Origin of the sequence: Desulforamulus aeronauticus DSM 10349, from assembly GCF_900142375.1 — a bacterium.
Taxonomy (GTDB): Bacteria; Bacillota; Desulfotomaculia; order Desulfotomaculales; family Desulfotomaculaceae; genus Desulfotomaculum; species Desulfotomaculum aeronauticum.
Genome location: NZ_FRAR01000019.1, coordinates 57,672 through 115,342, shown reverse-complemented (window position 1 = coordinate 115,342; position 57,671 = coordinate 57,672). Strand labels below are relative to the sequence as shown.

The 57,671-nt window shown below is 42.5% G+C and carries 54 protein-coding genes (2 of these 54 cut by a window edge); 48 read left to right on the top strand and 6 right to left on the bottom strand.

Annotated features, from left to right (window positions below):
• Together BUA78_RS12970 and BUA78_RS12965 are read left to right on the top strand one after the other, a co-directional pair.
• A protein-coding gene (locus BUA78_RS12970; protein ID WP_072915259.1) for a glutathionylspermidine synthase family protein crosses the window boundary here: on the top strand, positions 1-1,221 show its 3' portion. The gene continues 102 nt to the left of window position 1, outside the view; only the last 1,221 of its 1,323 coding nucleotides appear in the window; the start codon falls outside the window, past its left edge; its stop codon occupies positions 1,219-1,221.
• Positions 1,222-1,245: 24 nt separating this feature from the next.
• Positions 1,246-1,818 carry a hypothetical protein gene (locus tag BUA78_RS12965; protein ID WP_072915257.1) on the top strand — a complete coding sequence of 191 codons (573 nt, stop codon included), beginning with the start codon at positions 1,246-1,248 and terminating at the stop codon, positions 1,816-1,818.
• A 285-nt stretch (positions 1,819-2,103) separates the two neighbouring features.
• Here BUA78_RS12965 and BUA78_RS12960 read toward each other — a convergent pair whose 3' ends face one another.
• On the bottom strand, positions 2,104-2,286 hold the full coding sequence (locus BUA78_RS12960) for a hypothetical protein (protein ID WP_072915255.1): 183 nt from the start codon (positions 2,284-2,286) through the stop codon (positions 2,104-2,106).
• Between the two features lie 21 nt (positions 2,287-2,307).
• Positions 2,308-2,607 carry a hypothetical protein gene (locus tag BUA78_RS12955; protein WP_072915252.1) on the bottom strand — a complete coding sequence of 100 codons (300 nt, stop codon included), beginning with the start codon at positions 2,605-2,607 and terminating at the stop codon, positions 2,308-2,310.
• A gap of 173 nt (positions 2,608-2,780) precedes the next feature.
• Here BUA78_RS12955 and BUA78_RS12950 point away from each other — a divergent pair, with 173 nt between their 5' ends.
• Positions 2,781-3,614: an ATP-binding protein gene (locus BUA78_RS12950; protein ID WP_072915250.1), complete on the top strand. Its 834-nt coding sequence runs from the start codon at positions 2,781-2,783 to the stop codon at positions 3,612-3,614.
• A 318-nt stretch (positions 3,615-3,932) separates the two neighbouring features.
• On the top strand, positions 3,933-4,331 hold the full coding sequence (gene ytpR / locus BUA78_RS12945; protein WP_072915247.1) for a YtpR family tRNA-binding protein: 399 nt from the start codon (positions 3,933-3,935) through the stop codon (positions 4,329-4,331).
• 184 nt (positions 4,332-4,515) lie between these two features.
• Here the strand turns inward: ytpR and BUA78_RS12940 are convergent, their stop codons facing one another.
• On the bottom strand, positions 4,516-4,995 hold the full coding sequence (locus tag BUA78_RS12940) for a DUF456 domain-containing protein (RefSeq protein WP_072915245.1): 480 nt from the start codon (positions 4,993-4,995) through the stop codon (positions 4,516-4,518).
• A gap of 215 nt (positions 4,996-5,210) precedes the next feature.
• On the opposite strand from BUA78_RS12940, the gene BUA78_RS12935 reads away from it, so the two are divergent.
• The 4 genes from BUA78_RS12935 to BUA78_RS12925 all read left to right on the top strand — a co-directional run bounded on the left by BUA78_RS12935 (position 5,211) and on the right by BUA78_RS12925 (position 8,067).
• Positions 5,211-6,611: a MurT ligase domain-containing protein gene (locus BUA78_RS12935; RefSeq protein ID WP_072915243.1), complete on the top strand. Its 1,401-nt coding sequence runs from the start codon at positions 5,211-5,213 to the stop codon at positions 6,609-6,611.
• Positions 6,583-7,305 (top strand): type 1 glutamine amidotransferase, encoded by a 723-nt coding sequence (locus BUA78_RS12930; protein WP_072915240.1) that lies wholly within the window; start codon positions 6,583-6,585, stop codon positions 7,303-7,305. Before BUA78_RS12935 ends, BUA78_RS12930 begins: the two co-directional genes overlap by 29 nt.
• Positions 7,306-7,445: 140 nt before the next feature.
• On the top strand, positions 7,446-7,595 hold the full coding sequence (locus BUA78_RS20270; RefSeq protein ID WP_175549018.1) for a hypothetical protein: 150 nt from the start codon (positions 7,446-7,448) through the stop codon (positions 7,593-7,595).
• Between the two features lie 127 nt (positions 7,596-7,722).
• On the top strand, positions 7,723-8,067 hold the full coding sequence (locus tag BUA78_RS12925) for a TIGR04076 family protein (protein WP_072915238.1): 345 nt from the start codon (positions 7,723-7,725) through the stop codon (positions 8,065-8,067).
• 155 nt (positions 8,068-8,222) lie between these two features.
• Here BUA78_RS12925 and BUA78_RS12920 read toward each other — a convergent pair whose 3' ends face one another.
• Positions 8,223-9,059, bottom strand: coding sequence for a hypothetical protein (locus BUA78_RS12920; RefSeq protein ID WP_072915235.1), 837 nt, complete (start codon positions 9,057-9,059; stop codon positions 8,223-8,225).
• Positions 9,060-9,544: 485 nt separating this feature from the next.
• On the opposite strand from BUA78_RS12920, the gene BUA78_RS12915 reads away from it, so the two are divergent.
• From BUA78_RS12915 to ku, 4 genes are all read left to right on the top strand, one after another.
• The gene (locus tag BUA78_RS12915) at positions 9,545-11,440 is read left to right on the top strand and encodes a PrkA family serine protein kinase (RefSeq protein WP_072915233.1); all 1,896 of its coding nucleotides are present in this window, start codon (positions 9,545-9,547) and stop codon (positions 11,438-11,440) included.
• A gap of 5 nt (positions 11,441-11,445) precedes the next feature.
• Positions 11,446-12,609, top strand: coding sequence for a sporulation protein YhbH (gene yhbH, locus BUA78_RS12910; RefSeq protein WP_072915231.1), 1,164 nt, complete (start codon positions 11,446-11,448; stop codon positions 12,607-12,609).
• Complete coding sequence (locus tag BUA78_RS12905) at positions 12,606-14,021, top strand: SpoVR family protein (RefSeq protein ID WP_072915229.1); 1,416 nt, start codon at positions 12,606-12,608, stop codon at positions 14,019-14,021. Before yhbH ends, BUA78_RS12905 begins: the two co-directional genes overlap by 4 nt.
• A 111-nt stretch (positions 14,022-14,132) precedes the next feature.
• Positions 14,133-14,972, top strand: coding sequence for a non-homologous end joining protein Ku (gene ku, locus BUA78_RS12900; protein WP_072915226.1), 840 nt, complete (start codon positions 14,133-14,135; stop codon positions 14,970-14,972).
• 190 nt (positions 14,973-15,162) lie between these two features.
• Here the strand turns inward: ku and BUA78_RS12895 are convergent, their stop codons facing one another.
• Positions 15,163-16,521 carry a sigma-54-dependent transcriptional regulator gene (locus BUA78_RS12895; protein ID WP_139257374.1) on the bottom strand — a complete coding sequence of 453 codons (1,359 nt, stop codon included), beginning with the start codon at positions 16,519-16,521 and terminating at the stop codon, positions 15,163-15,165.
• Entirely contained in the window at positions 16,496-18,028 is a 1,533-nt protein-coding gene (locus BUA78_RS12890) for an ATP-binding protein (protein ID WP_072915222.1), read from the bottom strand. The genes BUA78_RS12895 and BUA78_RS12890 overlap by 26 nt, the downstream gene beginning before the upstream one ends.
• Before the next feature lie 446 nt (positions 18,029-18,474).
• On the opposite strand from BUA78_RS12890, the gene BUA78_RS20265 reads away from it, so the two are divergent.
• From BUA78_RS20265 to BUA78_RS12715, 36 genes are all read left to right on the top strand, one after another.
• Complete coding sequence (locus BUA78_RS20265; protein WP_175549017.1) at positions 18,475-18,618, top strand: hypothetical protein; 144 nt, start codon at positions 18,475-18,477, stop codon at positions 18,616-18,618.
• 32 nt (positions 18,619-18,650) lie between these two features.
• Positions 18,651-19,148 carry a CBS domain-containing protein gene (locus BUA78_RS12885; protein ID WP_072915219.1) on the top strand — a complete coding sequence of 166 codons (498 nt, stop codon included), beginning with the start codon at positions 18,651-18,653 and terminating at the stop codon, positions 19,146-19,148.
• Between the two features lie 16 nt (positions 19,149-19,164).
• Positions 19,165-19,485, top strand: a complete 321-nt coding sequence (locus BUA78_RS12880) for a hypothetical protein (RefSeq protein ID WP_072915217.1) — start codon at positions 19,165-19,167, stop codon at positions 19,483-19,485.
• A 33-nt stretch (positions 19,486-19,518) separates the two neighbouring features.
• Entirely contained in the window at positions 19,519-20,292 is a 774-nt protein-coding gene (locus tag BUA78_RS12875; protein WP_072915214.1) for a WCX domain-containing protein, read from the top strand.
• A gap of 164 nt (positions 20,293-20,456) precedes the next feature.
• Entirely contained in the window at positions 20,457-22,187 is a 1,731-nt protein-coding gene (locus tag BUA78_RS12870) for a SulP family inorganic anion transporter (protein ID WP_072915211.1), read from the top strand.
• Positions 22,188-22,616: 429 nt separating this feature from the next.
• Positions 22,617-22,892, top strand: coding sequence for a hypothetical protein (locus BUA78_RS12865; RefSeq protein WP_072915209.1), 276 nt, complete (start codon positions 22,617-22,619; stop codon positions 22,890-22,892).
• A 293-nt stretch (positions 22,893-23,185) separates the two neighbouring features.
• Positions 23,186-23,551 (top strand): Na-translocating system protein MpsC family protein, encoded by a 366-nt coding sequence (locus tag BUA78_RS12860; RefSeq protein WP_072915206.1) that lies wholly within the window; start codon positions 23,186-23,188, stop codon positions 23,549-23,551.
• Positions 23,552-23,780: 229 nt separating this feature from the next.
• A complete protein-coding gene (locus BUA78_RS12855; protein ID WP_072915204.1) occupies positions 23,781-25,232 on the top strand; it encodes an SLC13 family permease in 1,452 nt (483 codons plus the stop codon).
• Positions 25,233-25,347: 115 nt separating this feature from the next.
• Positions 25,348-26,631 carry an ArsB/NhaD family transporter gene (locus tag BUA78_RS12850; protein WP_072915201.1) on the top strand — a complete coding sequence of 428 codons (1,284 nt, stop codon included), beginning with the start codon at positions 25,348-25,350 and terminating at the stop codon, positions 26,629-26,631.
• Positions 26,632-26,681: 50 nt separating this feature from the next.
• Positions 26,682-27,104, top strand: coding sequence for an HTH domain-containing protein (locus tag BUA78_RS12845; protein WP_072915199.1), 423 nt, complete (start codon positions 26,682-26,684; stop codon positions 27,102-27,104).
• A 431-nt stretch (positions 27,105-27,535) separates the two neighbouring features.
• Positions 27,536-27,904: a Na-translocating system protein MpsC family protein gene (locus BUA78_RS12840; protein WP_084082414.1), complete on the top strand. Its 369-nt coding sequence runs from the start codon at positions 27,536-27,538 to the stop codon at positions 27,902-27,904.
• A gap of 289 nt (positions 27,905-28,193) precedes the next feature.
• Positions 28,194-29,642, top strand: a complete 1,449-nt coding sequence (locus tag BUA78_RS12835) for an SLC13 family permease (RefSeq protein WP_072915193.1) — start codon at positions 28,194-28,196, stop codon at positions 29,640-29,642.
• 206 nt (positions 29,643-29,848) lie between these two features.
• Complete coding sequence (locus BUA78_RS12830) at positions 29,849-31,132, top strand: ArsB/NhaD family transporter (protein WP_072915191.1); 1,284 nt, start codon at positions 29,849-29,851, stop codon at positions 31,130-31,132.
• A 94-nt stretch (positions 31,133-31,226) separates the two neighbouring features.
• Positions 31,227-32,135, top strand: coding sequence for a non-homologous end-joining DNA ligase (gene ligD, locus BUA78_RS12825; RefSeq protein WP_072915188.1), 909 nt, complete (start codon positions 31,227-31,229; stop codon positions 32,133-32,135).
• 155 nt (positions 32,136-32,290) lie between these two features.
• Positions 32,291-33,385, top strand: a complete 1,095-nt coding sequence (gene dprA / locus BUA78_RS12820; RefSeq protein WP_072915184.1) for a DNA-processing protein DprA — start codon at positions 32,291-32,293, stop codon at positions 33,383-33,385.
• A gap of 171 nt (positions 33,386-33,556) precedes the next feature.
• On the top strand, positions 33,557-35,752 hold the full coding sequence (gene topA / locus BUA78_RS12815; protein ID WP_084082413.1) for a type I DNA topoisomerase: 2,196 nt from the start codon (positions 33,557-33,559) through the stop codon (positions 35,750-35,752).
• Between the two features lie 45 nt (positions 35,753-35,797).
• On the top strand, positions 35,798-37,102 hold the full coding sequence (trmFO, locus tag BUA78_RS12810) for an FADH(2)-oxidizing methylenetetrahydrofolate--tRNA-(uracil(54)-C(5))-methyltransferase TrmFO (RefSeq protein ID WP_072915180.1): 1,305 nt from the start codon (positions 35,798-35,800) through the stop codon (positions 37,100-37,102).
• Between the two features lie 107 nt (positions 37,103-37,209).
• On the top strand, positions 37,210-38,106 hold the full coding sequence (gene xerC, locus BUA78_RS12805; RefSeq protein WP_072915177.1) for a tyrosine recombinase XerC: 897 nt from the start codon (positions 37,210-37,212) through the stop codon (positions 38,104-38,106).
• Between the two features lie 28 nt (positions 38,107-38,134).
• The gene (gene hslV, locus BUA78_RS12800) at positions 38,135-38,665 is read left to right on the top strand and encodes an ATP-dependent protease subunit HslV (protein WP_072915175.1); all 531 of its coding nucleotides are present in this window, start codon (positions 38,135-38,137) and stop codon (positions 38,663-38,665) included.
• A 30-nt stretch (positions 38,666-38,695) separates the two neighbouring features.
• Entirely contained in the window at positions 38,696-40,096 is a 1,401-nt protein-coding gene (gene hslU, locus BUA78_RS12795; protein WP_072915172.1) for an ATP-dependent protease ATPase subunit HslU, read from the top strand.
• Positions 40,097-40,118: 22 nt separating this feature from the next.
• Positions 40,119-40,904 (top strand): GTP-sensing pleiotropic transcriptional regulator CodY, encoded by a 786-nt coding sequence (gene codY / locus BUA78_RS12790; RefSeq protein WP_072915170.1) that lies wholly within the window; start codon positions 40,119-40,121, stop codon positions 40,902-40,904.
• Positions 40,905-41,109: 205 nt separating this feature from the next.
• A complete protein-coding gene (gene rpsB / locus BUA78_RS12785; RefSeq protein ID WP_072915167.1) occupies positions 41,110-41,808 on the top strand; it encodes a 30S ribosomal protein S2 in 699 nt (232 codons plus the stop codon).
• Between the two features lie 214 nt (positions 41,809-42,022).
• Entirely contained in the window at positions 42,023-42,676 is a 654-nt protein-coding gene (gene tsf / locus BUA78_RS12780) for a translation elongation factor Ts (protein WP_072915165.1), read from the top strand.
• Between the two features lie 78 nt (positions 42,677-42,754).
• On the top strand, positions 42,755-43,483 hold the full coding sequence (gene pyrH / locus BUA78_RS12775) for a UMP kinase (RefSeq protein ID WP_072915162.1): 729 nt from the start codon (positions 42,755-42,757) through the stop codon (positions 43,481-43,483).
• Complete coding sequence (gene frr, locus BUA78_RS12770) at positions 43,476-44,030, top strand: ribosome recycling factor (RefSeq protein WP_072915161.1); 555 nt, start codon at positions 43,476-43,478, stop codon at positions 44,028-44,030. The genes pyrH and frr overlap by 8 nt, the downstream gene beginning before the upstream one ends.
• Positions 44,031-44,246: a PASTA domain-containing protein gene (locus BUA78_RS20980; protein WP_072915158.1), complete on the top strand. Its 216-nt coding sequence runs from the start codon at positions 44,031-44,033 to the stop codon at positions 44,244-44,246. It begins immediately after the preceding gene.
• Positions 44,236-44,400, top strand: a complete 165-nt coding sequence (locus BUA78_RS12760; protein WP_072915156.1) for a DUF362 domain-containing protein — start codon at positions 44,236-44,238, stop codon at positions 44,398-44,400. Before BUA78_RS20980 ends, BUA78_RS12760 begins: the two co-directional genes overlap by 11 nt.
• Positions 44,401-44,454: 54 nt before the next feature.
• Entirely contained in the window at positions 44,455-45,243 is a 789-nt protein-coding gene (locus tag BUA78_RS12755) for an isoprenyl transferase (protein WP_072915153.1), read from the top strand.
• 4 nt (positions 45,244-45,247) lie between these two features.
• Positions 45,248-46,042: a phosphatidate cytidylyltransferase gene (locus BUA78_RS12750; protein WP_338011619.1), complete on the top strand. Its 795-nt coding sequence runs from the start codon at positions 45,248-45,250 to the stop codon at positions 46,040-46,042.
• A gap of 26 nt (positions 46,043-46,068) precedes the next feature.
• Positions 46,069-47,157 (top strand): sporulation integral membrane protein YtvI, encoded by a 1,089-nt coding sequence (gene ytvI, locus BUA78_RS12745; protein WP_072915151.1) that lies wholly within the window; start codon positions 46,069-46,071, stop codon positions 47,155-47,157.
• An 18-nt stretch (positions 47,158-47,175) separates the two neighbouring features.
• The gene (locus BUA78_RS12740; protein ID WP_072915148.1) at positions 47,176-48,336 is read left to right on the top strand and encodes a 1-deoxy-D-xylulose-5-phosphate reductoisomerase; all 1,161 of its coding nucleotides are present in this window, start codon (positions 47,176-47,178) and stop codon (positions 48,334-48,336) included.
• Between the two features lie 10 nt (positions 48,337-48,346).
• Positions 48,347-49,381 carry an RIP metalloprotease RseP gene (rseP, locus tag BUA78_RS12735; RefSeq protein ID WP_072915146.1) on the top strand — a complete coding sequence of 345 codons (1,035 nt, stop codon included), beginning with the start codon at positions 48,347-48,349 and terminating at the stop codon, positions 49,379-49,381.
• A gap of 10 nt (positions 49,382-49,391) precedes the next feature.
• A complete protein-coding gene (gene ispG, locus BUA78_RS12730; protein ID WP_072915143.1) occupies positions 49,392-50,441 on the top strand; it encodes a flavodoxin-dependent (E)-4-hydroxy-3-methylbut-2-enyl-diphosphate synthase in 1,050 nt (349 codons plus the stop codon).
• A gap of 144 nt (positions 50,442-50,585) precedes the next feature.
• A complete protein-coding gene (locus BUA78_RS12725; protein ID WP_072915141.1) occupies positions 50,586-52,295 on the top strand; it encodes a proline--tRNA ligase in 1,710 nt (569 codons plus the stop codon).
• A 9-nt stretch (positions 52,296-52,304) separates the two neighbouring features.
• A complete protein-coding gene (locus BUA78_RS12720) occupies positions 52,305-53,462 on the top strand; it encodes an MGDG synthase family glycosyltransferase (RefSeq protein WP_072915138.1) in 1,158 nt (385 codons plus the stop codon).
• Positions 53,463-53,496: 34 nt separating this feature from the next.
• Positions 53,497-57,671 carry the 5' portion of a PolC-type DNA polymerase III gene (locus BUA78_RS12715; RefSeq protein WP_072915136.1) on the top strand. Its footprint extends 112 nt past the window's final position, so 4,175 of the gene's 4,287 nt are visible here — the first part of the coding sequence; its start codon is at positions 53,497-53,499; the stop codon falls past the right edge of the window.

The window sequence follows — 57,671 nt, the reverse complement described above, 5'->3', positions numbered from 1 at the left end:
TCTACTGCTAAGTACAACGGGGAACCGATTCCTTTTCTTTACCAACCTATGTTTTTTACCCCGGAGGATATTCGTGCCTTTAAAGATTTAACTAACACAGTAATGAGCATCTTGAATAAGGTGATTAAGCAGTATCTTGTCTCAACCGAGTTCAGAAAAAAATTTGGTTTTTCTAAACTTTTGGAAGAGCTTATACTGGTTGACCCTGGTTATCAAATTGCCGTGCCTATGGCTAGGCTGGATCTCTTTTATTATGAACCACGGGTATTTAAATTTTGTGAGATTAATGCTGATGGTTCATCGGGAATGAATAAGTCCAATGTATTGGAAAGACTATTTTTACATGCTCTACCTGTTAGCCAAATGAAGCTGAAGTATGATATTCAATATTTTGAGTTGGTAGAAACCTGGACTGATGAAAGTCTGCAGCTTTTTCATCAGTTCAATCCGGACATAAAAAACCCCAACGTTGCCATCGTGGATTGGCAGGGAGCAGGTAACCTCAAAGAGTTTGAGGTTTTTCAAGCAGCATATGTAAAGAAAGGCTGCAAAACCCAAATAGTAGATCCAAGGCAGTTAAAATATGATGGTAAGGCATTGTATTTCCGAGATATGAAAGTCGATTTAATTTATAGAAGGCTGGTAACCAGTGAGTTGATCGATCGTCACTCAGAAATGATGGATTTAATTTTAGCTTACCAAGATAGAGCTGTTTGTATGGTTGGTCCCATTCGATCCGAAATAAGCCATAACAAAATGATCTTTAAAGTATTGCATCAGGACACAACAAATATTTTATCCGAGGCTGAGAGGGAGTTTATCAAACGGCATATTCCCTATACTGCAGAGTTTAAAGGCGATCAAAACATTTTTTCCTTGATCCTAAAAAACAAGGATCAATATGTGTTAAAGCCCACCAATATGTATGCTGCCGCAGGGGTCTATTTGGGTAGAGATTTTACGGAAAGCCAGTGGCAGCAAAAAGTAAAACAATGTTGGGAAAATAATTATTTGTATCAAGAGTATTGTCAACCCTTTTATGGACAGATGGTAGAGATCCAAGGGGATCATGGGGTGACCACTAACCATTTTAATCAAATGATTGGTCTTTTTGCTTATAATGAAAAACTTTCCGGCTTATACACTCGGGTGGGCAAAAGTAATGTAATATCTCAACAACATGGTTACTACATATTGCCCAATTATTACATCGTAAAGTAAGTTAGGCGCCCAGGAGGTGGGTTTTTGTATCAAAAAGGTCAGGCTCTGCTTAAGGGTTTAGAACGGGCAAAAAGAATAACCAATAGTACGGATATAACAAATATTAATTGGGAAAATTTTGATGCCTATCAATTTATCTCCGAATATACTGACCTTCAAGACTTACTGCTTACATATAAAGATCAGCCTATTGATATAGATAATATCTGGATTTGTGAGCTCTTCAACGAAGGCAGAATCATTGAACAACAAATAGAAGATATTCTTGATACCGTGAAAAGCTATCCGATCAGCATATTTGGCTGGAGAAGGAAATGGGAGGGGCAGTTTGCAAAATTAATGCAGATTTCCAAGGACCTAAGAGATTTTGAACAAGAGGTTTTAGACTACCAGAACATCACGATCTTTTCGGATATCACCAATTCTATGGTCTCCTCCAGCCAAATGCTACGGATCATTAAAAGTAAAGAAAGCCGTGCCTACGATATTATTCACTTAAAACTATCGGGTATTGAAAATAAACGGGTAAGTTATTTAAGCTTGTTAGTAGCTATCAGTGTGACGATCATTTCGGCTCTAAATTATTTTTGTAAATAGAAGGGAGTGCGCAAAACTACTTTTTGCGCACTCCGCTTTTTGCCTGCCAGCCTTCAGTTTGGTTAGTTTAAATAAGATACCCTTACTCTATAACTAGCAATTTTCAGTTATTGCAAGTTGATTGCTACGATAGCCTGTTGAAAAACGACACCTGATTCATGTCTAGTTCCCCTAGTCCCACGACACCATCTAATTTTAGAACTCTGCTAATCTATCAATTACCCTTGGTCAATCCTGGGGAATACCGGCTGAGTGAACACCATTGGCATTATAAAAGCTAATTATTTAATGCGTCTTTTTATCGTTAAGGTAGTCAATGGCGATTTTTAAATAACGTAGTTCATCTTCGGGCAAAGCACAACCACATTGGGGACAAACCACAGTATCTTGCTCTAAAAGTTCTGCAGGAATAATAGAAAATGCATGGTCACAATCAGGACAGGTAAATTGAACATCAATTTCGCTCAAGAGAGCACCTCCACATATGAATTAACAAGCACGGGCCTTAGATTGCTTTTTGTTTTTCTTCTGAAGTAATACAAGTTGTCGGTATCTGCTGTACAGCGGTAAACAAAAAAGGAATGCCGCGGTGGCTAACAGCATAGGTTCCCAACTTAGACCGCCTGAATCAAAGGTTAAACGATCACTATAGAGAACCAGTGATACCAGGAAAAGCACGGAAGACCAAGCCATTAGAAGAACCGGCAGAGTGCTTTTGGCAGGGCGATATTTTTTTATGCCGATTAAAAAGAACAGGGTTACCAAACCCCAAACCCACGATGCCAGCATGTTGAACTCTCCTTAAAGTCGTACTATGTCTAATTATAGACGTAACCACTGGGTTTGAAAACCTATAATAACAGATTTTGCCTTTAAGAGTGTTCTTATTCATTTGAGGGCTTAAAAAATTTTTCATGATATGATAAATTAGTGATAGAAGTTCAAAGCTTGGAGGACATACAATGGATTTTTTCGATCCTGAGAAGATTTTAAAACAAATGAGTAATCGGTGGTCTCGGCAAGACGACAATGTAGAGATAAAAAGTATCCAGTGTGAAAAATGTGAAGACAGGGGGCTTTATATGGAGGGCGAATTTGCTGTGCCCTGTATTTGTGTTCAGCGTAAGGCGTTGGAGAACAAATTTAGAAACTGCCAAATTCCCAAGTCCATGTTAAAGCACTCCTTTAATAACTTTAAGTTATCTTATTATTCTCCTACCGTAAAAGAGCCTTTGTCGAAAAGAACTTACTTGGAGATCGCCCAGCGAACCCTACACTACGCCGAGGATTTTGCCAAAGCCTTTGTTGAAGGAGATGTAAGGGAAGGACTATTACTTCAGGGACAGGTGGGCTCGGGTAAAACTTTTTTAGCCTGTTGTATTGCTAATTATGTATTGCAAAATAGTGATAAAGCAGTTTTATTTGTCATTGTACCGGACCTGTTGGAAAAGATTAAAGCTAGTTACAGCAATGTAGGCAATTATACTGAATATAGTCTAGTGGAAGCAGCCTGTGAAGTTCCGTTATTAATTATGGATGATCTTGGTGCCCATAACTACACCGAGTGGACTAAAAACAAGATTTATAACATCATTAACCACCGAGTAAATCAAGAGTTGCCGACGATTATAACTACAAACTTGGATGTATCTGATGATCTAGTGAAGTTGGTGGGGGAAAGAACCGTTTCCCGCATTGAACAAATGTGTTATCCGCTCTGGTTGGAAAGGGAATATGATATTCGGGAGGTTATTCGGCAGGAAAAAATTAATCAACACATCAGTGGGCTTCGTTAAATGGAATGAATTTTGATCATTGTGAGAAAATGTCTAACATTTAGAAAATAGAAGAACAAGAGTAAGTACCTGTGAAAAAAAGAACTATAAGAAACTAATTTAAATCTATTGATCTTTATAACAATTAAGGTATAATGAATACAACAACGGTGGGGGTTATTAACTGCAGACGCTGCGGTTTAACTCTTGCCTACACGCAACCTTAAAAAGTCCACAAAGGGTGGGCTTTTTTTGCTGTTTGATTCCTTGCGAGACTTGAGTATTGTCATTTTTCTATATATAATGGAACACTAGGAAAACATTGCTGCATAGGGGGACATGAAAAAAGTGACTGAGGAAACAACAAAGGAACTAATAACCAGTGATAAGATTGTAGTTGGGGAGATAATCGCTACGGAACAACATCCAGATGCGGAGAAGTTAACTGTATGCATGGTTAATATAGGTCAGGAAGAACCATTACAGATTGTTTGTGGCGCCAGGAATGTAGCTCCCAGCTTGAAAGTACCCGTTGCCTTACATGGAGCGAAACTCCCCGGTGGTAAAAAAATTAAAAGGGGTAAGTTAAGGGGAGTCGTAAGCAACGGGATGATTTGTGCCCAGGATGAATTAGGCTTTGAGCGAGATATAGATGGGATTTGGATTTTAAATGAGGCAGTTGAAATTGGTAGTCCGGTACCCTTTAAGGAAATACCTCAAGAAGAGGCCTCAGAGTAAAAAAGGGGAGTCGCAAAACTACTTTTTTGCGACTCCCCTTTTTTGTAGTAAGGGCGAACTTTGTTCATCCGAATGAACTACCTGCGGGGCTACAATGCTGTATCAAAATAGCGGACAACCACAGGTCGCCCCTACGACACAACATCAATTTATTGCGCAAAACAGACTCTTTTATCCTTTGACCTTACCTAATAGCAGTAAAGAACCATACGATCATGATGATTTGGATCATTAATTTTACTAAGGCTCCTCCCAAGAAGCCCAACAGGGTACCGATTCCGGCTCGTACGGCCTGATTGATATCTTGTTTGGCTAGTAATTCACCGGATACCGCTCCAATAAAGGGTCCAAGAATAATTCCTAAGGGGCCTAGAAGGACCAAACCCACCAATGCACCGAGCACAGAGCCCCAAACGGCGGTACGGGAGCCCCCGTACTTTTTTACTCCCCATACGTTGGCTAAATAATCTATGCCAAAGACAAAGGACATTAAGATGAATTGACCCAGGAAAAACTGCCAGGTCAGATGTGTAAAACCTTCTAACAATCCATAAGCCACCATGCCTGCCACTAGTAAAGGGGCCCCTGGCAGGACCGGTAGAAATATGCCAGCCATACCCGCAATAAAAAAGAGAATGGCAATAATTAAACCGAAGCTGAGCATTTTATCACCTCACCTCTATTATATGCAGTTTTTACCAAGGGGAACAACTAGAAAAGTAAAGATGAATGAAAAAGGAGTGTATTATTGACGTTTTCTCTGCTGTAGCGTTATAATCACCAGGGAAGAATAGGAAATTATTCTTTGTAAAATTACCTAAGTTTGCTTGTGTAAGGAAACGGGAAGAATAAAAAGGAAATAAAAAGCGGTGGTTAACGATGAATATTAAACTAATGATAGCTGTCATAGCAGCCAAGCTGGCTGCTTCCCTAAGCCGAATGTTTGGTGGGAAAGGTTCTTCTCTACCGGGAGTGGTAGCAAGGAGAATATATCAAGGCACTCTGAGAGATTTAGCCAAACAGGCCCGCAAAGATATTATTATGGTTACGGGAACGAATGGCAAAACCACAACTAATAACATGATTGCCAGTGTAATTGCGTCTACTGGCTGCAAGATTGTCATCAATCAGGAGGGTGCCAATCTGATTACCGGGGTAACCACTGCCTTTATTCGATATGCCAACTGGCTGGGGCGCATTGATTGCGATTATGCTCTGCTGGAAGTGGATGAAGCTTCTTTTCCGAAGGTGTTAAGGGAAATCTCCCCTCAGATGGTGGTAGTTAATAACTTTTTTAGAGATCAGCTAGACCGCTATGGGGAACTGGACAAAACTGTCACCCTGGTAAGGGAGGCATTAAAAGATCTACCGCAAGTACACCTTATCTTAAACAGTGACGATCCCCTGGTGGCCCAGATGCAGCAAGCCACCGGTCATAGTGCCACCTTTTTTGGACTGGCTCCCAATCAGCGGCCAGCAACGGGTTCTCAGCAAACCAGAGAAGCCAGATTTTGTCCCATGTGTGGCGAAGAACTGCAATACGAAAATTATCAATACAGCCAATTGGGTTCCTTTGTTTGCCCCGGCTGTTCTTTTAAAAGACCGGAACCAGAGATAGAAGGTTTTGCCATAGAAACAGTGGGTTCAGTACTGAATGCCAGTGTTAAATATCATCAGGCAATGACTACGTTATCTATTCATACCCATGGTTTTTATAATGTTTACAATGCCCTGGCAGCTTTCACCGTAGGCAGTTTAATTGGCATAAAGCCGGAGCAGATAGCCAAGGGTTTGTTAACCTACAGGCCGGCTATTGGCCGGATGGAAACCTTTTTTTATCAAGGGAAGCCAGCTATTCTTAACTTAGTTAAAAACCCTACGGGTTATAACGAGGGCGTCAATAGTCTGCTGAGCATAGCAGGCACTAAAACAGTTTTTATGGCGATAAATGATAATGATGCAGATGGTAAGGATATCTCCTGGCTTTGGGATGTGGATTTTGAGCACATGGTCAAGGCTAATCATGAAATAGAATTATTTGTATGTTCCGGCTTAAGAGCAGAAGAGATGGCTCTTAGATTAAAATATGCAGGAATTCCTCTTGAACAAATTACCGTTATTAAGGAAATGGAGCCAGCCATTAAGAAGGCATTAGAAGGACCAGGGAAACTCACCTATTTATTTTCTACTTATACGGCCCTTTGGTCTGCTCAAAAGATTTTACTGGCACTGGCGGAGAAGGAGGTGCCCCATGCTGAAGGTGTGTCATCTATATCCTGATTTATTAAATCTCTATGGTGATCGGGGTAATATTATTGCCTTCGTACAACGATGCCACTGGCGGGGTATCCCGGTCGAAGTAGTAGAAGTAAATGTGGGAGAGTCTGTGGATTTTGAGGAGATTGATTTTTTATTTTTAGGTGGTGGCTCCGATCGGGAACAAAACTTAATGGCTGCAGATTTGCTACTTCGTAAAGAGTCCCTCCGGCAGGCCATTGAAAAGGGTCTGGTGGTTCTGGCCATTTGTGGCGGCTACCAGATGTTGGGGCAATATTATCTAACCCATGAAGGTCAAAAAATCCCTGGATTGGGAATTCTGGATTTGTATACGCGAGCAGGAGAAAAAAGACTCATTGGCAATATTGTGATAGAGTCTTCTATAAATGGTGTACCTGTTAAAATAGCGGGCTTTGAGAACCACTCCGGGCAAACCTTTATTGGCGACATGGAACCCTTAGGTAAAGTGGTATCGGGTTTTGGTAACAATGGCCAGGATCATCTGGAAGGGGCAAGGTATAAAAATGTATTTTGCTCTTATTTGCATGGACCTTTGTTGCCTAAGAATAGCAGCCTGACAGATTTACTAATTCAGTTGGCTTTGCAAAGGCGAGGTTTAGAAAGCACTTTATCACAGTTAAACAATGACCTGGAAGAAGCTGCTGTAGGAGTAATTGTTGAGAGATTAGTCAAATAAGCGGTTCTCTAAGTTGCTTTAACATCTTGCGGCGAAAAATATAATTAAATATTTTTTTTAGAAAGGATTGTCAGTCACCTCACATTTTGATACAATGATCACAAGTAGAAATACTGTATACAAAATACGGGGGTGGTCCTATGCAATACCTGTTAACTTGGATAGAGGGTGAAGAGGTCTTTTACCGCTTGGTTCCTAATTTAAATTTTGACCGTTCCCTGTTAGAAGAAAAGAACCTGATTGTTACTGAACTGGCTGAGGGAACTGAACAAGAACAGAAGCCCCATTAATAAACGTTGGCAAACACGGCCCTGTGGCGCATTTCCATAGGGATATTTTATGAATTTTAGATAGTTTGGTGAGGCAGACAGTAGATTAAGATGTCTGCCTTTGTTGTTATTTATACAGGGGGTTTTTATGAAAAAGGTAAAAATAACCGTATTAAAGGTAACGCTTGATGAAGAACTTGCCAAAGAGTATGGTGTGGAGGGGCTAACCGCCTGTCCTATGATGGATAAAGGACAAGTATTCTATGCTGATTATGCGAAACCGGAAGGATTTTGTGATGAAGCATGGAAAGCAATTTATCAATATGTATTTGCCTTAGCACATGGTGCAGGGAATAATCTGTTCTATTATGGCGATTGGATAAGAAAACCAGGTGTTGCCATTTGTAGCTGCAATGATGGCTTAAGACCCGTTATTTTTAAGCTGGAAGCAACTTCTGAAGATTCTCATATAGAGTATCAACCAATCCGTTAAATGCTATTTTATCGGTGAGGCTATCTTAATAAGAAAGGGAGTGGCGCAAAAGTGCCACTCCTTTTACTTTGAAAAGGTTCACGATGGCAGTTTGGCAATTCCAATGCGATGCTCTGGGCGACTTTTCTGGTCTGTTAGCTTCGGAATTGCTCCAGCTATACCGTAACGTCCACGCTGCCATCAGTAGCAAGGCCGCTGACCGTAATGTCCACGTTACCACCGGTAGCAACATCACCACCACCGACAGCAACACTGTCACCAGCAGCTTCGGCGGCTGCCACAGCCTGGGCCTCGGCGGCAATGCTCACTTCACTGGCTGTGTCCAGCTTGGTTGCGGCATCAGGGAATCCCTGGTCAGCATTGGCTTTTTTACTCCCGAAGGTATAATCTCGCGTTACGTCGATCAGATAGCTGTTTTCTTTGGTGGTTCGAGCTAGGCGCTTTCTACGGAGTTCTGCTTTAATCTGCTCAGCCCGTCTGTCCTGCTGGTTTTGTTCTGCCTTGCGTTGCCGGTGCTTGATGACGTATTCACTGTGCAATTCATGCACCTTGCTGCGGGCCCGTTTGATCAGCTTTTCCAGCTTGCTGATATAGGCGCGCGCCCTTTGGGCATCGTCGCCCTCACCCAGCGCCGCGATCAAACGCAGGTTGATGAGGTTGCTGTGGGCTTCGGATATCAGGGTGTTCACCTGCAGTTCGTTGGTGGCCGCCACCAGTCGGGAAGTGAGTCCGGCAGCGCTGTCTGTGGGTTTGGAGGAAAGTTTGATACTGCCTGGCCTATTCGAATAGCTATATCGTTCAAGGAAGCCGACGGGGTCCTTTTCATCATAGAGAAATTGCCGCCGTCGGTCCAACTGTTCCAACATCTCCTGGAGAGCTTTTTTTTCTTCCTCGGCTTTGCTAAGAGCTTCCTTTTCCTCCTCACTAAGCTGCACAGCGCCCTGGGATGCCACGGGATAATCCATTTTTGGGGGAGGGGCTTTGATTTCCAATTTCACGCCCTCCTTTCGAGGTACATAGAAATCTCTCTTTACTTATGTTATCGAAAAAAGATGGCAGGAATTTAGCCCTGCCGGTAATTTTGCTGCGAGATCGTAGAAATTTATCAAGAATCATTTTCGAATTAGACACTTTTTCCATTTTACCGAATAAAATAAAAAAGTTCTAAGTAAGGGCTTGGGAGAATTGCGCAGTTGGAAAAACTACGTTCTCTAAAAGAACAGGTCTGTTACTTTAGGTACAAATCTTCTTTTTATATGCTTGTCGGCATATAAATGTTTAGTAAGTTTTAGCCTAGGCATATCGGAAAGTATGACTATGCGATCTGCCTAAGGGTAAACTAGGTTTCCACCGGTGCCTAAAGACTTGGCGTACCCTGAAGGGCATAACCTAAAGGTCGTAACCTATATAGGTCACGGGCAGGTAAACAAGCTACATTTTTCTAACAGATTCTGACTGCAAAAGGAGTGATAAATGCGTGGATTTTTTGAAGCTTCTGGACGAATACCGCTCTGTAGAAAAGAGTTTAGCCTGGGCTGGAACATTTCAAGATTACCTAACAATTATCAAAGAGAAGCCTTATGTTAGCCAATTGGCACACGCGAGACTATACAACATGATTAAGGATGCTGGTGTGGAAGAAAAGGATGGCAGAAAAACGTATAAGTTTTTTTCTCAGGAAATTTTTGGCTTGAATCAGCCATTGGAAAAGTTGGTAGAAGAATATTTCCACCCTGCAGCCAGGCGTTTGGATGTACGGAAGCGTATTCTGTTGTTAATGGGTCCGGTTAGTGGTGGTAAATCAACTTTGGTAGCTATGCTGAAACAGGGATTAGAGAAGTACAGTCGTTCTGAAAAGGGAGCCTTGTATGGCATTAAAGGTTGTCCCATGCATGAGGAACCCCTGCACTTGGTACCTAAAGAATTACGAGAAGAGTTCATGAAAGAGTATGGCGTATATATCGAAGGAGAACTTTGTCCATCCTGTCGGATGATGTTGGAAAAAGAATATGGCGGCAAAATTGAAAATGTTGAAGTAGAACGGGTTTTCCTCTCCGAAGATGAAAGGGTAGGCATCGGAACCTTTACTCCCTCCGATCCAAAGTCTCAAGATATCGCTGATTTAACCGGCAGCATAGATTTTTCTACCATTGCGGAGTACGGTTCTGAGTCGGATCCTCGGGCTTACCGCTTTGATGGAGAACTAAATATTTCTAACCGGGGTCTGATGGAATTTCAAGAAATGCTCAAGTGCGATGAAAAGTTTCTTTGGAATTTGCTATCCCTGTCTCAGGAAGGAAACTTTAAAGCGGGCCGCTTTGCTTTGATTTATGCCGATGAAATGATTATTGCTCATACAAACGAAAATGAATACAGAACATTTATTAGTAACAAGAAAAATGAAGCACTGCAATCCCGGATCATTGTCATGAAAATACCTTATAATTTAAGGGTTTCCGATGAAGTAAAGATTTACGAGAAGCTAATTAAGCAAAGTGATCTCAGCACCATTCATATCGCCCCCCATGCCCTAAGGGTGGCTAGTATTTTCTCGGTGTTGTCTCGCCTCAAGGAATCAAAAAAACAGGGTATGGACGTCGTTAAAAAAATGAAGCTATACGATGGAGAAGATGTAGAGGGCTTTAAACAAAAGGATCTTAAAGAACTGCAGTTCGAAGCCATTGATGAAGGCATGAGTGGAGTTGACCCACGATATGTCATTAACCGCCTTTCTTCGGCTTTAATCCGGACCAATACCCAATGCATTAATCCAATGGATGTGCTGCGGGCCATTAAAGATGGACTGGACCAACATCCTTCTATTACCCAGGAAGAGCGCGAGCGGTTATTAAACTTCATCTCAGTGGCCAGAAAAGAATACGATGATATGGCCAAGAAGGAAGTTCAAAAGGCCTTTGTTTATTCCTTTGAAGAGTCTGCTCAGGTATTGTTTAATAACTACTTAGATAATGTGGAAGCTTTCTGCAATGGAGTTAAATTAAAAGATCCTATTACCGATGAGGAAATGGACCCCGATGAAAAACTTATGCGATCCATTGAAGAGCAAATTGGTATTTCGGAAAATGCCAAAAAAGCCTTCCGCGAAGAGATTCTAATTCGCTTATCCAGTTATGCCCGTAAACAGAAGAGGTTTAACTATAATAGTCACGAAAGATTACGGGAGGCCATTGAGAAGAAACTCTTTGCAGACCTCAAAGATATCGTTAAGATTACAACCTCTAGTAAAACTCCCGATGCCGAACAATTAAAACGTGTTAACGAAGTTAGTGCACGCCTAATAAAAGAACATGGTTATTGCCCGGTTTGTGCCAATGAATTGTTGAAATATGTAGGCAGCCTGTTAAGCCGCTAGGAGTGATGGCTGTGAATTATCAATTTATCATTTCACGGGAAGATTGGTCACTTCACCGCAAAGGTGAAGTTGACCAACACCGTCATCGCGAAAAAGTACGAGAAGCGATTAAGAAAAACCTGGCCGATATTGTCAGTGAGGAAAGCATTATTCTTTCCGATGGTCGCCGAGTGGTCAAAATACCGATCCGATCACTGGAACAATACCGCTTCCGTTACGACATGCGCAAACAAAAGCATGCCGGACAAGGGAACGGCAAAAGCAAAGTCGGGGATGTCCTTGGCAGCGACCCTGATCAGGCACCGGGACAGGGACCTGGTGCAGGAGAAGACCCAGGTCAGGACTATTATGAAGCAGATGTTACCTTAGATGAAATTGAACAGATTGTCTTTGAAGATCTATTCCTGCCCAATTTGGATGAGAAAAAGAATAAAAAGTTATCCTCTGAATCAGTAGAATTTCGTGATGTACGGAAGTATGGTATTCAGAGTAATATTGACCGCAAAAGAACCATATTAGAGGTGCTTAAGCGAAATGCCCTCAAAGGCCAACCGGGCATACATGGCATTACACCGGAGGATTTACGCTATAAAACCTGGGAAGTTGTGCCCAAGTTTGAATCCAGTGCCGTGGTACTGGCCATGATGGACACCAGTGGTTCCATGGGACCCTTTGAAAAGTATATTGCACGCAGTTTTTTCTTTTGGATGGTCAGGTTTTTGCGAACGAAGTATCAAAATGTGGAAATTATTTTCTTGGCGCATCATACTGAGGCTAAGGAAGTTACAGAGGAAGAGTTTTTTACCAAGGGGGAAAGTGGGGGGACCCGCTGTTCCTCAGTTTACCAACTGGCACTGGATATTATCAATAGCCGTTATCCAAAGGATGATTATAATGTGTACGCCTTTCATTTTTCCGATGGCGATAACCTTACCAGTGATAATGAAAAGTGTATTCGTTTGATTGATCAATTGCTGACAAAATGCAGTTTGATAGGCTATGGAGAGATTGAAGGACCCTATTACTATACCAGCACATTGAACTCTTATTACAAACGGGTTACCCATTCTAGATTTACCAGCGTAACCATACGTGATAAGAGCGGTGTATATAATGCGCTTAAGGCATTCTTTAAAGAGCCCGAGCCAAGGGAGGGAATGTCTGTATGAGTGATCGAGTGATGGAAGAATTATATCAATTGGAAATGTCTATTCCCCAAATGATGGAAATAGCCCGCCATAATAAACTGGACTTTTATCCGATGCGTTTTGAGGTTTGCCCAGGTGAAATTATTTATACCTTTGGCGCCTATGGCATGCCCACTCGTTACACTCATTGGTCCTTTGGTAAATCCTATCACCGTATGAAAACGCAATACGATTATAATCTAAGTCGGATCTATGAAATGGTGGTCAATTCCGATCCTTGTTATGCTTTCCTGTTAGAAGGGAATACCCTTATCCAAAATAAGATGGTAGCTGCCCATGTACTGGGACACTGTGATTTTTTTAAGAACAATCTGTATTTTAGTCATACCAATCCGAAGGATATTATCGAATCCATGGCAGTGGCTGGGGAACGATTCCGCAGATATGAAATGGTTCATGGTCAGCAGAAAGTGGAAGCACTCATTGATGCGGTTATGTCTATTCAAGAACATATTGAACCCCATCGATTGATAAAAGAAAATGGAAAGAACACGGACCAAAAATGTGGCTGCTGTAGTAGTAAAAAACCAGCCACGCCCTATGATGATCTGTGGGACTTAGACAAAAAGAAACAGTGCTGTCAAGGCAGTGGAGGTTGTCAGCAAAGAAAGACAGCTAAAATTCCCGAACAGCCAGAAAAAGATCTTCTCTTGTTTATTATGAAGCATGCCCGGGAACTTGAGGAATGGCAATTAGATATCATTTCTACCATGCGAGACGAAATGTTATATTTTTGGCCACAAATGCAGACCAAGATCATGAATGAAGGTTGGGCCAGTTATTGGCACTTACGCATTATGCGGGAGATGGAGTTAACAGAGGCTGAATCCATAGAGTTTGCCAAAATGCACGCAGGCGTCATTATGCCCTCTCGTAACAGTATCAATCCCTATTATCTAGGCCTTAAGATGTTTGAAGCTATTGAGAAACGATGGGATCAGAAATATGGTCAAGGTGCAGGCAAGGAAAAGATCTTTGAGATTCGGGAAATCGATAATGACATATCCTTTCTGCGTAATTATTTAACAAAAGAACTGGTGGAGGAATTGGATTTATACCTCTACCGAAAAATAGGTCATGATTGGAAAGTTGTTGAAAAGAATTGGGAAAAGGTACGGGATCACTTGGTGAATAGTATGACCAACTGTGGTTTTCCAGTCATTGTTGTGGAAGACGGGGACTACGAAAAACGTGGTGAACTTTATTTACGACATATTTTTGAAGAAAAAGAGCTGGACATTAAATATCTGGAAAAAACATTGGTGCATATTCAAAAGTTATGGAATCGACCGGTACATTTAGAAACAAAAATTGATAAAAAGACCGCCCTGTTTAGTTTTGATGGGGAGAAAGCAAGTAAAAAATTTCCTTGATTTAAGTAAGTAGAGAGAGACTCCTGTTTTTGCCAGGAGTCTTTTCTAATTATTTTCAAGGACAAGGGCAATCCTAGGTATACTACTCAAAAAAATTGGAGTTGATCCATGATGAGGCCTATGTGGAAGGGAGCCGTAAGTTTTGGCTTGGTTTATGTACCGGTTAAAATGTATGCTGCCACAGAAAAGAAAAATGTGAAATTTAACTATCTCCATGATAAATGTAAGACACCCATTCAAAACCGCCGCTTTTGCGCCCATTGTGATACCGAAGTGGCCAATGAGGAGATTGTACGTGGTTACGAATATGAAAAGGGTAAATATGTCATCATGAAAGATGAAGACTTCGAAAATTTACCTTCAGAGGGTAGCAAAAGTATTAATATTGTAGATTTTGTGGATTTAGCAGATATTGACCCGATTTTTTATGATAAAGGTTATTACTTAGCTCCGGGTGAAGGCGGCCAGAAAGTCTATGAGCTTTTAAAAAGGTCTATGATCGAAACTGGTAAGGTGGCAGTGGCTAAGGTGATCATTCGTAATAAAGAATCCTTAGCAGCTCTGCGGGTAGCTGACGATGTATTGAGCATTAGCACCATGTTTTATTTCGATGAAGTAAGAAAACCCAAAGCAATCCCGGAATTAGAATACACCGTAGATCTTCATGATAACGAACTAAAAATGGCTGTTAATCTCATTAATAATCTTTCTTCCCAGTTTCAACCGGAAAAATACACCGATGAATATCGCCAGCAGTTGATGGAGGTTATTCAGGCTAAAATTGCCGGAGAAGAAGTAGAGATGGCACCCACAGCCCAAACCGATAAAGTAATAGATTTAATGTCTGCCCTGAAGGCCAGTATCGATTTGGCAAAGCAGGAAAGGGATAATGAAAAAAGGCCAGCCACAACAAAAAAGACCAGTCGTACCAAAAAAGCCACAGCCTCTTAAGGCGGGCTAGATTATTTTTAACAAAAAGGTGCTGTTGCACAATGAAACAATAATGCGTCGTGGGGGCGACCTGTGGTCGTCCGCTGCTACTGTAAGCCCGCAGGTAGTTCATTCGGACGAACGAAGTTCGCCCCTACTATAACAAAGGAAGTGCTACAAAAAAGTAGTTTTGCAGCACTTCCTTTTGTTTTTAAAGCTTAAGTTGATATTTTTGCGCTCGGTACAGCAGTGCGGAACGGGTAATACCTAATAACTGGGCTGCCTTGGTTTGGTTGCCATTGCTTTTCTCCATAGCCTTTAAAATCAATTCCTTTTCCACATCTTCAAAGGAAATTCCCTGGTCAGGAAAATTAATAATCAATTCCTGCTGTTCTTCGGTCTTGCTGGTTGGAGTCCTTTGGATTTCCTTAGGCAAGTGATGGGATTTTATTTCGTGTCCCTGGGATAGAATCACTGCACGCTCAACGACATTTTGTAATTCCCGAATATTTCCTGGCCATTCATAAGACAACAGGAGACCCATGGCATCAGGAGAGATGAATTGATTATGAGATGGATTAAATTTTTCCAAAAAATGCATGACCAACAGCGAGATATCTTCCTTGCGTTCCCGTAGAGGCGGCAGATGAATGGGCAGTACATTTAAACGGTAATATAAATCTTCGCGAAAAGTTCCATTACGAATGCTTTCCAGGGGGTCTCGATTGGTGGCAGCAATGACCCGGACATCCACCTTAATACTTTCTGTGCCGCCCACCCGTTCAAATTGTCTTTCCTGGAGTACTCTTAATAACTTAACCTGCATAGATAAAGGCATTTCCGTTACCTCATCTAAGAACAATGTCCCATGGTTGGCTAGTTCGAAGCGTCCCAACTTACGTGCTACTGCACCGGTAAAGGCTCCTTTCTCATGACCAAATAATTCACTCTCCAAAAGAGATTCTGGTAAAGCTGCACAATTAATCGGGACAAAGGGTTTCTCCCTACGAGAGCTCAGTTGATGAATCGATAACGCGCTAACCTCTTTACCGGTACCACTCTCTCCGGTAATTAAAACCGTCGCGTTGCTATCGGCTACTCTTTCAATAAGAGTACAGACATCCTGGATGGCTTGGCTGTTGCCAACAATTCGTCCGTATCTCTTATTTAATTCCGACCTAAGGAAAGAAACTTCTTCCTGTAAATGACTGACCATGATGGCCTGTTTGACAACAAGTTTTAACTCATCCAGATCGAAGGGTTTCGTAATATAATCAGTGGCACCCAGCTTCATAGCCTCAATAGCGGTATCAATGGTGCCATGGGCTGTGATCATAATGACGGGAAGGTTAGGCAGTAGATCCTTAGCCTTGATCAATACTTCCAGACCATCCATCTCCGGCATTTTTAAGTCCAGAATTACCAAAGAGGGAGTTTCATTACGTAGCAGTTCCAAACCTTGCTTACCCCGGGTGGCAGTAATTACCTGGTAGCCCTCTTGGCGTAGCCCCTTTTCCAGAGCCCAACACATATGTTCTTCGTCATCAATTACCAGTATCTTGTTCATCAAATACACTTCCTTCCTTTGGGTTGGATTTGGGTAATGTTACTGAAAGAGTTGTCCCTTCGGAAGATGTTTCAGAAACCCAAATATTGCCATTATGCATATGAACAATTTGATGACTGATGGATAAGCCCAGTCCCGATCCGTCATCTTTGGTGGTATAGAAAGGATCAAAAATGCGAGGCAGATCATATTTATCTATTCCTATACCGTTATCGATAAAATCAACCTTAACCATATCCCTTTCGATACCCGTCTTAATGGTAAGGATTCCTTTGCTTGGCATAGCCTGGATGGCATTTAAAATCAAGTTGACGAAGACTTGTTTCATTCTGTCAGAATCTATATCAGCAAGGGGTAGCGGAAAAGAAAAATCTTTAACCAATTCTATTTTATGTTGTCGCAGCATGGGGTAAGTAAAAGTAAGAACCGATTCCAACAGCTTGTTGATATCTGTTGGGCATACTACCGGTTTACTGGGACGACCAAAATCCAATAATTCTTGAATAACCTTATTCCCTCGATCCACTTGATCGCAAATAACCTTAGTATATTCCCTGATGGTTGGCTCAGATTTATATTCGCCCTCCATCACCTGCACGGTGGCTTTGACAATGCCCAAAGGATTACGTAATTCATGGGCTACTCCGGTTACCAGTCGTCCTAAAGCCACTAATCTCTCCGAGCGCATTAATTCCTCTTGTAATCTTTTCTTCTCTTTCAATGAGTCTGCCATGTTATTGATGGCTTGGACTACTTCACCAATTTCCCCCGGCATAGCTGGCAAGCGGTTATCAATATTTTCTTCCATGCTGAGCAATCCCTTTTTAATAACTTGTACCTCAGAAACTAGGTTGTGAATGATATAGAGAGCAGCTCCCAATCCTAGGAATAATCCCAGCAGGGTAAGATATCTGGCGATCAAACTGAACCGTCGGCTTTGAGCAAATACCGGGTGTACCTGTTCATCGGCCCAGGCAATGGCAAGGAGATGTCCGTTCTTCATAATTGGCATGAGATATTCAAAGGTCTGATCCCCCAGGGAGCCTGTAATCCGGGAGAGGGGTTCCTTGGTTGCACTTACTGCCGTGATCCCAGAGTAGGCCTCATTTAAGATACGTTTTTCACGGTCTTCGGCAATAGGACGATATTGGTGTAGATAGCCATGAACATAAAGTTCCTTGGTTTGTGGTATATAGAGTCCCAAACGAACGCCTGGATTAACATCCGACAGGGGTTTCGCTGTTTTTTCAAAGGCATCGGTAATGGCTTTAATGTCGTTGGGAGAGTGCCAGTGATTCTTATCGGTTTCTATAAGAACATCACTTAATTCATGAGCAGTTGTATTCACCATAGTTTTCAAACGTTCTTCCTTGGTCTTTAGCAACATTTCATCTTTGGCACCGGAAAAGAAAATATCATAGACCATGACCAGGATGGGGATTAATAAAATAGCAAAGATTGTAATCATAATTTGGGTGGCAAAGGACTGTTTTCTTAATATTTTTAGCAAACCCTTCACTCCTTTGTACAAAATCAAACAAAACCAATAATAACTGTATAAAAACAAACACGCAATCTAGGTATGTTATTGTTGTCACAAACCAAGTAATGGTCGGATTTTTTAAAAAGTAAATCTAGTCTGTGTAAAGTAGATATAATAATTGTATAAAAACAGACTATTAAGGCCTAGTTTAGTTGTTTTTTTCTAGTATAAAGTTGGCACTGGTTTTGCAATATAAAAATGTCAAAGGAATTAAAAATTAAATTTTAAGAGAAATTACGAACATTATACCACAAGTGCTTTAAACAAATAATGAAATTGCTTGGTTTACGTAAAATACTCGAGGATTTTTTTAAAAATGGTTTTGTCTGTGTGTATGAAATCAAACAAAATGTTTGCGGATTTGCTTTTAGGCTGTGGCTTTTGCTACTTCTATAACATGGAGGGAGTTACTTATGACGGCGACTCAATTTGCCGAGTGGGTTCAGGAGAAGTTTGATACCTGCAATGTACACAATGAAATCGAAACAAGCAAATTAATTGTGGAAGTTATGAAGAAATATTTCGCTCTTGATAAAGAAAGCGATGAAGAGCAATGAAGAAAGAGGATTTACTATAAGGGGTGTACGGGATGCCCGGAAGTACAGATAAGAAAGTTAGGGACATCATGTTGCCCCTTCAAGATTATGCCACTGTGTTTTTAGAAAACTCTCTGCGCGATGCTATGTTTGTATTGAAAAACACCTTTTATTCAGGTTGTATGGCAGGATCCCAATCACACCGCTCTATTTTAGTTTTTGATACGAAAAAAAGATTAGTTGGGACGCTAAGTTTTCGGGATGTTATTAGTTCGCTACAAATCATGGGGAAAGATGGTAGAGCAAGGGAGGGTAAATTCAATAGATTATGTCTTAATCAGGCTTCTAAGAAGGTAAAAGATGTCATGCGACCCATTTCTACCAAGCGGCTACAGGCGCAGGACAGTATTCTAGAGGCTATTGATCTATTGATGAATCAAGATCTGGAATTGGTCCCTGTAGAAGAAAAGGGCAATATAGTTGGCATGGTTAGAGCTGTGGAGATTTTTAGAGAAGTCAGCGAACTGGTTGAAAAAGAAATGTTTTCCTAAAACGGGGTGAAAGCAGATGCTGGAAACCGATGTGCTGTTTAACAGAATGCAGAAAACAATACTTCCGGAAGAATTGACGGGAGTTTTTGAAAAAATATCTTTGGCAGATGAACTGTGTAAGGCTTACACTCACGTGAACCGCGAGGTAGTGAAGGTAGGTCTCCTAGTAATGATGCTGCAAAGCAAAGGACTGATCCACAGTGGGCTGGATGGTTTGCTGGTATATCTGGCTGATTTGAGCATGGAAGATAGAATAGAAATCTGCCATGTAATTACACAGGCCCAGACAGAATATGCCACTGGGGAAGCCAAGATCATCCAATATTTCTGTCATTAAATAAGACGGGGTGATAATAATGGGGTGATGATATTGGATAAAAGAATGATGAAGAGAGCAAAACATAACCACCAACGAAATTTAGAGATTGTTATCCGAGAACTTCGCTTATTAAACGAACAGGGTGGAGCTTCGCTGGAGCATTTAGCGTTGCAGTGCGATGTTAGTATTAGACAAATTTATCGTTACCTTAACGAATTACAAAACCTTGGTTACCAAATCCTAAAAGCTGCTTATCCTGGAAATTATTCAGCGGGCAGATACTTGTTGGGTCATTCGGAGCAGGAGAACAGAGTAGAGTACCCCCTACTAAATATGTTGCAGGAGCTAGACAATATTAAAAATGAACTAAGCTTTACAAAACTTTTTCTTAAAGAAATGATTATCCGAATTTGGCTCAATCAGTTAGGGATTGTATTACCGTTTTCCATTCCTATTTTAGCCTTTCACCAGGAAGATGCCATTAAGGTCAGTAAGCAAACCATGATCTACGCAGAATCCTCAGGGCAACCTTGGGAAGAGATTAAACTTCGGGTTTCAGCCAAAGTACTTACTAACGTTACCCAGACTTTTTCCACCGAGATTATTTCTAAACAAAGACAAAGAGATGGTTCCTTTGTACTTCAACTAAAAACCAAAAGAATTACTGAAATGGGTGGCTTGTTAACCCGGTGGGGAAGTGAAGTGGATGTATTGGAGCCAGGTTCTCTTAGACACAAAATACTGGAAAATTGCAAATCCATTCTTCATGCCAACAGGTTAAAGAGAATAGATGGCAAGGTTATTTTTCCTGTAGCAAATATTTAAATTTAGAAAGGTTTCAAAGGGGGGATGGGTTTACTAATAAGCACCTTAAAGAGATACTATGCCTTTGGTAGCACCTTGTTTCACAACCTTATTCGCGTAAATATTCCTGCTTTTATTTACAGCACCTTATTTAGCTGACTAATTTGAAGTTTGGGGGCATTTATATGAATTTACTCAAGTATGTGCCAATCGTAGATACCGTAAGGAATTATGACAAAAGAGACTTTAAATTTGACCTAACTGCGGCACTCACTGTGGCAGTGGTGGCTTTGCCACAAACGATGGCTTATGCCATGATTGCCGGGGTTCATCCAGCCTATGGTTTGTATTCCGGTATTGTATTAACTATTTTGGCCTCTGCCTTTGGTAGCTCAAACCAACTAGCCACTGGGCCAACGAACGCCATTTCACTGTTGATTGCTGCCTATATGGCTTCCTTTGTTGGCCAGGATAACTTCTTTGTGAACCTTTTCCTACTTACTTTTATGGTAGGAGCTATCCAGTTTGCCCTTGGTGTTTTACGCTTAGGTTTGCTGGTTAACTATGTATCCCATGCTGTTATTGTCGGTTTTACCGCGGGAGCTGGTATTATTATCGCCATGGGTCAATTAAACAACCTAATGGGTGTTAAATTACCCAAGGGTCATTTATCCAGTATTGATAAAGTGGTAGCCTGCTTTACCAATATTGATAAGATGAACTATGTAGCATTTGGAATTGGGTTATTTACCATTGCAGTGATCTTAATCTGCAAAAGAATCAACAAGAATTTACCTGGGGCTTTATTGGGAGTAATTTTCTCAGTGGTTTTGGTTATGGCTCTGGGTTTAGAGCAATATGGCATAAATGTTGTAGGCAAAATACCTCAGGCCATTCCTCCCCTGAGTATGCCGAACTTTAGTTTAGAGGCTGCCGGGCAGTTGAGTGCCGGTGCCATTGTTATTGCCATTATCGGTCTGGTGGAAGCAGTGTCTATTTCAAAGGCAATTGCTTCTAAAACCTTGCAAAAGATTGACCCGAATCAGGAATTTATTGGGCAGGGCATTGCCAATATGGGCGGTTCTTTCTTTAGCAGTATTCCCGGTTCCGGTTCCTTTACCCGGTCGGCAATTACCTTCCAAAACGGAGGCAAAACAAGACTGGCAGGTGTGATGGTGGGGATTATTATCTTGGTGGTGTTAATTTTCTTTGCACCCTATGCCAGGTATATCCCGAATGCTAGCTTGGCTGGTGTTATTATGGTGGTTGCCTATTCCATGATCGATAAAAAGGCTTTGGTTAAAGTATTGAAGACGAATCGTAGTGATGCCGTTGTATTACTGGTAACCATGCTGACGACTATTTTTGCCCCGGAATTAGAACAGGCTATTTATGCAGGCGTAGCGTTGTCCCTGCTGCTGTATCTCAAGGAATCTGGTTCAGCTAGTGTTAAAACATTAGCTCCGGTACGAGCCGCCGATGGTCGTTTTGTGGAGCAGGCAGTCAATGGCGACAATCCGTCTATCTCGATTTTTCAATTGGAAGGGAATCTCTACTTTGGTTCCTCAGCGGATCTGGAAAAGAAATTAAGTGAGGGGTATTCTGATTCCAAAGTCTTTCTCATTCGGTTTAAAGGGATCTCTGTTATTGATATTACTGCTTTGGAAGTAGTTGAAGCCTTTGTTACCCGGGCTCTTGACGATGGGAAGAGGGTGATCTTGTCCGGAGTTACCCCTAAAATCTATAAAATGATGGATAAGATGCACATGACCCAGCATGTGGGTGCAGAAAATGTCTTTATGGAAGATGATGAGGTATTTGCTACCTCCGGCAAGGCACTGGACGAAGCCAGTTCCTTTGTAAGAAATATTAGCTATAGCAGTACCCAAGAGAGAGTTGCCCAGGCGCAGGGTTAAAACATAATTAAACCCATAAACCTTAATTATAATAAATATTTATAATTACAACAATTAGTAACAAATAAAAAATTAAGATCGTTGGTTTAAAAAGCCGAACTGTTGATCTTGATAAAATTACTAAAAAAAGTGGTCATTTGGCCACTTTTTTTAGTAGGTTAAGAAAGGAAACGCTATAGCTTAAAAAATTGAGAAATATCTAGCTAAATTTAAAAATGTCGAGGATATCAAGCTGTACAAAATTTCACTAAAAAGATATTTTAAGACAAAGTCAAATGTCACTAATTATTGGCAGGCAAAGTGCGAAGGGGCAAGGATTTCCTTGGCATTGGGTAGGCCAGCACAATCTGCGGTATCTGTACCGTTTCTATGTGCTGGTTTTTTAGTTCCGCTTTTTGGTCATACTTTAATGATGAGGGGGTTAGTACTATGAATGGAACCTCAAAATGCGGTCAATGCAGGTATAAAGATAGTTGTCAGATTAGGCTTCAACTTAGCGACATCGTTAAAGAGGTTATCAAACATGCTGAGTCTGAGGTACAACGTTTAGCACCGAAGGAAATTGATTACATGATTGTCACCGATATTGCGTTAATTCCCACCCGTTGCCAAAATTACGTTTGCCGAAATGATAACGGCGACCTGGTAAAAGAAAAAGACCGCTTGTTCTTTCTGGATAGAGGAGTAGCCCCCTCAGCAATATAATGAAAAATGGTCACCGAGCACCCCTGACAAAAGGGGTGTTTTTTATTGATGAAAAATAATTTTTGATTACCTAAAAAATCAAGAAAAATAACCGCTTAAGTAGTGACAAAAAAATTTAAAAAAGCGTTAGCGTGAGCAATGATGCAATAAGCCGAGTACAAGTGCCTAAAATCACATAATCAACTAAATATCGTCCTGTACAATAATATCTAGTTTGATTACATTTATAGCACAATGACAGAATGATTTGTCAATAAAAAGTCTTAATGATTTGTCAGTCAGGGGGCTGGTATATGTCGCAGTCCGTGATGGAAAAACGAATATGTGATGAGTTTATTAAGTTTCAGCGAAATCTCGTCGGGCGAGGTCCTGAGTGTACGAAAGTAATGATTTGCCGAGATATGATCATTGTTCGGTCAACCGGGGTTTTGACCAAGGAGGAAAAGCATGTTAGCGGTACTCGCAAAGGAAGAGCCTTAGTCAAACAATTAAGAATGGAATTAAGGGATACATACGTGGAGCAAATTGAGCGGATTATCTGCAATATTATCCAGTGCAGGGTAAAAAGCAGTCACGGCGATATTAGTATTAGAACAGGCGAACAGATAGAGGTATTTATTTTAGAAATTGACTTGGAGAAAAAATTAAAAGCCAACTGACAAATGATTCTTTCTCAAAGGGTTATTTTGTTAGTCAGTTTATAATTGGTAGGCTCTACACAAAGTAAAAACTTGGTGTAAGTAGACCAGTGTTATTAAAGGACAGTATACCTGTTCTTTGAACGCTGGTCTTTTTATTTTTTAAAGGAGGTGGTAAGGCAGTAGCTTTATTTAATATTCAAACAATGAACAAACACCTGAAAGTGAATAATAAAGAGGGGTGTATTTAATGAATCAAAACACGAAAAGAATTTTCTTTATACTGTTAGGTTTAGCTGCATTTTTTACCCTTTATTTAGCTCCGCAATTTGCTCCGGCCGTTGATCCGTCCGGTAAAGCCTTTGAGTTATCCCAAGAGGGTAAGGCTGCCATTGGTTTGTTCTTGTTAGCGGGTATTTGGTGGGTATTTGAGGTAACCCCCATTGGCGTTACCAGTATCGCCATTGGTGTTTTTCAGGCATTATTTTTAATTCGTCCGGCTAAAGATGCCTTTAGAGACTTTATGGACCCTACGGTTATGTTTATTCTGGGTTCTTTACTAATTGGTTTAGCTTTTACAAAAGCAGGAATTACGAAACGAATTGCGTATAAAATGTTAGATGTAGTAGGGGAAGATACCCGGAAAATTCTTTTAGGCGTCTTTATTATTACCGCATTACTAACCCACATCATGGCGCATACAGCCGTGGCTGCCACCATGTTTCCCATCCTAGTGGCTATTCTTGCTCTCTACGGAGAAAGCACCGATGGTAAACCGACCAAGTTTGGTAAAGCACTGTTTATCGGCATGGCTTATACCGCCGGTGCCGGTAGTATCTGTACCCTGTTGGGTGGTGCCCGTAACCCTGCAGCAGTAGGTTTCTATAAGGAATTCACCGGTATAGATGTTTCCTTTATCGATTTTTCCCTGCACCTGGCACCCTTTGGCTGGTTAACTGTATTTTTAATCTGGGCCCTGTTGTTAGTCATCTATAAGCCTGAGAAAAAAAGGATTCCTGGTCTAAGAGAAAAAGCCCGTGCCGAATACGCCAAGCTGGGACCTGTTAACAAGCAAGAGGTTTTTGTAGGAGTTGTCATTTTCTGTGCTCTCACCATGTTAGTACTACAGGCAATTATACCTGCTTTAAAAACCATGGATCGTTCGGTGCCACTGTTGGCTGCAGGCTTACTGTTCTTCCTATCGAACATTTTAACTGTTGAAGATTTAGAGAAGAAAATCCCCTGGAATATCGTGTTATTATTCTCTGGTGCTATGAGCATTGGCTTCTGTCTCTGGCAAACTGGCGCCGCTGAATGGATTGCGGTGAAGTGGTTGGCAATGCTGGTAAATGCTCATTGGCTGGTATTCGTTTTAGGTATCTGTTTCTTAGTATTAATTATGACCAACTTTATTATGAACGTAGCTGCCATCGCGATTACACTGCCGGTAGCACTGGTTATTGCTAATTACCTGGGAGTTAACCCGGAACTGATTCTCTATGGTGCCACTGCCATGGCTGGTATGCCCTTCTTACTCTTAATAGGGGCTGCCCCCAATGCGATGGCTTACGAGTCCAAACAATTTACCACGGGTGAATTCTTTAAAACCGGTATCCCTGCCAGCGCTGTGATTTTGTGCTTACTGGTGTTAATGACCTTCACTTATTGGCCGATCATCGGTATGTCTGCATTGATTAAGTAAGAATTGAGCAATCTTTACTATTAATCCTGATACACCTGGCTTGGTCGGGTGTATCAGGATTTGCTTATAAATTTTAAATAATACTATTAATTATTATTCATGAGAGGGGATTACTGTGGAAGGAAACAGTCAAGTTATTTTTGCTACAGCCGTGTTTTTGATTTCCTATGCAATTATTATCTCAGAAAAAATTCATCGTACCGTGGTGGCCTTATTTGGTGCCATGTTGGTAATAATTGGTGGCGTCATTCACCAGGAAAAGGCAGTGGCAGCCATTGATTTTAATACCATTGGTCTGCTGGTTGGCATGATGATTATCGTGGGTATTGCCAGAAATTCAGGACTTTTTGAGTACTTGGCGGTAAGGGCAGCGAAACAGAGTAAGGGAGACCCTGTTAAGATCATGGTTTCCTTGTCTATTATTACCGCTGTTTTATCTGCTTTTTTAGATAACGTGACTACTGTTTTGCTGATTGTTCCCGTCACTTTTTCCATTGCCAAAGCGTTGGAGCTTAATCCAATGCCAATCTTATTTGCCGAAATTTTATCTTCCAATGTTGGCGGTACAGCAACCCTAATTGGGGACCCGCCGAACATTATGATTGGTTCTGCTACCGGACTTGGCTTTATGGATTTTGTTGTGAACCTGGCGCCAGCAATTATTGTTATTCAAATCGTGACTGTTCTCTTATTAAAGATAATTTATGGCAAACAACTGGTAACCCGTGAAGACTTAAAGAATAATATTTTAAAATTAAATCCCAGTGACGAAATTAAAGATGTTGTTCTGCTCAAGAAATCATTATTTGTTATCTTCTTAACCATCACTGGTTTTTTAGTGCACCAGTATGTCCATTTGGAATCAGCTACCATAGCCCTGGGCGGTGCAGCGTTACTATTACTGATTACTCGTGATGAACCTGAACATGCACTTCAAGCGGTGGAGTGGCCAGTGATTTTCTTCTTTGCCGGGCTCTTCATCTTAGTAGGGGCACTGGAGCATGTTGGGGTTATAGAATGGGTGGCCAAAGAATCCCTGAAACTCACCGGAGGTGCCATCTTACCTACCGGTATGCTCATTCTCTGGCTTTCTGCAATTGCCTCGGCTTTTGTCGACAATATCCCATTTGTGGCTACAATGATTCCTTTAATTCAGGATATGGGCCGCTTAGGTGGTATTGCTGATTTAAATCCCCTTTGGTGGTCACTATCCCTAGGGGCCTGTCTGGGTGGTAATGGTACCATCATTGGTGCTTCTGCTAACGTAGTGGTAGTAGGTATGGCCGAAAAGCGTGGCTATAAATGGACCTTTGTTGGCTTTATGAAAGTAGCATTCCCATTAATGCTGGTCTCAATTGTATTATCTACTGTATACTTATACTTCTTCTTTTTAACGTAACTATCAGAGGGGATGAGGGGGAGTGATGTCCTCTGGACGCACCGTCTCCAATGCAATCTAAAACCAGACGTGGCAAACACAATCATGAAGCCAATTTGGCTACTGTCTTGAAAGAACTTAAAGAAAGTGCTCACTCTGGTGGTGTAACACTGCAGCAACTCGTGAATGCTTGTGGTGTTAGTAAACGACATGTTTATCGTTATCTTAGGGAGTTAGAAGAAATGGGGGTCTCCATTGAACGCCCCCAGATCATTCAGCCAGGTAAACCAGGGGTTGGCCGTTATAAGCTAAGGGTTAATCTGGATGAAGAGGCAATGGGTGAGACAATAATTCTGGTTACTTTAGGTCAGATGTTTAAACAATGTGAACTTTATCAACGGCAAATTATTTCTCTAAAAAAAATAGTTGTCATTAGTATGGCTGTTCGCTGTGGTTTTAAATTACCATTAAACTTCTTAGATCAAGTGGACTAACTTAACAAAAACTAAACAAGAGGGGGAGTGCGCAAAATTTGCGTTCTCCCCCTTTTTAGCTATCAGTCATTGAACGTCGCCTTCAGACGGGTATTCCATAAGCGAAACGGAATAAATAAAATTTCTTAAACCTGTGAAACGCTGCACAAGGAGATGAAAAAAAGAGATATTTATCAATAACCTCAATTTACGAGGAAATATAAAGCTGTACAGAATTATTTTAAATCTGTACTTTTAAGACAAAAGATTTTGTCACTACAAAAAAGTATTGTTTGTCATGAAAAATAAATGGTGAATATAACACTAATCACTTTTTATTATATCAAAATCACATCTGTTAGCCTTTGTGTAAAAATGAACAAACCTTTTCGGATTTATCAAGCACCTTTATAAAGCATAAAGTTTGTTTAGTGAAGAGGAGGAGATTAGAGGTGAGTCAACAGCAGTTTCTAGAGAAACAAATCTGTGAAGCCTTTATAAAATTTCAACGAGAGCTGGTTGGTCGGGGACCCGAAACCACCAGGGCAATGATTTGCCGAGATATGGTAATCCTCCGTTCCAAGGGTGTGTTAACGAAAGAAGAGAAACACGTAAGTAACTCGAAGAAAGGGCGGACCTTGGTAAAACAACTAAGAATGGAATTAAGAGAATCTTACCTGGAACAAATTGAGAAAATCATTACAGACATCACTAAGAGCAAGGTTATAAGTAGTCATGGGGATATCAGTATTCGCACGGGTGAACAAATAGAAGTGTTTATTATAGATACTGATCTGGAGAAAAAAATAAAAATTAACTAACTGGCCGTAGACCTATAAAAGGGTATGGGGCGAGTTATCCTTAATGAAATGTTGGTAGACCGGATGCAGAGCCGTTGGGCTTGGTATTAAGTAAACCAACGTTATCTTGATTATTTGTTGTTCAAGATGACGTTGGTTTTTTACATTTCAAAGGAGGGGGTGTTGGCTAACCTCATAGGCTGAGCATGTTGAGGAAGTTTTTAGAATGTACCTTACAAAAAATAGTTCATGTAATCTTACCTTGGGGATAATTAAGGACCTTTATTAAATACTAAAAGAGGTGATTGGTATGAGTAGTGAGATGAAAAGATATTTTTTCGTTTTTCTCGGCATCGGGGTTTTAGTTTTGTTTTACTTTATGCCTCCTGTTGCACCGGCTGTGGATCCAATGGGAAAATCCTTTGAATTAACGCAAGCTGGTAAAGCTGGTATTGGTCTTTTTCTATTAGCAGGTATCTGGTGGGTATTTGAAGTTGTTCCTATTGGTGTAACCAGTATTGCTATCGGTGTTTTACAACCCGTGTTTGGTATTCGCGCAGCCAAGGATGCTTTCCGTGACTTTATGGATCCCACAGTGTTATTTATTCTAGGCTCTCTATTAGTGGGTATTGCCTTTACTCAGTGCGGCATCACCAAAAGAATTGCTTATAAGATGTTGGTAATTGTAGGGGAAGATACACGTAAAATTCTCCTGGGTGTATTTGTGCTTACCGCCTTGTTAACTCACGTGATGGCCCATACTGCAGTGGCCGGGGCGATGTTTCCCATTATGATGTCAATCTTGGCTCTTTACGGCGGAGAACCCGGCAAACCCACTAAGTTTGGTAAAGCAATGTTTATCGGTATGGCCTTTACTGCCGGAGCTGGTAGTATCTGCACTTTAATGGGTGGAGCCCGTAACCCAGCAGCCGTTGGCTTCTTTAAGGAATTCACGGGTCAAGATGTTAGCTTCTTAGAATTTTCAGCTGCTCTTGCTCCCTTTGGTTGGATTACCGTATTCTTGATCTTTTTCTTAATGATAACGATTTTTAAACCTGAAAAGCTTAAAGTTCCTGGCTTGCGTAATCGGGCCCAGGAAGAGTTAGATAAATTAGGTCCTATTTCCAAACAAGAGATTTTTGTTTTAGCAATTGTTGGTATTGCCTTGTGTACTTTGATTTTCCAAAGTTTTATTCCTGCCTTAAAAGGGATGGACCGTTCCATTCCTCTGCTGACAGCCGGTTTGATTTTCTTTATTACCAAAATACTTACGGTTAAAGAATTAGAAAGATCCATTCCTTGGAATATTGTCCTGTTGTTCTCCGGTGCGATGAGTATTGGCTTTGCACTGTGGCAAACCGGGGCTGCTGAGTGGATGGCGGTAAGTTGGCTGTCCATGATTCAAGATGCTCCTTGGTTGGTCTTCTTACTGGGCATTTCCTTCCTGATACTTGTTTTAACCAACTTTATCATGAACGTGGCTGCTATTTCGATCTGCTTACCTGTGGCTTTGGTTATTGCCAAGTATTTAGGGGTAAATCCGGAAATCATTCTTTACTCCTCCGTTGCTATGGCCGGTATGCCCTTTCTACTGCTGATCGGCGCTGCTCCCAATGCCATTGCTTACCAATCTAAGCAGTTTACTACGGGTGAATTCTTTGTTACCGGTATGCCAGCCAGTCTGGCCATTTTGGCAATGGTTGCCATTTTCTCATTGACATTCTGGCCAATTATCGGTATTCCGGCCTTGATACACTAATTTCTAAAAACCCTGGTCAAATGACCAGGGTTTTAGAAAAACTTAGTTTGTTTACTTGCCCGTATGCATGTCGGAAAGTTTTTCCGACATGCTCAAAGAGTGACAAATAAAATGTCACTTCTTATTGTGTTAGGGAAATACTAGGTTTATAATTACTGTTGGCGGAATTAATCCTTATTATTATAAAATATTTGAGGTGATGCAATATGGAAGGGAATAGCCAGGTTATTTTAGCGACTGTTGTTTTCTTAATATCCTATGCAATTATTATTTCAGAAAAAATACATAGAACGGTAGTGGCTTTGTTTGGTGCCATGATTCTTATTGTCGCTGGTATCCTACACCAGGATGAGGCTATTCACCATATCGACTTTAATACCATTGGTTTACTGGTTGGTATGATGATTATTGTAGGAATTACCAGACGCTCTGGAGTATTTGAGTATTTAGCCGTAAAATCTGCAAAGTTTAGTAAAGGTGAACCATTAGCCATTTTAGTGTCTTTATCGGTTATCACTGCAGTTTTATCCGCCTTATTAGATAACGTAACCACCGTTTTGTTAATTGTACCAGTAACCTTTTCTATCGCTAGGTCACTGGAGATTAACCCCATGCCAATCCTAATATCAGAAGTGTTGGCCTCCAACATAGGGGGGACCTCAACTTTAATTGGTGATCCGCCTAATATCATGATTGGTTCCGCTGTTGGTCTCGGTTTTATGGATTTTGTTATTAATTTGGCCCCGGTTGTTATTGTGATTATGATTGTAACCATGTATCTGTTAAAAATAATTTACCGCAAATCCTTTTCTGTGCGTGAAGAATTGAAGAAAAACATTATGGCCATGAACGAAAACGATGAAATAAAAGATGCAAAGCTTCTTAAACAGTCTCTGATCGTTCTTGTTTTGACTATTGGCGGCTTTCTGTTACACCAGTATTTACACCTAGAATCTGCTACCATTGCTCTGGCAGGGGCGGCGCTCTTGTTATTAGTAACCCGTGAAGAACCAGAACATGCATTGGAAGCAGTGGAATGGCCGGTTATTTTCTTCTTTGCCGGACTGTTTATTTTAGTTGGTGGTTTGGTAGAGGTTGGTGTTATCGAGTGGATTGCAGTGAAAGCTCTGGAATTAACCGGTGGAGAACTGTTAACTACGGGCATGTTAATTCTTTGGTTGTCAGCCATTGCTTCCGCCTTTGTGGATAATATTCCTTTTGTGGCAACCATGATCCCCCTCATTCAGGATATGGGGCGTCTGGGGGGTATTACAAACCTAGATCCCCTTTGGTGGTCCTTATCCCTGGGGGCCTGTCTGGGTGGCAACGGTACCATTATCGGTGCCTCTGCTAACGTAGTTGTGGTAGGTATGGCTGAAAAACAAGGAATTAAGTTCACTTTCCTTGGTTTCATGAAGGTGGCTTTCCCACTAATGATCGTTTCCATTATTATCTCCACGTTTTATCTTTACTTTTTCTTCTTAACTTAATAATTCTAATAGCCTGGCAGATTAAACTGCCGGGCTATTATATTTTTTGTTTCCCTGGGGACAAATAAGGTAATAAATCCAGGGGGGCGAGAACATGCCAACTGCTACTGCAACAGAAGTAGTAATAGAAGGAAAGCAGATTAAACTTACCAATCTTACTAAGTTAATGTGGCCTGAGGGCTTGACCAAAGCCCATTTGGTAAAGTATTATACGGACATTGCGCCCTACCTGCTGCCCCATCTTAGGGGTCGCCCCTTGGTCATGAAAAGGTATCCCGATGGTATTGCAGGCAAGCATTTTTACCAAAAAGAATGTCCCGAGTATGCCCCGGAATGGATACAAACCGTTAGTATTGTTCATTCGGGGAAAATGGTTAATTACATCGTTTGTGAAGATAGGGCAACGTTAGCTTGGTTGGCAAATCAGGGATGTATTGAAATGCATGCTTGGTTATCGCAAAAAAATAAGATAGAAAACCCGGATTTAGCCATTATTGATTTGGACCCAGGAGAAGCGGCCAATTTTGATGATGTGATGGAAGTGGCCTTAGTCGTAAAAAAAGTTTTAGATCAATTGCAAATAAAAGGATACCCTAAGACTTCAGGAGCCAGTGGGATTCATATATTTATTCCGGTAGAGCCGTGCTACACTTTTCAGGAAGTAACTAAAGCCATGGGTGTTATCGCCCAGCTGGTGACTGGCACATTGCCGAAGAAAGCAACCATAGAAAGGTCTTTGGACAAGCGAGGGGCGGAAAAAATATATGTAGATTATCTGCAAAATACCCGTGGTAAAAGTATGGCCTGGACCTATAGTGTAAGACCATTACCCGGAGCAACGGTCTCCACACCAATTCTTTGGGAGGAAATTGAACAACGTAGCATTTTGCCGCAACATTTTACGATGGAGACCATATTCCAGAGATTAGCAGCATTGGGTGACTTGCATCAAAACATGTTGGAAGACTACCAAAGTCTATCTTCTATTCTCCGGCATGCCTAAGGGAAAATTAAGCTTTTGCCGACTTACTTATGACCTTTGGGTCACGACTAATCTCTACCAAGGGATGGAAAAATCGAAACAAATTTTGTGGTTTGGAAGGATAATCCATTTATAGCCCCGAAAGTGGTAGATAATCATTTTTTAGGGGTGGTAGTTTGGCCAAACGGCAATATTGGATATACTGGCAATTACTTATGCCTGGCAGTGGTCGCCGTTTATGGCAATTGATTGATCATTTTGGCTCTCCCCAGGAGGCCTGGGAGGCTTCAGAAACAGATTTAGCTCAAGTTTCCTTTTTAGACCGGCAGAGGGCCAAAACCTTAGTCAGGCGTAGAGAAACCTTACATTATGATAAATTGGATCAGCTTCTTAGAAAACTACAGTGTCAGGTTATCACAGTAGAGGATGAACAATACCCAGCACTGTTAAGGAATATCTATGATCCACCCTTTGCGCTTTTTGTTCGTGGGAAATTACCCAACCTAGATAAAATTCATTTGGCCATGGTTGGCTCTCGTAAAGCTAGCCCCTACGGACTGGCTGCTGCAGAATCCTTTGCCTGTGAATTGGCACGTGCCGGGTTAGTTATTGTTAGCGGTATGGCCCGGGGGATTGATAGTTCGGCTCACCAGGGAGCACTAAAGGGGCGTGGTGCCACCGTAGCGGTTCTGGGATGTGGGCCGGATGTGGTATACCCCAGGGAAAACAGTTTGTTAATGAAACAAATCATGGAGCAAGGAACCATTATCACAGAATTTCCGCCAGGTACACCTCCCACTGCATGGCACTTCCCTAGCAGAAATAGAATTATCAGTGGCTTATGTAAAGGGTTGTTGGTGGTGGAAGCTGCCGCTAAGAGCGGTGCTTTAATAACGGCTGATTTTGCGTTGGAACAGGGCAGAGAAGTGATGGCTATCCCAGGGAATATTACGAATGTTAAAAGTGCGGGTGCTAATAAGCTAATTAGACAGGGAGCAGTTTTGGTGACCCGGCCAGCAGAGGTATTGGAAGAGTTGGGACTAGGGGATAGTACTCCTCAACAACCCGACCTGATAGAAAATAAAGACGCACTGACTGGTAGTGAAAAGATTGTGTTTACCGCACTCTCTCATTTACCAAGTACCCAGGAACAAATCATTAGCCATTGTCAATTACCAGCCAGTGAAGTAGCAGTTGCTCTTACCATGTTGGAGATAAAAGGTTTAATTCGGGTACTTCCCGGAAAAATGTATGTGTCAGCCGGGCTGTAGGTCATTATTGTTCTACTTTCATAAAATATAAAATATCTATTGATGAAAGTATAAATAAAAAGTTTATCTTTAAGATACATTGTAAAAAGAAGTAAGGGAAAATAATAGTTCTAACACGGAAAACCCTTAATCCATTTATCTTTGAAGCGTTCATTAAATGAGGTGTACCTATTGAGTAAAACATTAGTTATTGTAGAATCACCTGCGAAAGCGAAAAGTATTGGTAAGTATTTGGGAAAAAATTTTACGGTTAAAGCATCCATGGGGCATGTGCGGGATTTGCCAAAGAGTCAGTTTGGTGTAGATGTAGAAAATAATTTTTCGCCGAAGTATATTGCCATTAGGGGAAAGGGAGATATCATTAAAGATCTACGGTCAGCTGTTAAGAAGGTTGATCGAGTATTGTTGGCCTCTGACCCGGACCGGGAAGGTGAAGCCATAGCTTGGCATTTAACAAAGCTACTGGATATTGATGAACACACCCCATGCCGTATTGAATTTAACGAAATAACAAAAAATGCTATTCAGCAGGCAGTTAAACAGCCCCGTCCTATCGATGTGGATAGAGTGAATGCCCAACAGACTAGAAGAATTCTAGATAGGCTAGTGGGTTATAATTTAAGTCCACTGCTTTGGCGTAAAGTAAAAAAGGGGTTATCGGCTGGTAGAGTACAGTCCGTTGCTGTAAGACTAATTTGCGACCGGGAAGAAGAGATTCAAGCCTTTATTCCTGAGGAATACTGGTCCCTGACAGCTAAATTTAGCAAGTCCGGAAAGTCCTCTTTTGAAGCGAAGCTTCACAAATATAAAAACAAGAAGCTCGAAATATCTAGTAAAGAAGCCATGGATCAGATTCTGGCTGATTTAAAGGATATTTCCTACCGTGTACAAACCATCACCAGAAAGGAAAAACTTCGTAACCCGGCTGCTCCTTTTACCACGAGTTCACTGCAGCAGGAGGCATCCAGGAAATTAAACTTTACTTCACGGAAAACCATGGTAGTGGCCCAACAGCTTTATGAAGGTATTGAATTAGGCAAGCAGGGACCCATGGGTTTAGTTACGTATATACGTACCGACTCAACGAGAGTATCAGAAACAGCCATGGATGAAGCTAAGTCCTTTATCCTGGACCGTTTTGGTCCAGCTTATGTACCGAAACAACCTAGACAAACAGTGGCCAAAGGCAAGGTCCAGGATGCCCATGAAGCTATCCGACCGACTTCTGTTAATTTAGATCCGGAAAGTGTTAAGCAATATGTAACCAACGATCAATTTAAGCTTTACAAGCTTATTTGGTCGAGATTTGTTGCCAGTCAAATGGCATCGGCCATTATCGATACTACCAGTATGGATATAGCTGCCGGAGAGTACACTTTCCGTGCCAGTGGTTCTATTGTAAAATTTCCTGGTTTTATGCAAGTATATATAGAAGGAAATGATGAAGGAACTAAGGACGAAGAAAAACTTCTGCCAGAGTTGGCTGAAGGGGATAAAGTTGACCTCAAATTACTTACTCCAAAACAGCACTTTACCCAACCGCCACCACGTTACACCGATGCAACATTGGTAAAGGTGCTTGAGGAAAAGGGCATTGGACGTCCCAGTACCTATGCTCCCATTGTGGAAACCATTCAAAAACGCGGTTACGTAGTGCGGGAAAGTAAACAATTTTACCCAACAGAGCTGGGTATGATTGTTATAGAACTCCTAAAAAACCATTTTCCCGATATTATCAATATTGAATTTACTGCCGACATGGAAGAGAAACTGGATCAAATAGCTGAAGGTGATCAAGAATGGGCAGGCATTCTAAAGAATTTTTATCATCCTTTTAAAGATACCCTAGAAAAAGCCGAAGATATCATTGGCAAGGTTAAGGTAGCTGATGAAGTATCGGAGGAAATTTGTGAGCAATGCGGCAAAAACATGGTGATAAAATTAGGACGTTTTGGTAAATTTTTGGCTTGTCCGGGTTTTCCTGACTGCCGCAACACGAAACCACTGCTTGAACCTACCGGAGTAGGTTGTCCTAAGTGTGAAGGAGAAATGGTATTAAGACGTAGTAAAAAAGGTCGTAAGTTCTATGGTTGCAGCAAATATCCTGAATGCCAATTTGTTACCTGGGATACACCGACGCAAGAGAAATGTCCTCATTGCGGTTTTATGATGGTAGAGAAAAATAGTCGGAGTAAGGAAAAACAACTCCTATGTGTTAACGAGGAGTGTCCCGCCAAGGGTGACGGTGGATCTACAAATAAGACAAAAGAAGTAAAGAAAACAAAATCCAAGACAAAAGCCGCAACAAAAAGTACAGCTAGAACTACAGCCAAAACAACAAAGGCAACAACAAGAACCAAAAAGTAAAGGCGTTAACCGGCTGTGAGAGGTTAACTAGGAGGCACAAAAAGAATGGCAGACACAAGGGTAATGGTAATCGGTGCAGGATTAGCAGGGTCTGAGGCAGCTTGGCAGCTTAGTCAACGTGGTATCGGGGTAGATTTATATGAAATGAGACCCCAAAAATATCCTCCTGCCCACCACACCCCTTATTTTTCTGAATTAGTTTGTAGTAATTCGCTAAGAGCTGCAGCGATAGAAAATGCTGTAGGATTACTCAAAGAAGAGATGCGGCGGTTAGATTCCTTAATTATCGCAGCAGCTGACCAATATAAAGTACCAGCCGGCGGGGCGCTAGCTGTGGATCGAGAAGGATTTTCACAACACATTACCAAAAAATTAGAGGAACATCCTCTGGTGTGTGTACACAGAGAAGAAGTTACCCATATCCCGGAAGATCGCATTGTTATTATTGCTTCCGGCCCTCTGACATCTGAAGAGTTATCAGGGGAGATTGGTAGGTTGACAGGGGACCAATATCTCTACTTTTATGATGCGGCAGCTCCCATTGTTACGCAGGAATCCTTGGATATGACCAAGGTATTCAGGGCTTCCCGTTACGGTAAGGGAGAAGAGGCTTACTTAAATTGCCCCATGAATCGTGAAGAGTATGAGATATTTTATGAGGCGTTGGTTAATGCGGAAAGGGCCCCTCTCAAGGAATTTGAAAAGCAGGTTCATTTCGAGGGTTGTATGCCCGTAGAAGTATTAGCATCCCGAGGCAAGGATACGTTGGTTTATGGTCCCTTAAAACCCGTGGGTTTAACAGATCCTCGTACTGGTAAGAGGCCTCATGGGGTGGTACAACTTAGACAGGATAATGCCGAAGGGACGCTCTTTAACCTGGTTGGCTTTCAAACCAACCTTAAATGGGGAGAACAAAAAAGAGTATTTAGTTTGATACCGGGTTTAGAAAATGCCGAGTTTGTAAGATATGGTGTGATGCATCGTAATACATATATTAATTCACCAGCACTATTAAAACCCACGCTGCAATTAAAAGGTAGAGACAGAGTTTTCTTTGCCGGACAGATCACCGGAGTGGAGGGGTATGTTGAGTCAGCCGCCGCAGGCTTGTTGGCGGGAGTAAATGCGGCCAGATTGGTTAAAAATGAGGAGTTTCTTTTATTTCCTCCAGAAACCGCCCATGGAGCACTGATCCATTACATAACTTCCGCACCCCAAGGAAATTTCCAACCAATGAATGTTACTTTTGGTCTATTTCCAGAGCTTCCTATCCGACTAAAGGGAAAAAGGGAACGGGGGCAAGCCCATGCCGAGAGAGCCCTTACGAAAATTGACTCCATCAGAAAATAAAGTTAACAACAATTTAACTTTTGAATTGTCAAAAGGTAGTTGCAATTTCAACTTTGCTTGTGATATATTTTATAAGATTTCAAAATTCGACAATGGTGTATAATATTGTGTACATTTTAATTGATCACTACGTTGATTTTTTACGTATACGTAAAAATTTTTCGCATCATACCATTGAGGCCTATCAGAAAGACTTGTTTGATGGTCTAGAGTTTTTTGCCCAGGTTTTAAAGATTTCCGAGGAGGAGTTAGTGCCAACTGCCATTGACGGTAAATTATTGCGACAGTATTTGGCACAACTTTATCAGAGAAAGCTTAGCCGTGCTACTGTAGCCAGGCGATTGGCTGCATGGCGTACCTTTTTTAGATTCTTATTTAATGAAGGTCTGGTAGGCAATAACCCGATACAAAGAGTCAACAATCCAAAGCAGGAAAAAAAACTGCCCCAATTCATGTATCCAGAGGAGACCAAACATTTAGTAGAGGCACCGGATGAAAGCAGACTCGGTATCAGAGATAGGGCACTACTGGAACTTCTGTATGCCAGTGGTATCCGAGTTTCTGAATTAGTTTCCTTAAATCTGGATCAGCTTGATTTGGGCAGAGGTTATGTGCGGGTTATGGGTAAAGGGTCTAAAGAAAGAATTGTGCCGATTCATCAACAAGCAGTAGCTGTCTTAAAGCTTTACTTGCAATCTGTACGTCCTTATGTTGCTTTGCGGGATTGTCAAGCAGTTTTTGTAAATTACCAAGGTAATCGGCTAAGTGATAGAGGTATACGCAAAATGGTGACCAAATATTGTCAGCAATTGGGGCTAAAGGAGGGTATCAGCCCTCACACCATTCGCCATTCCTTTGCCACTCACCTCTTGGATAACGGTGCCGATTTACGGAGTGTTCAGGAATTGTTAGGTCATGTCTCTTTGTCAACAACCCAGCTGTATACACATGTTACCAAGAAAAAGTTGAAAAAGGTTTATAAGTTAAGCCATCCACGGGCGTAAGATACCAGAGTAAGGGAAGGGATACCCAATGATGCACGCCACAACCATTGTTGCAGTAAAAAAAGGAACCAAAGTTGCTGTTGCCGGAGATGGCCAAGTAACCTTTGGTCAGAATACCATCATGAAGCATACTGCTCGCAAGGTAAGACGTCTCCATCAGGGGAAAGTCATTGCTGGTTTTGCCGGTTCTGTGGCAGATGCCTTTACCCTGTTTGAAAAGTTTGAGGGAAAGTTAGAGGAGTATCATGGTAATTTAATGCGAGCAGCGGTAGAATTGGCCAAAGAATGGCGTACTGATAAATATCTACGTGCCCTGGAAGCGATGTTAATTGTCGCTAATCAGGAGAATTTATTGGTTTTATCAGGAAATGGGGAAGTTATTGAGCCGGATGAAGGAGTAACTGCCATTGGTTCAGGGGGGCCCTACGCCTTAGCGGCTGCCAAGGCATTGGCTAAACATACAGCCTTAGCTCCGGGAGAAATTGCCCGAGAAGCTCTAAGTCTAGCTGCTGACATTTGTGTTTATACTAATAACAATATCGTGGTGGAGGAAATTTAAAAAAATGGGTCAGAAAAGGAGTTGAAGCCTATGGAGGCCCTAACACCTCGACAGATAGTGGGAGAACTGGACAAATATATAGTAGGTCAGGAAAAAGCCAAGCGAGCTGTCGCTATTGCCTTGCGAAATCGTTACCGTCGCAGTAAACTGCCCGAAGACTTAATCGATGAAGTGGTACCTAAGAACATATTAATGATTGGTCCCACCGGTGTGGGTAAAACTGAAATAGCCCGCAGACTGGCTAAGCTTGTGAAAGCTCCCTTTGTCAAGGTAGAGGCTACTAAGTTTACGGAAGTAGGCTATGTGGGACGGGATGTAGAATCCATGGTACGAGACCTGGTGGAAACATCTATTCGCATGATCAAATTAGAAAAAATTGAAGAAGTAGAAGAAAAGGCCAAACGCATGGCCGAAGAACGAATTGTTGAATTACTAGCTCCCCTTCCCGGCAAACCGACACAAACCAAAAACCCCTTTGAGATGTTATTTGGTGGGGTTCAGGATAATCAAGAAGATGATCAGAAATGGGAGCAGCACAACAGCCGTATTAAGTTTGAAAGAGAGACCCTAAGGGAAAAATTAAGTCGTGGAGAATTGGAACAGGAATACCTAGAGATTGAGGTTGAGGGCAACAATTCTCCGATGCTAGAGGTATTTACCGGTAATGGAGTTGAAGAATTAGGCCTCAACATGCAGGATATGTTGGGGAATATCTTCCCCAAAAAGAAACGTAGACGCAAAGTTACTGTTAGTGAAGCTAGAAAGATATTAACCCAGCAAGAGGCTCAGAAATTAATTGATATGGATGAATTAACTGCTCAGGCTGTCAAAAGAGCCGAAGATAATGGCATTATCTTCTTGGACGAAATTGATAAAATTGCCACCCGTGAAGGCGTTGGCGGTGGAGCAGATGTATCTCGTGGTGGTGTGCAAAGGGATATTTTGCCTATCGTTGAAGGATCTACGATCATGACAAAATATGGTGCAGTCAAAACAGACCATATTTTATTCATTGCCGCTGGTGCCTTTCACATTGCTAAGCCTTCTGATTTAATACCGGAATTGCAAGGGCGTTTCCCGATCAGAGTGGAGTTGGAGAGTCTTAGTCGCAGTAATTTTGAACAAATTCTAATTGAGCCACAAAACTCTCTAATCAAGCAGTATACAGAATTGTTACGCACAGAACAAGTTAATATTGAATTTTCAAAAAATTCACTTGTGGAAATTGCCGATATTGCTTATACTGTTAATGAACAGAATGAAAATATTGGCGCAAGACGTCTACACACCATTTTGGAAAAACTTCTGGAGGATGTTTCTTTTGAGGCCCCGGAACTTAAAGGACAGTCACTCACTATAGACAGTGAATATGTTCGGGAAAAACTAAAAGACATCGTAACAAACCGTGATCTAAGTCGTTATATTCTCTAATAACCAGGGGAGAGTGACAGCGTTGAGTAATCTATTAGAAAGAACTCGCACAATTAATAAGTTATTACAAAAATCTGCGGGTTACCCAGTTGATTTTGGCGAGATAGCTGAAGTTTTGTCTCAAAATATTGAATGCAATTGCTATATCATTGACCGTCGGGGTCGGGCATTGGGCTATAGATTTATGCCTCAGTTTGCTTGTGACATTATGAAAGATATTGTGGAAGGTTCTAAGCGTTTTCCTGAAGAGTACAATGACAGCTTGTTAAACGTTAATGAAACCCATGCTAACTTTTGTCAAACCTATGATTCTTGCGTATTCTTTGCTGAAGAAAAATGCAAGGGTCAAAACAAAGTTTCAACTGTGGTTCCGATTGTGGGAGCCGGTTCCCGTTTAGGCACCTTGGTATTGGCTAAGTTTAACCAGGACTTTACTGATGAAGACCTAGTTATGGCTGAATATGGTGCCACCGTTGTAGCCATGGAAATTCTACGGGCCCGGGCTGGTAGAATGGAAGAAGAGGCCCGCAAGAAGGCTGCTGTACAAATTGCTCTGGGGACCCTTTCTTACTCCGAATTGGATGCTGTTCAGCACATCTTTGAACAGTTAGAAGGGGATGAAGGTGTACTGGTAGCCAGTAAGATTGCCGACCGTGTGGGTATTACCCGTTCCGTAATTGTCAATGCCCTGCGTAAATTCGAGAGTGCAGGCGTTATTGAATCGAAATCTCTCGGTATGAAGGGTACTTATATCCGTGTTCTCAATGACCGCCTCATTGAAGAACTGCAGAGATTGAAGCATAGTTAAGCGTTGTTAGGAAGGCCGCAGCAATTTTGCTGTGGCCTTTTCTATACAATCCCCTTGCATCATTCGCCTGATTATGCTAAAATTCTTTTTGGTGTTAACTACACACGTTCTCTGATTTGTGCAAGGTTGCCTTATTTTTAAGGTCTTGCCAGAAATGAGGAGAACGGAGGATTAAAAACAAAAGTGGGAGGAGGTGTAACTAGCTATGGCAGTTATCTCCATGAAGCAGTTACTGGAAGCCGGTGTTCATTTTGGACACCAAACCCGTCGGTGGAACCCTAAAATGGCTCCCTATATCTTCACCGATCGTAACGGTATTTACATCATCGATCTGCAGAAGACCGTTAAGAAAGTTGAAGAGTGCTATGACTTTGTCAAGCAAAACTCTGCTGAAGGTGGTACCATCTTATTTGTGGGTACCAAAAAGCAGGCTCAGGAAGCTGTTAAGGAAGAAGCCGAGCGTTGCGGTATGTACTTTGTGAATCAGCGTTGGTTGGGTGGTATGTTAACCAACTTCCAAACCATCCGTCGTCGTATTGATAGATTGCATGAACTGGAACGCATGGAACAGGACGGCACATTTGAGGTTTTACCCAAAAAAGAAGTTGCTCAGCTGATGCATGAAAAAGAAAAGCTGGACAAGTTCCTGGGTGGCATTAAAAATATGCGTCGCCTGCCCTCGGCACTGTTCGTGATTGATCCCCGTAAGGAACGCATTGCAGTGGCAGAAGCTCGCAAGCTTGGCATTCCCATTGTAGCCATTGTTGATACCAACTGCGATCCTGATGAGGTTGATTATGTAATTCCCGGTAACGATGACGCTATTCGGGCAGTAAAACTGCTTACCAACAAGATGGCTGATGCCGTATTGGAAGGTAAACAGGGTGAACAAGTCGCAGAGTAGGAATGTTAGGTAGTGGGCGTCTTGCTAGAACGGGAGGCCCCTACCTTTTTTTATACTTTAAAATCGATCAAAATAATGGAAGTTGCAATAGGAAAAACCAGAATAGACAGTTTTTATGAGTTATTATCGCCTTTCTTTCAATGTTTGTTGGGGGAAAAATATGGTTATAATAGCACAAGATTAATCGGATGGAATCATAAAGGAGGAACAGATCATGGCAGAGATTTCTGCAAGCATGGTTAAAGAATTAAGAGAACGTACCGGTGCTGGTATGATGGATTGCAAAAAAGCCTTAGCCGAAGTGGGCGGGGACATGGAAAAAGCGACTGATTTCTTACGCGAAAAGGGGCTGGCTGCGGCAGCTAAAAAAGCAGGTCGTGTTGCTGCCGAAGGTATTGTAGAGTCTTACATTCACGGTGGCGGACGTATCGGTGTTATGGTTGAAATTAACTGTGAAACCGATTTCGTGGCTAAAAATGAAGATTTCCGTGCCCTGGCCAAAGACATTGCTATGCAGATTGCAGCAACCAAGCCAGAATATGTTCGCCGGGAAGAAGTACCCACCGAAGCTATTGAAAAAGAACGTGAAATTTTGCGTGCCCAAGCACTTAATGAAGGCAAACCAGAAAAGATTGTTGATAAAATGGTTGAAGGCCGCATTGAAAAGTACTACAAAGAGGTTTGTTTATTGGAGCAACCCTTTGTTAAAGACAGTGATAAAACCGTTCAACACGTTATTAATGAAATCATTTCTAAGATTGGTGAAAAGATTGATGTTCGCCGGTTTACTCGTTATGAAATGGGTGAAGGTCTGGAAAAACGTCAGGATGACTTTGCTGCCGAAGTAGCTGCTCAAATTAAAGCCTAACCAATCTTTAGTGTTAGATAAAGGATTTTTTTGAATCGTTGTAGAATACAGAACACCAGACTGGAGGACACCCTGTTTATGGTAACTCCCAAATTTAGGCGGGTCATCTTAAAGCTTAGCGGCGAAGCCCTGGCTGGTCAAAAGGGCTACGGTATTGATCCGGAAGTGGTTTATTCCATTGCCAAGCAAATCAAAGATGTTATGGAACTGCGCGTTCAATTAGCTATTGTAGTGGGTGGAGGCAACATTTGGCGTGGCATATCCGGTAGTACGAAGGGGATGGACAGAGCCACAGCCGACTATATGGGGATGCTGGCCACTGTTATCAATTCTCTAGCATTGCAGGACGCTTTAGAAAAGATTGAAGTTGACACCCGCGTACAAACCTCCTTTGAAATGCGGGCAGTCGCTGAGACTTACATCCGCCGTCGGGCTATCCGTCATATGGAAAAGGGACGTGTGGTTATCTTTGCCGCAGGTACCGGCAATCCATATTTTTCAACCGATACTACATCTGCTCTCCGTGCGGCAGAGGTTGAAGCGGAAATTATTTTAATGGCCAAACAAGTGGATGGGGTCTATGACGCAGACCCCTTGAAAAAACCCGATGCTAAGAAGTTTGAAGCGCTTACTTATATTGAGGTTCTTAACAGGGGCTTGCAGGTAATGGATTCTACTGCCGTATCACTTTGCATGGATAACAAAATCCCGCTCCTAGTCTTTGATTTAAATCAAGAAGGTAATATTAAAAAAGCAATTTTAGGGGAACGGATTGGTACCTTTGTTGGGGGGGAATTAAATGGTTAAAGAAATCGTTTCTTCCGCTGAAGAAAACATGAAGAAATCAGTGGATGTTGTACGTAAGGAATTTGCTTCTTTGCGGGCTGGGCGTGCTACCCCTGCTCTGCTGGATAAGATTGTAGTTTCTTATTATGGCACGCCCACACCTCTTAATCAAATGGCCAATATTTCTGTACCAGAAGCCCGTATGCTGGTTATTCAGCCATGGGATAAGAGTGCCACACCCGAAATTGAAAGAGCTATTTTGAAATCGGATGTTGGAATTACTCCGTCCAGCGATGGCACTGTAATTCGTCTGACGATACCTCAGTTAACTCAGGAACGCCGTACAGAATTAGTAAAAGTGATCAAGAAAAAAGCTGAGGAAGGCCGAGTTGCTATCAGAAATATTCGCCGGGATATTAATGACAACCTGAAGGCCAAGCAAAAAGATGGTGTTCCCGAAGATGACGTCAAACGGGCACAGGACGATTTGCAGAAAACCACCGATAAGTATATCAAAGAAATTGATGAACTGGTCAAGTTAAAAGAACAGGAGATTATGCAAGTTTAAATGATACCCGATGTCTTAGGTTATCCTGCCGACGTTGCGATCTCCCTTCTAAATGATAAAGGTTTCCAAATAGACGTGGTTATAACCGAACCACCCAGACAGAAACCAGAAGGGCTCCAAAGAGTTGTGAAAGTAACACGTAAGAGTCCGCAACAGTTAGTTTTAACAGTGGTGTGTGAGGAGACAGGGAAGGGAGGTGCACACCATGGCCTTTAAAATCACTGATGAGTGTCTGGCCTGCGGTACCTGCTTGGATTCCTGTCCTAACAATGCCATTGAGGAGGGCGACATTTTTAAAATAACCATGGCATGTGAAAATTGCGGCACATGCCTGGACATTTGCCCTACCGGAGCCATTATTGAAGAGTAATGCAAGTAGCCCCCTTCATGCCCGGAGGGGGTTGTTTATATTGGAGGCGATGCGATGTTTGAAAAAATAACCGGCCTGTTCAACAGACAAAAAGGAATTGATGATGAAAACAAGCTCCTTCAAGCCATAGACCGGAACAAGCTGCCAAATCACATCGCTATTATTATGGATGGTAACGGTCGCTGGGCTCAGCGTAGGGGGTTGCCCAGATCCTTAGGACACCGAGCCGGAGTTGAGTCCTTGCGGAATGTAGTCAAGTTATGCTCGGAATTAGGTGTTAAAGTATTGACTTGCTATGCCTTTTCCACAGAGAATTGGAAAAGACCGGAGGATGAAGTATCCTACTTAATGGATTTACTGGTTGAATACCTACGGAAAGAAGTCGACGAACTGCACAGTCAGCAGGTAAAAATAAATGCTATCGGCCGGCTTGAAGAACTCCCTCATCAGGCCCAAGAGGCACTAAAAGCAGCCTTTAGAAAAACGGCTAACAATACAGGACTTGTGTTGAATTTAGCTTTAAATTATGGTGGACGTTCAGAAATTACAGATGCCGTATTACATATTGCAAAAGCTCTTGATGATAAACAGCTGGAAATCAAGGATATTAACGAAAAACTGATTCAACAATACCTGTATACTTCAGGCATGCCTGACCCGGAATTATTAATTCGCCCTTCCGGAGATGCTAGAATCAGTAATTTTCTTCTTTGGCAGTTGGCTTACACAGAATTCTGGTTGACCCCTGTTATGTGGCCAGATTTCAAGAGAAATCATTTGTTGCAAGCCATTCTTGATTTTCAACGTCGAGAACGGCGTTTTGGAGGAATAATTAAGAAATAGGTTGGTGGACATATTGCTGCACTTACGGGTGCTAAGTGCTCTGGTAGGTATTCCGGTAATTGTTTTATCTGCTTGGTATGGTGGTTGGGTTTTATGGTTGTTAGTACTGATCTTTTTTATGTTATCTTCCTTAGAGATAGCAGTGATACTGAAAGGATTACATTTACAACCCAGCGCTTGGCTGATACAAGTTGGTGGATTAATTACCTTTGCCAGTGCATACCTATATAAGGATGAATACATAGGTTTTACCATTGTTTTGCTGCTCTTTGCTAACCTTCTATTGATGGTCTTTCAATACCCCAAAACGGGCCCCCTTGATGCTTTTGGCAATGTAACTGCTGTATTATACTTAGCTAACTTTGTTTTCTTTTATCTTATCCGGGGTCTGGAAAATGGTTTTGTGTGGTTGCTGTTGCTGTTAACAGCCACCTGGGCCAGTGATACTTTTGCCTACTTTGTGGGTCGTGTCTTGGGTAAACATAAGCTAGCACCGCTATTAAGTCCGAAAAAAACAATAGAGGGGGCAGTGGGTGGAGTTATCGGTTCCTCGTTAACAGCCCTTGCCTTTGTTAAGCTGGTGCCTGTTTTACCCTTATGGCCAGTCGTCCTGTTGGGTGCACTCATCGGTATTGCATCCTTACTGGGAGACCTGGTGGAATCTGCCCTTAAGAGACAAGCGGGGGTAAAAGACTCTGGGAATATTATCCCAGGGCATGGGGGCATGCTAGATCGTTTTGACAGTTTGTTATTTACCGCTCCTCTGGTATACTACGTTGTCAATCTGTTAATAATTTGATTATAATTGGCATTGAGGTGACAAAAATGCCTACTTGGTTACGGACCGCCCTACATATTATATTGGCCGGTCTACTTCTTTTAGTAAGTTTATATATATTTGACAAACTTTCGGAATATCTTGTCCGGGGGCTTTCTTTTGCTTTGCCCCTGGTTATTCCTTTCTTGTTGGCTCTATTTATTAGTTTTTTGCTGGAGCCCATGGTGGGTGTACTACAAAGAAAAGCTCGCTTGTCTCGGGGACCGGCAGTGGCTTTATCAATGCTCCTGATATTTTCCTTTTTTGGAACCATCATCACCCTATTATTACTAAGATTAATCACTGAATTAATTCATTTATCCAGAAGTATCCCTTTCATAATTTCTGATATACAATCATGGGTTGGGGTATCGCTGCCCCGACTGCAACGTTTTTACGGTGATCTGCCCCCGAGTGTAACAAGTGCTATCCAAAGCTCCTTTGGTTCCATTGCAGATGCGTTGCAGAATTATCTAAAAGTAACCTTAGACTACCTAATTGGCACTTTCTCTGCCGTACCGGGGATTATTACCGTGGTTATAGTTAGTCTTCTGGCGACCTATTTTATTACGAAGGATCGTAGATTGTTGGGTTTGAAATGGGTAAGAATAATGCCCTCACCCTACGGTGAAAAAAGTATTTTTGTGCTTAAAGAGGTAACCAGTGCCTTTATTTCGTATATTAAAGCCCAAGGGATTCTTGTTAGCATTAGCACTCTAATCAGTATAGTTGGTCTCTATATCATTGGAGCAGAGTATGCACTGACGATGGGACTCTTGATTGGCTTTTTTGATATTATACCGGTATTAGGACCTGGTACAGTGATATTACCTTGGGTTATCTGGTCTTTAGTTTCTGGTAACATAGTCTTTGGGCTTAAACTTCTAAGTTTATATGGGGTAATATTGGTTGCTAGACAACTTCTGGAAACTAAAGTAGTGGCAGATAATTTAGGCTTACATCCCTTGGCTACTCTATTAGCCTTATTTCTTGGTTTTAAGTTACTAGGTTTCATTGGCATGGTGGTAGGTCCCATCCTGTTAATTGCAGTTCAAGCAGTGGTGAAAGCAGGATTTCCAACCCCGAGGGTGAAATAATTTAATAGAGGTGCCAAGATGAAAAAGATAGCAATTTTAGGCAGTACGGGTTCCATTGGCAGACAAACCCTTGAGGTTGTTCAGCAATTCCCAGAGGAATTGGCGGTAGTTTCATTGGCAGCAGGGAAGAACCGACAGGCTTTTTTGGTGCAATGTATTCAGTACAGGCCCTTAGTGGTGTCACTAGAAACAGAGGAAGATGCCAAGTGGCTTAAGCTGCAATTGGCTGAACAAGGGCTCTATCCAGAGATCCATTACGGCATAGATGGCTTGGTCAGGGTGGCTACTTGTGAGGAAGCCTCAGTGGTGGTAACGGCTCTTAGCGGAGCTGTCGGACTAATTCCTACCTGTGCAGCCATTACTGCCAAAAAACAGATAGCTCTGGCTAATAAAGAAACCTTGGTAGCTGCTGGCCACTATGTAACAAAGCTGGCGGCTGAACATGAGGTGTCAATTCTCCCGGTGGACAGTGAACATTCTGCTATTTGGCAATGTTTGCACGGGGAAGACAAAAAATCTGTAAGAAGAATAATTTTAACAGCTTCCGGTGGTCCCTTTAGAAAACTGGACCGGACATCCCTAGAACAGGTTACGCCAGCCATGGCACTCAAACATCCAAACTGGGCCATGGGTCAGAAAATCACCATTGATTCAGCCAGTTTAATGAATAAAGGCCTGGAAGTGATCGAAGCGAAATGGCTTTTTAACCTGGATTTTCAGGACATTGATGTGGTGATTCACCCTCAAAGCATGATTCATTCCATGGTGGAGTACGGGGACGGTTCGATTCTAGCCCATCTAGGAATGCCAGACATGCGGATACCGATACAGTATGCCCTAAGTTATCCAGAGCGTTGGTTTAACGACTTACCCAGACTAAACCTAACGGAATTAATGGGGTTGACCTTTGAAGAACCAGATACCGAACGATTTCCTGCCTTGGCCTTGGCATATCAGGCAGGTAAACAAGGGGGCTCCGCACCAGCTGTTCTGAATGCGGCCAATGAAATAGCTGTACATGCCTTTTTGGCAGGCAGGATACGTTTTTTAGAGATTCCCATGGTTGTCGATAAGACCCTACAGAATCATCCGCCCACCAATGTGAGTAGTTTAGAAGAGATTCTCTTCATAGATCAATGGGCAAGAACAGAGGCCACAAGAATTCTAAGTAATTATTAGAGGTGAAAATATGCAAACATTTATCGCTTCGGTGGTTGTTTTTGGTTTATTAATCTTTTTTCATGAGTTAGGTCATTTCCTGGTAGCCAAAAGAGTGGGGATTATGGTACACGAATTTAGCTTAGGATTCGGACCTAAACTATTTGGGGTCCACCGGGGCGAAACCATCTATAATCTTCGCCTATTACCTCTTGGGGGCTTTGTTCGGATGGCAGGCATGGACCCTAATGAAGAAGAGGATAAGGGTATCCCCATTGAAAAAACCTTTAATCATAAAACAGCTTTGCAAAGAGCAGCCGTTATTATCGCCGGCCCTTTAATGAATTTTATTTTGGCAGCGGTTCTTTTTGCCGCTATTTTAATGATCCAGGGAGTACCCAGCACCACCACTGTCATCGGCGAAGTGATTGCTGGATCGCCGGCTCAAAAAGCTGGTTTACAAATGGGTGACCAAATCAAAACAGTTAACCAGACCGCTATAGAAAACTGGGATCAGTTGGTTACTGAAACGAACAAACAAGCAGGCAAACCTTTACAGCTTAAGGTGCAAAGGGATACCGAGGAAATTCTTCTAACAGTTAATACTGTAAAAGATGAAACCGGACAGTATAAAATGGGTATTCGCCCAACCATGCAGCAACAAAACCCCTTCAGTGCTTTGGCCACAGGTGTAACCTATACGGTACAGATTACCGGATTAATTATCACCTTCATTGGCAAAATGTTTATGCAGCAGGTGCCAGCGGATCTAGGTGGGCCAGTCCGAGTGGTTAATGAGATTAGCAAAGCTGCGGAATTTGGGATTTTCCAGGTTATGCAGTTAGCAGCTTTTCTTAGTATTAACCTGGGATTGTTTAACCTTTTCCCGATACCCGCCTTGGATGGCAGCAGAGTGTTGTTTTTACTGTGGGAAAAGATTTCCGGTAGACCGGTGGAAGCTGCTAAGGAGAGTTTCATTCACCTAATCGGCTTTGGCTTACTGTTGTTACTGATGGTTGTCATTACCTATAATGATATCGTTTCGTTGCTGTTTAGCAATCGCTAGTGGAGGTATCATGAGAAAGAAACAAACACGTCCTGTGATGGTGGGCTCGGTACAGATTGGTGGAGATGCCCCTGTGATTGTCCAATCGATGACGAATACCGATACCCGGGACACAGGTGCAACCATAGCTCAAATTGATGAATTGTCTCAGATTGGCTGTGAAATAGTACGCGTGGCAGTTCCTGACGGGGAGGCTGCAGAAGCATTAACTACCATCAAAAAAAGCATTGCCATTCCGTTGATAGCGGATATTCACTTTGATTATCGCTTAGCTCTGGCAGCTTTAAGAGCTGGGATAGACGGTTTAAGGATTAATCCAGGGAATATTGGCGGAACTGCCAAAGTACAGGAAGTTGTGGCTGCCGCCCGGGAACGCCGGGTGCCCATTCGGATAGGGGTAAACGCTGGCTCCCTGGAAAAAGAATTGTTGAAAAAACACGGCGGTGTTACAGCAGCAGCCATGGTAGAAAGTGCCCTTAATCACATCAAGTTGCTGGAGGATCTGAATTATCCGGAGATTAAAGTCTCCCTTAAAGCCTCTAACATACCTCTGATGCTGGAGGCTTATCGTAGACTTACGGATGTGGTAGACTACCCGATGCATGTGGGAGTTACCGAAGCAGGTACCATTAAAGGGGGTACCATTAAGTCGGCGGTAGGAATTGGTGCTCTGCTTGCTGAAGGCATTGGTGATACTATTCGGGTATCCCTGACTGGACATCCCCGGCATGAGATTTCAGTGGCCTGGGATATCCTTAAGGCACTCAATTTGCGTAAGCGGGGTGTAGAACTTATTTCCTGCCCCACCTGCGGTAGAACCCAAATCAACCTGATTAAAATTGCCGAAGAGGTAGAAGAGAGGCTGGCCAAAGTAGACAAGCCTATTAAAGTGGCAGTCATGGGCTGTGCCGTAAACGGACCCGGCGAAGCCAGAGAGGCTGATGTAGGTATTGCCGGCGGCAAAGGGGTGGGCCTCATCTTCCGCAAAGGCGAAATCATCCGCCAGGTGCCGGAAGAAAGGCTGTTGGAGGAGCTATTGAAGGAAATTGAGGAGCTATAGGAAGATACATACCAACTGGGTTTGGTTCTATCAGAAAATGATAACACCATACCCATACTAACCTTTTCAGTTATTATCAGGATAGAAAAACTACGGCTTATGGCCACTAGCATAATTTTGCATAACCAAGGAGGACATCCAATCATGCGTACCACGGAAATGTTAATTCCCACCCTGCGCGAAGTACCGGCAGAAGCTGAAGTGGTCAGCCATAAATTGTTACTGCGTGCCGGTTTTATTCGTAAAGCGGCTTCCGGTGTTTACACCTATTTACCATTAGCTCAACGGGTGTTGAGAAAGATCAAGAACATTGTTCGGGAGGAAATGGACAAGCAGGGTGGACAAGAACTGTTAATGCCCATTATTCAGCCCGCAGAGATGTGGTTGGAATCCGGCCGCTGGCATGTCTATGGACCTGAATTATTTCGGCTGAAGGATCGCCACAACCGGGATTTTTGTCTTGGTCCCACCCACGAAGAAGTTATTACCTTGCTGATGCGCGGTGAGGTTCGTTCTTATAAACAAATGCCACAATTGCTCTACCAAATCCAAAATAAGTTTCGGGATGAGCGTCGCCCACGTTTTGGTTTAATGCGGGGTAGGGAATTCATCATGAAAGATCTTTATTCCTTTGATCGCGATGAAGCTGCTTTGGATGTCAGCTATAAAAAAATGCATGAGGCCTACACCAATGTTTTCAATCGCTGTGGCTTGCAATTCCGACCTGTAGAGGCCGATTCCGGGGCCATTGGTGGTAGTAGTACACATGAATTTATGGTATTGGCTGAGTCTGGTGAGGCTGCTATTCTTTATTGTACCAAGTGTGATTATGCTGCCAACGTAGAAAAAGCTACTTCGCAACCTGCTGCTGGTTTGGATCCCACCACTCAACAACTAGCTCTTAAAGAAGTCTCTACACCCGGACAAAAATCTGCTGACCAAGTGGCGGCCTTTTTGAGTATGGCAACAGGTCAGATTATTAAAACCATGATCTATCAAACTGATAAAGAAATTGTGGCTGCATTGGTACGGGGTGATCGGGATGTCAACGAGATCAAACTGCAAAACGTTCTGGGTGCCCTGACGCTGGAATTGGCTGGTGATGCTGCTATCCAGCAGGCCACTGGTGCCGTTGCCGGTTACGTAGGTCCGGTGGGACTTAAAAACATTCGCATGGTGGCTGACCCCGAAGTTATGGCCATGGCTAATGCAGTGGCAGGAGCTAACAAGGCTGAGGCCCACTTCGCCAATGTTAACCCCAACCGTGATTTTAAACCGGAGTTGGTGGAAGATATCCGCTTGGTACGAGCAGGTGAGCCATGCCCTAAGTGCCAGGCAGAACTTCAAGAAGCAAAAGGGATTGAAGTTGGACAAATTTTTAAGCTGGGAACCAAATATAGTGAAACATTAGGTGCTACCTTTTTGGATGAAAACGGCAAGGAAAAACCCATTGTGATGGGGTGCTATGGCATTGGTGTCAGCCGTACCATGGCAGCTGCTATTGAACAAAATAACGACGAAAATGGCATTATTTGGCCCGCGGCCATTGCTCCCTTCCATGCAGTGGTTATTCCGGTTAGTGCCAAGGATGAAAACCAAGTGAAATTAGCTGGAAAGTTATATCAAGAGCTAAATCAAACCGGTGTAGAAACAGTTCTGGACGATCGGACTGAACGACCCGGGGTCAAGTTTAAAGATGCCGATCTGATTGGTTACCCACTCAGGATCGTTGTTGGTGGTAAAGCCATTGAAGAAGGCGTGGTAGAGGTACACCAGCGTCGAACCGGTAAAACCGAGTTGATACCTGTTGCTCAGGTGGTGGAACAAATTAATAAATTATTGCCAACTTTGTAGGTGGTAAAGATGATATTAGATAAAGTTCTGATACTGTCCGTTTCCGCAGGAGAAGGGCATATGAGGGCTGCGGCGGCCATTAAACAAGAGATATTACAGCGGAATCCCCGAGCTGTAGTCACGATCTTAGATACTTTTCGCTATGCCAGTCCCCTCATTGAGAAAATGGTCTTGGGGACTTATATGGAAGTTATCAAAATGTCGCCGGTAATTTATGGATATTTTTACCGTCAAGCAGAAAAAGAAAAGCCCTTTTCGGGTTTCGCTAAGCATGAATTTAATCGGATTATCAATAAATTGGCAGCACCGAAACTGATTTCACTTATTGAACAAATGGGACCCCAAGCCATTGTCTGTACGCATCCCTTTCCTTTAGGCATACTGACAGATTTACGGCGCAGGGAAAAATGTTCGGTACCGATTATCGCTGCCATTACAGATTTTACAGTCCATCCTTTCTGGCTCTTTGATGAGGTAGATTGTTATCTGGTGGCAGCGCAGTCTCTGGTGAAGGCTTTTACAGACCATGGTATTGCCGTTACTAAGATAGAGGCCACAGGGATACCCATTGATCCTGATTTTAGTTCTTCTAAGGATAAACTGATTTTACGCCGTCAGTGGCAGATGGACCCGGAACTTCCTGCTGTACTTATTATGGGTGGTGGATTAGGCATGGGTCCCTTAGAGGAGGTAGTTAAAGATTTAGCTGCGTCCCATTTGCCATGCCAATTGATGGTGGTTTGCGGCAAGAATGAACAGCTTAGAAATAAATTAAGCAAGGCTCATTTGCCTGGTAGGGTTCATATTTTGGGCTATATTAATAATATCCAAGAACTAATGGCAGCTTGTGATATCATGATTGGTAAAGCGGGTGGACTCTCTTCCTCCGAAGCGATGGCCAGTGGTTTACCCATGTTTATCACCAATCCTATCCCTGGACAAGAGGAACGAAACGCCGAGTTTTTGGAAAATGCTGGGGCGGCCAGACTGGTGAGAGATTCCAAGGACCTGATTCAACAGATCAAAAACTATTTGAAATTACCAGCTTGGCAAACCTCTATGCGGGAAGCTGCCATAAGAATTGGCAGTCCTAGATCTGCAGCCGCGGCCGTTGATGTTATACAAAAATTAGTAGAAGAACGCAACGAAATCGAAGCATTTCAGTAGTCATTCTCTTATGGATTTGTATGGAGGGTTAACAGTGGCTGTATCACTGCTAGATGTACTGGACAAACATAAACAGCACAGCAACAACCTGCAGGAAGACATCTTTAAACATGCTAAAATTACCCGGGTAGCGGTTAATACTCAAAAAAGACAATGGAAATTATCTTTACATCTGGAACAACAACTAACTGGTGAAGAAATATTGCAACTTCAATCGGCCCTGGAATGCTTAACACCAGGGCCGGTTTTGTTGGCTTTAGATATTCAACAACCTACGACAACTGCAGTTACCAATCAACCGGATTTCGAATTAATCAAAGCCGAGTTGGCGCATCGCTATCCAGTTTTACGGGGTTGCCTGCAGAAGGTCGAATGGCAATGGCAGGAGCATTGTTTAACCTTATTCTTGCCAGACGAGGTTACCCATGAGTTACTTAAGGGTAGAGAATGCGATTTTTACCTAAAAAATTGGCTAAAAGCAAAATGTGGTCTAGAAACAGATGTTCAGATGACAATTAGACACCAACCCGAAGAAGATGAATCCTGGTGTCAATTGCAGGAGCAAATAGAACAGGAAATCAGAGAAAAACTAGTTATTGAACAAAACAGTGCGCCCCCTAGTAAAGAAAAGACATCCTCTGCCAGTCACACCGGGGATCCTAGAATTATTATAGGGAAAGCCATCAAAGGACAAACCACGCCGGTTGTCGAGATTCAAGAGGAAGAACGCAGTGTTGTTATTCAAGGTAAGATCTTCGATGTGGACTTTAGGCAACTAAAATCAGGCCGTCAAATAGTAACCTTTTGCCTAACGGATAATACCGATTCCATTGAGGTAAAAAAATTTCTGGATGAGGGTGACACAGAAACCAGTGAGCGGTTAAAGAATGGTCTCTGGGTAGTGGTAAGGGGGCCGGCTCAATACGATAAGTTTTCCCAAGAGTTAACTGTCATGGCCTATGATATCAATCTAGGGAATGCTCCTCCAGTGCGCATGGATACCGCCTCTGAAAAGAGGGTGGAATTACATTTACATACCAAAATGAGTTCGATGGATAGTGTTTGTGGTACTGCAGATGCTGTAAAATTGGCAGCCGCTTGGGGACACCCAGCCGTAGCCATTACCGATCATGGCGTGGTGCAAGCCTTTCCCGATGCCTATGCTGCTGCTAAAAAGGCCGGTATCAAGCTAATCTATGGTGTGGAAGGTTATCTTATTGATGACGGCATCCCCACCCTATGGAACCTACAGGAGAATCAGCCATTGGCTAATTTGCCCTATGTGATTTTGGATTTTGAGACCACCGGTTTTTCCCCTCGGACCGATGATATTATTGAAATTGGTGCGGTAAAGTATAGTGAGGGGAACGAAGTGGCTCGCTTTACCACCCTAGTCAAGCCGGGCAAAGAAATTCCTTACGAAGTTACCAAGCTTACCGGCATTACCCCGGAGATGGTGAAAGATGCACCGGCAGTGCCTGAGGCTCTGGGCGCCTTACAGGAATTTATTGGCGATTCAGTTCTGGTAGCGCATAATGCTTCCTTTGATCTGGGTTTCCTGAAGGTTGGTTTTCGAAGACACCTTCAGGTGGAAGTTAAGAATACGGTTATCGATACCTTGGGTGTGGCCAGGATTCTCTTACCCACTTTAAAAAATCATAAGCTAGGGACCTTGGTGAAAGAGTTTAAGATTGAGTTGGCCAACCACCACCGGGCGGTGGACGACGCGGCAGCCACCGGTAAATTATGGCTACTATTACTAAAAAAATTGATGGAACAAGGTACGACAGAGCTTAAGCAGCTTAATGAGCTGGGCCGGGGAGTCCAACAGGACAAGCTGAGATCCAGGCACATTACCATCTTGGTCAAAGATGAGATTGGTCTAAAGAACTTATATCAATTGATTACTTTGTCCCATCTACAGTACTTTCACCGCCAACCCCGGATTCCCAGACAGGAATTGGTGAAGCGGCGGGAAGGGCTGATTATTGGTTCTGCCTGTGAGGCTGGTGAATTGTTTCAGGCTTTGTTAGCCGGTGCTTCCCAGGAAGAGTTGGAGAACATCGCCGCCTTCTATGACTACCTAGAAATCCAGCCCCTGGGCAACAATGAATTTTTAGTTCGCAACGGACAAGTAAATACACAGGAAGACCTCAGAGAATTAAACCGTAAAGTGGTGTCCTTGGGAGAGAAACTTGGTATTCCGGTGGTGGCAACCGGGGATGTACATTTTTTAAACCCCGAGGATGAGGTTTACCGGCGCATCCTGATGGCGGGTAAAGGCTTTGAGGACGCCGATCAGCAGGCGCCCCTCTACTTTAAAACCACCCAGGAAATGTTGGAGGAATTTTTGTATTTGGGTAGCGATACCGCCCGCCAAGTGGTGGTGAGGAATCCTCAGCAGATCGCCGATTCGGTCAACTCTTTTAAGCCCATCCCGGACATTTTGCACCCCCCAGCCATTGAAGGCGCGGAGCAGCAGATTACCGATATGACCTTGCAAAAGGCCCAGGAACTGTACGGGGAACCCTTGCCGGAAGTGGTACAGCAAAGGGTGGATAAGGAATTAAAATCAATCATTGGCAATGGTTTTGCGGTGCTGTACTTAATTGCTCAAAAGCTGGTTAAGAAATCCATGGATGACGGTTATTTGGTAGGCTCCCGGGGTTCCGTAGGCTCTTCCTTGGTGGCCACCTTTACCGGCATTACAGAGGTGAATCCATTACCGCCCCATTATCGGTGTCCCAACTGCCGGAACAGTGAGTTTTTAACAGACGGATCAGCGGGCTGTGGTGCAGATATGCCGGATAAAAATTGCCCCACCTGTGGTACGGCCTTCGTGAAGGATGGTCATGATATTCCCTTCGAAGTGTTTTTGGGCTTCGAGGGAGATAAAGTTCCCGATATTGATCTTAACTTTTCCGGTGAGTACCAGCCCCGAGCCCATAAATATACGGAGGAACTGTTTGGTAAGGAGTACGTTTACCGAGCCGGTACCATTGGTACCATTGCCGATAAAACCGCCTTTGGTTTTGTTAAAAACTATTTTGAAGAACGAAATATCAAGAAAAAGAATGCTGAGTTAAAGAGATTAGTAAATGGTTGTGCCGGAGTTAAGCGGACCACCGGTCAGCACCCGGGGGGGTTGATGGTGGTACCGAACCACCTGGATGTGCATATGTTTACACCGGTGCAGCGCCCGGCGGATGATGTAAAATCCGATACCAGAACCACCCACTTTGATTATCACTCCATTCATGATAGTCTGGTGAAACTGGATATTCTGGGTCATGATGACCCGACGGTTATTCGTATGCTGGAGGATCTAACGGGGTTAAATGCCCGGCAGATTCCCCTGGATGATCCGAAAACCATGAGTCTATTCTCATCCACCGAGGCTTTAGGAGTAGCGCCGGAGCAAGTTCGCTCCCAGGTTGGCACCTATGCTATCCCTGAGTTTGGTACTAAATTTGTTCGCCAAATGTTGGTGGATACCAACCCCAATACCTTTTCTGAGCTGGTACGCATCTCGGGTTTTTCCCACGGCACGGATGTTTGGCTGAATAACGCCCAGGATTTAATTAGGCAAGGTACCTGTAAACTATCAGAGGCTATCTCGGCCCGGGATGATATAATGGTCTACCTTATTTACCAGGGATTACTGCCCAAACAGGCCTTTAAAATTATGGAGGGGGTACGTAAGGGTAAGGGTGTGACGGAAGAGGATGCCGAAACTATGCGTGCCCAAGGGGTGCCTGAATGGTATATAGAATCGTGCCGCAAGATTAAATACATGTTCCCCAAGGCTCACGCCACCGCTTACGTGATGATGGCCTTTCGGATTGCCTGGTTTAAAGTGTACCGTCCAGAAGCCTTTTATGCGGCTTATTTTACAGTACGAGCCGATGATTTCGATGCGGATTTGATGGTGCAAGGGGAAGGTAAAATACGGCAGGTTATTGAAGAAATCGAGGAAAAAGGAAACGCGGCCGCCACCAAGGAGAAAAACCTCCTGACCATTCTGGAAGTCGCACTGGAAATGAACCAACGGGGTATCAAACTATTACCAGTAAATCTCGAAAAATCAGATGCTGCCAAATTTATCATCACACCAGACGGATTATTATCTCCCTTTGGCGGTTTGCAGGGTGTAGGCAGTGCCGCTGCCCAAAGCATTGTAGCAGCTAGAGAAGAGGCTCCCTTTACCTC

Excerpts from the sequence above, each read along its gene's own strand:
- BUA78_RS12830 (WP_072915191.1), top strand. The coding sequence starts at position 29,849 with ATGGAAGGGAATAGCCAGGTTATTTTAGCGACTGTTGTTTTCTTAATA.
- ku (WP_072915226.1), top strand. The coding sequence starts at position 14,133 with ATGAGGCCTATGTGGAAGGGAGCCGTAAGTTTTGGCTTGGTTTATGTA.
- tsf (WP_072915165.1), top strand. The coding sequence starts at position 42,023 with ATGGCAGAGATTTCTGCAAGCATGGTTAAAGAATTAAGAGAACGTACC.
- BUA78_RS20980 (WP_072915158.1), top strand. The coding sequence starts at position 44,031 with ATGATACCCGATGTCTTAGGTTATCCTGCCGACGTTGCGATCTCCCTT.
- BUA78_RS12720 (WP_072915138.1), top strand. The coding sequence starts at position 52,305 with ATGATATTAGATAAAGTTCTGATACTGTCCGTTTCCGCAGGAGAAGGG.
- BUA78_RS12940 (WP_072915245.1), bottom strand. The coding sequence starts at position 4,995 with ATGCTCAGCTTCGGTTTAATTATTGCCATTCTCTTTTTTATTGCGGGT.
- rseP (WP_072915146.1), top strand. The coding sequence starts at position 48,347 with ATGCAAACATTTATCGCTTCGGTGGTTGTTTTTGGTTTATTAATCTTT.
- BUA78_RS12905 (WP_072915229.1), top strand. The coding sequence starts at position 12,606 with ATGAGTGATCGAGTGATGGAAGAATTATATCAATTGGAAATGTCTATT.
- BUA78_RS12950 (WP_072915250.1), top strand. The coding sequence starts at position 2,781 with ATGGATTTTTTCGATCCTGAGAAGATTTTAAAACAAATGAGTAATCGG.
- ispG (WP_072915143.1), top strand. The coding sequence starts at position 49,392 with ATGAGAAAGAAACAAACACGTCCTGTGATGGTGGGCTCGGTACAGATT.
- BUA78_RS12835 (WP_072915193.1), top strand. The coding sequence starts at position 28,194 with ATGAGTAGTGAGATGAAAAGATATTTTTTCGTTTTTCTCGGCATCGGG.
- BUA78_RS12725 (WP_072915141.1), top strand. The coding sequence starts at position 50,586 with ATGCGTACCACGGAAATGTTAATTCCCACCCTGCGCGAAGTACCGGCA.
- BUA78_RS12760 (WP_072915156.1), top strand. The coding sequence starts at position 44,236 with ATGGCCTTTAAAATCACTGATGAGTGTCTGGCCTGCGGTACCTGCTTG.
- BUA78_RS12865 (WP_072915209.1), top strand. The coding sequence starts at position 22,617 with ATGAATGGAACCTCAAAATGCGGTCAATGCAGGTATAAAGATAGTTGT.
- BUA78_RS12880 (WP_072915217.1), top strand. The coding sequence starts at position 19,165 with ATGCTGGAAACCGATGTGCTGTTTAACAGAATGCAGAAAACAATACTT.
- BUA78_RS12955 (WP_072915252.1), bottom strand. The coding sequence starts at position 2,607 with ATGCTGGCATCGTGGGTTTGGGGTTTGGTAACCCTGTTCTTTTTAATC.
- hslU (WP_072915172.1), top strand. The coding sequence starts at position 38,696 with ATGGAGGCCCTAACACCTCGACAGATAGTGGGAGAACTGGACAAATAT.
- hslV (WP_072915175.1), top strand. The coding sequence starts at position 38,135 with ATGATGCACGCCACAACCATTGTTGCAGTAAAAAAAGGAACCAAAGTT.
- BUA78_RS12925 (WP_072915238.1), top strand. The coding sequence starts at position 7,723 with ATGAAAAAGGTAAAAATAACCGTATTAAAGGTAACGCTTGATGAAGAA.
- yhbH (WP_072915231.1), top strand. The coding sequence starts at position 11,446 with ATGGCTGTGAATTATCAATTTATCATTTCACGGGAAGATTGGTCACTT.
- pyrH (WP_072915162.1), top strand. The coding sequence starts at position 42,755 with ATGGTAACTCCCAAATTTAGGCGGGTCATCTTAAAGCTTAGCGGCGAA.
- BUA78_RS12870 (WP_072915211.1), top strand. The coding sequence starts at position 20,457 with ATGAATTTACTCAAGTATGTGCCAATCGTAGATACCGTAAGGAATTAT.
- BUA78_RS12885 (WP_072915219.1), top strand. The coding sequence starts at position 18,651 with ATGCCCGGAAGTACAGATAAGAAAGTTAGGGACATCATGTTGCCCCTT.
- ytpR (WP_072915247.1), top strand. The coding sequence starts at position 3,933 with ATGAAAAAAGTGACTGAGGAAACAACAAAGGAACTAATAACCAGTGAT.
- BUA78_RS20270 (WP_175549018.1), top strand. The coding sequence starts at position 7,446 with ATGCAATACCTGTTAACTTGGATAGAGGGTGAAGAGGTCTTTTACCGC.
- BUA78_RS12845 (WP_072915199.1), top strand. The coding sequence starts at position 26,682 with ATGCAATCTAAAACCAGACGTGGCAAACACAATCATGAAGCCAATTTG.
- BUA78_RS12935 (WP_072915243.1), top strand. The coding sequence starts at position 5,211 with ATGAATATTAAACTAATGATAGCTGTCATAGCAGCCAAGCTGGCTGCT.
- ytvI (WP_072915151.1), top strand. The coding sequence starts at position 46,069 with ATGCCTACTTGGTTACGGACCGCCCTACATATTATATTGGCCGGTCTA.
- ligD (WP_072915188.1), top strand. The coding sequence starts at position 31,227 with ATGCCAACTGCTACTGCAACAGAAGTAGTAATAGAAGGAAAGCAGATT.
- BUA78_RS12740 (WP_072915148.1), top strand. The coding sequence starts at position 47,176 with ATGAAAAAGATAGCAATTTTAGGCAGTACGGGTTCCATTGGCAGACAA.
- frr (WP_072915161.1), top strand. The coding sequence starts at position 43,476 with ATGGTTAAAGAAATCGTTTCTTCCGCTGAAGAAAACATGAAGAAATCA.
- trmFO (WP_072915180.1), top strand. The coding sequence starts at position 35,798 with ATGGCAGACACAAGGGTAATGGTAATCGGTGCAGGATTAGCAGGGTCT.
- BUA78_RS20265 (WP_175549017.1), top strand. The coding sequence starts at position 18,475 with ATGACGGCGACTCAATTTGCCGAGTGGGTTCAGGAGAAGTTTGATACC.
- rpsB (WP_072915167.1), top strand. The coding sequence starts at position 41,110 with ATGGCAGTTATCTCCATGAAGCAGTTACTGGAAGCCGGTGTTCATTTT.
- BUA78_RS12930 (WP_072915240.1), top strand. The coding sequence starts at position 6,583 with ATGCTGAAGGTGTGTCATCTATATCCTGATTTATTAAATCTCTATGGT.
- BUA78_RS12755 (WP_072915153.1), top strand. The coding sequence starts at position 44,455 with ATGTTTGAAAAAATAACCGGCCTGTTCAACAGACAAAAAGGAATTGAT.
- BUA78_RS12860 (WP_072915206.1), top strand. The coding sequence starts at position 23,186 with ATGTCGCAGTCCGTGATGGAAAAACGAATATGTGATGAGTTTATTAAG.
- BUA78_RS12855 (WP_072915204.1), top strand. The coding sequence starts at position 23,781 with ATGAATCAAAACACGAAAAGAATTTTCTTTATACTGTTAGGTTTAGCT.